Below are 57,671 nucleotides of genomic sequence, written 5' to 3' on the forward strand. Positions count from 1 at the left end.
GCCGCCGCCATTGGCGTTGGTGTCGTGTTCTGGGGAGCTAAAGTTCTTTGGAGTAAATTCAAGGGCATGGCGAAGTAAGAAAGGAGTAAGGTATGGAAGAAAACGCAAGTGCGATTGTGACGCAGATCACAAAAGCGGGTACGGATGTCTTGGGAGATGCCGCTCCGATCATTGCCGCTGCCATTGGCGTTGGTATCGTGTTTTGGGGAGCTAAAGTTCTCTGGAGCAAATTCAAGGGCATGGCAAAATAGTCAGCCAGTAAGAGGGGGCAGGAAACTGCTCCCTTATTTTGTGAGGTGAATGTTATGAGAAAACGTGTTTTATCAATATTGTTGGCTTGTATGATTGGATTAGGCGCTTTTTTTGGCTCATATGAAAAGGCTCATGCAGTTCCTGCTGCAATCCCTCCTCTTCTCGTAGTTGGTATTTTGGCGGCTTGTGGTATTACTATTGGTAGTTCGGATGCTGTTGACCGTTTTATGTCGAAATATAAGGATACAGCATTGTTTCAAGCTATTTTAGATCAAGTAAAAGCTGATAAAATTCAAATTGCATCAGGTGGGGTCATTTTGTATTCAATTAGCCGAGAGTTAATTGACGCAGTAAAGTCTTTTTGGAAGGAAGAAAACCTTCCAATTCAGGCAGAGTTCGGCGGTAACATTGAAAATGGTATCTGGAAAGGTACGGCAGAGTTAAATGTCGATCATTCAACTTATTTGATTAAGAAAGGGGGATCATATGTATTTGATTCTGAATTTGATTCTCGAGAGATTTATAAACTTGGTAATGTAAAATTGGGGCATTTTATTGAAAGTAATCCGTATGCAAGCACAAGAGTTCTTATTTTTGGCGTTTTCCCATTTAATGGCCTTTCTTTTGATTATAGTTATACAAAGACTCCTTTTTGTTTCTATTCTCGTGCTATTGGCGATCATGATATTAATACTTATAAAATGGATAACCGTTATCATTATGCTTCTGTAAACTCTCGTACTGGTGAATTATCGGGTTGTGTTTCAACTAATGTATATATCCGTTACATTGGAGAGACAAATAAGTCTTATCAATATGAGCAAATAACTTCATGTATAAATCCTCAATATGGAAGTGAAGAACATACACATACTCAAACTATTGACGTTGATAAAACTGTAGTTGGTGAGTCTAATCCTACAACAGTAACTTTGGACGATGTAAATAAAAAGTTGGACGAACTAAAGGAAGGTCAGTGGTTCGTGGCACCTGATACGAATGGGAGCATTTCGGAAAACCCTGACGATTATGTCGGACTCACTGCGGAAGACGTGATTTACGGTGGTGGTGCGGTAAATCCGAACCAGTGTATTTGTTCCAATGATGTGATTAACAAGGCGTGTCCACTTCATGGAATCGGTTGCCCTGACTGCATTTGTGTCGGAAACGATTATGCTAAGGATTGCCCCGTGCATGGTTCCCTTGTTGACACGGACGCAAAGACGGGAATACTCTCTGATATTTATGCGGGCGTTCGATCAATTGCCGATACCCTCACGGACGCATTGGCATCTGTAGGGGAAGGGGTTTACACAGGAGTCAAGGATATCGCCGCAACGCTGAGGGATATGTTTAAACCTTCTGATTTTGACCTGTCCTTTGATGGATTCAAAAGCATTGGACTGTCAGATAAGTTTCCTTTTTGTATTCCGTTTGACTTCTACGATTGCATTGCGGTCTGGTCGGCCGACGCTTCGAATTATAAGCTCCATGTTGACGTGAACACAAGTTTTTGGAAGGTAAAGCATACGGTTGATATGTCCCAGTTTTCCACGCCGATCAAATTTTTTCGCCTGTTTTGTATCGTGATTTTTAGCTATATCCTGATAACCAGAACTCGCAGTCTTATGAAGTGGTAAGGAGGTTTTTTCATGTTTAAAATGTTGGGTTCGTTCTGCCAGAAAATCCTCGATATCGTTGCTTCTGTTTTGGCGTGGGTGGTTAACCTGTTACCTGATAGTCCGTTTTCTATCATACATGCCAGTGGGTTTGGCAGTTTGCTCAGCGATATCAACTATTTTATTCCGATCTACGAGTTTATTGCGATTGGCCAAGCGTGGCTGATTTGTGTTGGAGTTTATTATTTATATAGCGTTATTGCCCGTTGGGTAAAGGCTATCGAATAGTGTCTGCGGCTCCGATCGGGAGTAAGGGCGTAGCCTTTATGACCGCTTGGAGCAAAGACACGGAAGGGAGCATTTGTATGATTTATTTGTTTAGTGGTACGCCTGGAAGTGGAAAAAGTTATCATGCCGTGGTTAACATTAAAAGCTGGCTCAGGCGGCAAAAGCTTGTGATCGCCAACTTTCCCATTAATTACAAGGGAGCCGAATTTGTCTGTCTGGATAATGATGAAATCACGGTTGATTATTTGGTTGATTTTGCGAAAGAATATCACGAGCCGAACAAAGAGGGTCAAACACTTATCGTTCTTGATGAAGCACAGCTTATCTTTAACAGTCGTAACTGGAACAGTCAAGCTTCAAATCGCATGGATTGGATAAAATTCTTCAGTCAGCATAGGAAACTTGGGTTTACGATCATTTTGATTGCACAGTTTGACCGCATGATTGACCGTCAGATTCGTTGTTTGGTCGAATATGAAGTAGCGCATCTAAAAGTCAATAATTATTTCCGTATCCTGCCGTTTTCGGCCTTCTTAGCCGTTCATAGATGGTATGGACAGCGTATGAAAATATCCAGTGAAATCATTTTATACAGGAAAGGCATAGCAAAACTGTATGACACATTCGCCATGTTTGACGGAAGCGCAGGCACGCAGTAGCGGGGGACAGGGGGCACCCCCGTGAGCGTGCAGGCGATCCGGACAGACATTTGAACCGTGTCACACAGCTTTGAATTGCTCACTCCTACTACATTTGGTATAATGTGGTAGGAGGTTTTTGTTATGACTCAATCAATTACACTTATTATTTCAGTTATGGTTTTTGTATTCATAGTCAGTACATTGATTAAGATATTGACTCCAAAGATAAAAGGGCATATTGGTGAGTCTGCGGTTATTCGCATTCTTTCCCGGCTTCCTTCTGATTATTATAAGGTTTTAAATGATGTTATGCTTTATGTAGATGATCGAACAACTCAAATTGATCATATCGTAGTTTCTTCATATGGTATTTTTGTTATAGAAACAAAGAATTACAAAGGATTGATTACTGGCAGTGAATTTGCAGAGACATGGACAAAAAACATGTATGGAAAAAAATACACTTTTCACAATCCACTAAAACAAAACTATGGACATGTAAAAACCTTAGAAAAATCGCTTGGATTGACAGAAGATAAATTTATTCCTGTTGTTGTGTTTTCTACAAATTCAAATTTAAAAGTCAAAACTGTTCAGCCGGTTATTTATACCAGTAAATTGAAACTATTTATTGAATCTTTTCAAGAGAAGAAGCTTGGTTGTACTGAACTGGACGGAATTGTGAAAAAAATACAATCACTCAATATCAGTTCAAAAGAAATTAGAAAAATCCATAATTCCAATATTCGGAGAAATGTAAAATCGAATAAAGTCAGTATAGCACAGAGAGTTTGTCCTAAATGTGGTGGAACTCTTATAGAAAGAAACGGTAAGTACGGTAAGTTTTTTGGTTGTAGTAATTATCCAAAGTGTAGATTTACTCTTAAGAAATAGGTAACTCCCATTCCCAAGGTGGGACCCGCAAAGCGGGGGGACCTAGCGGAGCCATGGGAATGGGCCATACGGCCAGAAGAATAAAGCAAGGCCATCCCTATAAGAAAAAATAGAATATAGTGCAAAAGCCTTTGTCTCGTGGATTCTTAAAAACGGTTCAAAGGCTTTTATTGTATAATAAAAATCATAGAACTACGGAAGGTAGTTCTATACCTTCCGAATAATTGCGCTTGTCCTGGTTTATGGAGTATAGTCGCTCAATTATTCGGGTCTGTTATATAGCGGTTATTAGTGAAGTTTGGTACGTTCTTATGTTCAAAAGCCAAAATTCTAAAGAAAGTGCTTGACAAGGAACGGGGGAGCGTGATAACATTACATCAAGGTTAGGAAACTATTCCTAAAATCATAATTTTCGGAAATGTAATAGCCATAATGCCATACAAATAGAAAAACTTCGAACAATTGGCGGCCCGAAGCTTTTCCAGTAAGTTATATAATATTGGTTTAGGGATTGCTTTTCATTCTGCCAATGTCGAAACACTGGTATTTTCTATTGCTGTTACCTATTATTCTCGTGCCGCGCAAGGTCTGCCAATGTATAGCTTTTCTTCCGACAATCAATTTTGATTTGCAGACAACCAAAACGAAAATTGTCTGCAATCGTAGAATAACAAGCTGCCTCTTTTCTAAAATCTGTTGTTTAAAATAAACTGCAAGGTCTATTCCATCGTCTTGAATCATGAGGCTCTATTTTGCGTTTTAAGCGATTTTTCATACAGTGACGGATTCCAGTATCTATACTTCTACCGGTATTTTTAACGTTTGTCCGGGATAAAGCTCAGATGCGGAAGTTTCGTTCGTCTGGCTTATAATATATACGGATTCGCGGCGATCCATATCCGCCGGCATATATTGGTCAGCTATGGACCATAAGGTATCTCCGGATTCAACCTGTACCTGGATATATTCCTGTTTTGTCATACCGTCAGCATTGTTGAAGCCCAAAATCGTTGTGGCGGCGGTAGCTGTTATAAGTAGGGTTAAAACAATAAACACAGTAAATCTCATTCTGGATTTTATTCTATATTTCTTTCTTCCTGTTTGTTTTCTCATATCTATATGCCTACCCTTTCTGAACGTTTGTTCTTATCTATATGAACATAATACACGAACATACATTCTTTGTCAAGTCAAAATAAACATTTGTTCGATATGGAGGCCGAACTTTATAGTAGATTTTACAAGGGTGCTGGACATTCGATATTTTCCGCATAGTAAAAACGCGGCCTATCAATCAGATATCCGCGCTTGCTTCTCTTTTTAAATTCCTATTCTTACAGTTTTAAAAACATCCATATGATCATAGCGACAAGACAGACGACAATCACCAGATCCAGGAATATGGATTCCCCGGTTACCTGCCGCTTCTTTTTTATTGAGAAAAGCTTTCCCAGGATCAGCAGAACCAAGCCTGCCGACAGCACCCAGGTTTCGCCGGGCTGTCCCATGGGCCGGTGCAACGCCTCAGTCATGGCTATGGGAATCAAAATGATAACCAAAGCGATCCCGTATAAAATAAAGTTAAGGTTGTTCTTCATAGAAGTCTCCTATTTATAAAGCTTGTCGTAGGCTTTATCCAGCCAAACGGTCAGTCTCTTCCTCATGGCGATACCAACGATAAAAAGGACCACCGCAATGACGGCAATGACAATAGCACCCGTATAATCTCCCGCTTCGATCTGCCTGCCCATCAAAAGGCTACCCATCATACCAGGGCTTCTCCCGATCAGAGAAACGATTAAAAACGGTTTAAGCTTCATCTCAGAAATACCGGCTGCGTAATTGCACAGATCCTTAGGTACTCCTGGTATTAAAAAGATCAGGAATACAACCACAATGGCTTTTTTGCTATTGAGCTTATGGATGAATTCATTGATCTTCTGTTCTCCAAAGATCAGATGCATCGCGTCGTGGCCCAAAAGCTTTGCCAGATAGTATGTGAGTACGGAGCCGATGGCCGCTCCAATGAGCGAAAATAAAAAACCCAGCCAAAAACCGTACATATACCCGGCGGCAAACTGCAGCCACTGACCCGGTATGATACAAATAACGATCTGCGCGATCTGTGCGCCGATATACACGAAGATACTCTGAGCCTTGTACTGCTTAAAAAAGGCATTCACGTTTTCCAGGCTGGACATACGTTCGATGATCTCAGGCTGGAAAAAATAAATATACAGCGGCAGACCTACCAGTATGAACAGCAGCAGTGCCAGCTTCAAAATCGTTGTAAATATTTTAATTCTTTTTCGTAATCGTTCTTTCTTATTTCTATCCATGGTTAACAATCAATCCCCTTACCCGTTATTTGTTTTATACCAGTGAAATTAGATTTTGCTCGTGCAGAGTCTGCATAGCTTTGATTACGCCGAACTTCGAGTGTTCGTAAGTGAGTCCCCCTTGAAAATATACGATATACGGCTTGCGAATCGGCGCGTCAGCACTCAGCTCAATGGAAGATCCCTGAACAAAAGCTCCTGCGGCCATAACGACCTGATCCTCATATCCCGGCATATCCCATGGAATCGGTTTTACATAAGCATCGATCGGCGCCGCTGCCTGAATCCCCTCACAGAAAGCAACAACAGCCTCCGGGCTGCCCAGCTTTACGGCTTCGATGATATCGCTCCTTGTGTCCTCGGCCTTCGGGCATACGTCATAGCCCAGCATCTCGAAGGCTTTTGCGCACAGTACCGCGCCCTTTACCGCGGCGTTTACTGTTTTAGGCGCAAGAAACAGCCCCTGAAACATGGTCCGGGTCTGTCCGAATGTAAGGCCGCATTCACCGCCGATTCCGGGCGAAGTCATGCGATAGGAAATATTTTCGATAAGGTCTTTTCTGCCCGCAATGTAACCGCCTGTCAAAGCCAAACCGCCCCCGGGATTTTTAATCAGAGAACCGGCCAGAACATCTGCGCCTACCTCCGTTGGCTCCTCGGTGTCCAAAAACTCGCCGTAGCAGTTGTCTACCATACAGACGATGTCAGGGCTGATCTGATGGACAAACTCCGCCCACTGGCGAATCTGAGGGATCGTGATGGCCTTTCTCCACCCGTACCCGGTAGCGCGCTGTACGGTGACCATACGGGTCTTTTCCGTAATGGCTTTTTTTAATGCGTCTAAGTCAATATTACCTTCCGGCGTGAGTTCAACCTGCTTATAGCTGACTCCGAATTCCTTGAGAGACCCCTTCCCTTCTCCGCGGATTCCGATCACTTCCTCCAGCGTATCGTAAGGCGCGCCGGTGCAGTAAATCAGTTCGTCGCCCGGGCGCAGGATACCGGTAAGCGTCAGTGTCAGCGCATGGGTTCCATTGACGATAATCGGCCGGACCAGCGCGGCTTCCGTTTTAAAAATATCCGCATAAACCCGTTCCAGAGCGTCTCTTCCGGCATCGTCGTAACCGTACCCTGTATTCCAGGCAAAATGAGTATCGCTGATCCGGTTCTTCTGAAACGCGGTCAGAACCTTATACTGGTTATATGCCATAATATCGTCCAAGTGCTCAAACTGACCTTTAACCGCGGCTTCTGCTTCTGCGATATGATCCAGCACGCCAGGTGCGATCTTCAATTCTTCTGATAATAATCGATAGGTATTTGTCTGCATGTTTTCCTCTTTCGTTTTACATAGTATTTATTTTGAGGATTCTTTTTGGTCTTCCGCCTCGGAAAGCATGTTTTCAATAAAGACGTGGGGATTGAACATTTCCAGGATGAAATCTCCGGAAGCTGTTCCGTAAGCGTTTTCCTCAAAGAATTTTTTGAATTGAGATTTATAACGAATCTTCAATTTCTCCAATACCGCATCCCTGTCGATTTCGCTGGCCTCCTGCCAGTTAAAAACCGGATAGCCGTTGTTGACGCCATACATGCCGCTGGTATCCGGCCGGTATGCGTTTCCCAGCTCAGCGGACATATGGGTGCTCCGCATGTCTCCGGAAGCCTTGGGCGTGATGGTCTGTGAATACCGCTTTTTCCCCTTGCCTTCTCTGTCTTTTCCTACGGCAATATTCGCGGAACTGTTCAGGTAATAGTTATTGGAGATCGAAACCTCAATACTATTATAATAGTCTGCGGTGTAATTTCCAAGTACACCGCCAATATATTTACCATTTTTTAAGATTCCGGCGTTATAGGAATTGCGAAGCTTTACTCCATCCTCCCCAATACTGCCCACTACGCCTCCCACATAGCCGTAGGAGCCGTCCTTGGGGCCTGAAACAGAACCGGTGTTGTAACAGCTTTCCACCGTGGAGCCCACAGCGTTGGTATAGCCCACAACCCCGCCGGCACATTCGTTGCCGGAATAGATGTTTCCTTTATTAAAAGACTCTTTAATAACTGCCGATTTGGCTACGGATCTTCCTGCGATACCGCCGGTACCGTAGGTTCCCACGCCCTTGCCTTCGGAAACAACCCTTCCTTCGTTGGAACATTTTTCAATACTGCCGTTCCAGTTTTCGCCTACGACGCCGCCGACCTTGACATATCCCTTCACATTTCCCAGGTTATGGCAGCTTATCACCTGTCCGGAATTGTTTTCGCCCACAACCCCGCCGATCTTATCCGCACCCGAAACCTCCACGTTTATGTTACAGTTTTCAACCGCCGCAGTGCGGGCCATCGTACCGGCAAGGCCTCCGATGCTGCTGCCGGAGGTGCTGATGCTTCCCGAGAGGTTCAGATTCTTCACGGTCCCGCTGAGATAGCCGAAAAATCCCTGATTGTCGCTGTCCGTTCCGCTGATTTTTATTCCGGAAACCGTATGTCCGTTTCCTTCAAACACGCCTTCAAAGGTGTGCACATTAGAGCCTCCGAGGGGCTGCCAGGGCTTTGTCAGATTAATATCGTTCATCAGTTTTATTGTGATACCCTTGAAGGTATGGACTTTATTGACCTTCCAGGTGACTTTTCTGGTATTGACCAGCTTTGCCAGCCCAAAGAGCTGCTGTTCAGTGGTGATCTCATATACCTCTCTGGGATCCTCCGGATCGAACCAGCTGGTATCGGCCTTGCCTGCTTTGATTGCCTCTTCTTCTGCCAGTTCCGCCTGGAACTCCGCGTCATATTGAAGATTTTCGACCTTCTGTATAAAAGAATAGTCGGCGGCAAAGGCAGGTACCGCGGTCACACAATTGCATATTAATAAAGATGCTGCACAGGTGCAGATAAAGGCCTTTTTCTTCATTTCCTTTTCTCTTTCCTTTCTCGAACCAGACACTGTATCATTGTCATGCTTTAATTATTTTTTCTTCTTTCCTTCAGTTCGCTCCAATTCCCATTCCATGTCCTTGACCAGCTCACGTTTGACATTCATCTTATGCGCGGCATAAAGCTGAGTCGTCGTCACCTGTTCGTGGTCCAGCAGAGCCTGAACATCGAAGATGGAATTACCGCGCCCAATGAGACTGGTGGCCGCGGTAGCTCTGAGCTTGTGGGGACTGTAGCCGGACTTCCTGGAAGTGGAAAGGCCAATGGACGTATACTTTTTGACCAGTTCCCGAATCTGCCGTTCGGTCATCCTCCTGCCCTGAAGGGAAAGAAACAGTGCGTCCTTATGGACTTCGTCCAGCTTGCTGTCATCCGCCCGTTCTTCCTCTATGTAATCCCTCACCGCTCCGGTTACCGACTGGTTTAAAGGCATGTTGGACTCTTTGCCTCGCTTTCGGTAGATCGTAAATTCTCCCCGCGAAAAATTGAAGGATGAAACATTGAGCTGCTGCAGCTCCGAAAGCCTGAGGCCATAGGTGAGGAAAAGCAGCAGAATGGCTTTATCCCGTTTTTTTGTCTTTTCCCAGAATTGCCGTTCTTTTTTCGTCAAGTGACTGCCGGTGGTGACCGCGTCCAGCATAATCATCACTTCATCATCCTGAAGTGCTTTGATTTCCCTTTCGGTTGCCTTGGGGACGCGGATCGGATCAAAACCGTCCGTAATGTTTTTTTTAATCAGCTCATCCCGGTACAACTGCTTGAACATGACAGAAACGGATGATTTTTTTCTGGCGAGGGTCTTATTGTTGTTTTCATAAACAATAATCGAATCGTCCGTTACAACTTCATATCTTCTGCAGTAGTCAATGAAAGCATTTACGTCCACCGCCCGGATGGAGTCAAAGTCGGAAAGCTTGATATCTTTTGTATTTTCAGCCTCAGAAAGGGCCGTTTCCTTGATGAGATAATCGCAGAAAAACTTAATATCATGAAGATACGCCAATCTGGTCATGGGGAGCACATTGCCGCGAAGGTACGCGAAAAATCCCCGGAGGAACCGAGGAAGCTCACTTTCGATCTCTTCACACTGGCAGACGATCTCATGTTCCTTCATGACAATATTGTCAGGCTTACTACTTTTATTATGAACCTTTATTTGTTTTTGTCCAGCCATAAAATCATATCCTCTAAAGCTTTTTCACTGCTTTCATACAGGGAAAGGTCGAACCAATTAATTCTATCATATCTGCGGAACCAAGTTAACTGTCTTTTTGCGTAATTTCGAGTGTTTTGCTGTATTTTCGCCACTGCCGTATCAAGATCGTATTCCCCTTGCAAATAGCAGATCAGTTCTTTATAACCGATTCCCTTCATAGAAATATTGTCTTCGGAAAGTCCCATATCCAAAAGTCCTTTTACTTCCGCCAGCAGACCCCGCTCCATGAGGATCTCCACTCTGGCGTTGATCCGGTTATAGAGCTCTCCGCGGTCCCTTGTAAGACCGATGAGCCGCGGCCGGTAATCCTTTGTCGGCGTATTCACCTCCGTAAAGGCCGGAATCCCGCGTCCGGTGGTCTCCACGGCCTCCAGCGCCCGGATGATTTTTTTCGTATTATTGGGATGAATCCGGGCCGCCGCATCCGGGTCCTTTTCCTCAAGGAGCCGATAAACGGCCTCTTTTCCCTGCATATCAGCCAGCAGCTCCAGCTTTTTGCGGTATCCGTCTTTTCTCGGCGGAGAGCTGAAGTCCATTTCATAGAGCAGGGAATTGAGATACAGACCGGTACCCCCGGAAATGACCGGAAGTTTCCCTTTTTCGTGGATTTGAGCAATGGCGGCCTTTGCCCGTTTTTGATATTCGGCCACAGAAAATGGCTCCCTGGGATCGATCTCATCAACGAGATAATGCTTCACCAGGGCCCGTTCTTCTTCTGTCGGCTTTGCGCTGCCGATGTCCATGAATTTATAGAGCTGCATAGAGTCGCAGGACACGATTTCTCCGTCCAGGCGCTGAGCCAGCTTTATGGAATATTCGGTTTTTCCTACGGCCGTGGGTCCGGCTACTACTAAAATTTCTTTCATTTACACCCTCTTGAACATCTTTTCAATTTCGTACTGGGTCATTTTTATAAATGTCGGCCTGCCGTGGGGGCAGGAAAACGGATTTTCACAGTTCTTCAGATCTGCGATCAGCTGCTCAATCTCGCTGTCTTTGAGATAATCGTGAGCCTTGACCGCGCTCTTGCAGGAACGCATAGTCAGCTTTTCAATTGCAGGAATATTGTCCAGTTTTACACCGTCGGAAACGCTGTCGGCAAAATCGTTGAGAAAACGCTCTGCCTCCGCAAGCTCCATGAACATGGGGATCTCCTTGACAATATAGGTCTTGGGCCCGAATTCCTCTACGGAAAAGCCCATTTGCGCAAGAGCCTTTACCCAATCCTCATGCTCTTCCGCCACCTGATAGGAAACATTGAGCATGATTGGGAGCATGATTGGCTGGCTGTGCTTTTCGGAGTTTCGATACTGGTCCATCAGCTTTTCAAAGAAGATCCGCTCGTGAGCCGCATGCTGGTCGATGAGGTAAAAACAGGTTTCATCGATGGCAGTAATATAAGTTCCGAATATGGAGCCGGTAACGGTCAGCTCATCAAAGTCAAAAGGCGCCGGCGTCCTGGGCGTTTTTTTACTTGCTTTTTCACCCCCAATGAAAGGCTCTTCCTTTGCTGGGGGCTTCTCTTTCTGATGGCCGGTTTCCTGCTTTTTTGCCTGGTAAGAAGCAACCTCTTCTCTTATTGCCGGTTCCTTTTTTTCCTCTTCTTGGCGCAAGGTTGACAATAATTTTTTTATATCAACTTGTTCTTCGGCAGGAGGAGGCACGGTCGCCGGTCTGGGCGCAGGGATCGCTTCTGCAGTTTTCCTTGCCTCCGGGGCCGGTTCCGGTTCTTTGCGAAAAAGGTCCTTCTCCTTTACCTCCGGTATGGATTCCCTGGAAAGGAGCGCCTGACGGAGGGCATGGTGTACGAACTCGGTCACAAAGGCCTCATCGTTAAAGCGGACTTCCCGTTTATTGGGATGGATATTCACGTCCAGAACCGCAGGGTCTGCCCTTAGAAACAGGAATGCTACGGGAAACCTTCCTTCAAAGAGTTTGTCCGAATATGCCTGGCTGATACCTTTTTGCAGGATCTTGCTGTTCACGACTCTGCCGTTAATGAAGAAAATCTGGTGCTTTCTGGTGGCGCGGCTCTGCCCCGGACCAGATATGTAACCTTCCAGGGAAAGATAATCCTTTTCAGCCCGTACAGGAATCAGGTCATCGCTGATTTCTCTGCTGAAAACCGTAAGAATGTTTTTATGCCGGTCGCCTCTGCCCGGGGTGGTAAAGAGCAGATTGCCATTGCTGATAAGGCGGATTTTAAGGTTTGCGTAGGCCAGAGCAATCTGGGAAACAAATTCGATGACCAGGCTGCTTTCGGTCGCATCGGATTTCATGAATTTCTGTCTGGCAGGCGTGTTATAAAACAAGTCCCGGACCACGATGGTTGTACCGTCCGGACATCCGGTCATTTCCTTTTCCGCTGGATGACTGCCCTCAATCACCAGCCGTACCCCAGCTGCCGCGGCAGCTGGTTTTGTTATGATTTCGGTTCTGGACACCGCTGAGATGCTGGCCAGCGCTTCCCCGCGAAAACCCAGCGTCTCAATGCTTTCCAGATCCCGGGCCTGAGAAATCTTACTGGTGGCATGACGCAGAAATGCTGTTTCTACCTGATCGGCTTCGATGCCGCTGCCGTCGTCGGTTACCCTTATATAAGTTTTTCCACCTTTTTTGATTTCTACCGTAATGGCGGATGCTCCGGCGTCAATGGAATTTTCCACCAGTTCCTTGACAATGGAAAGGGGTCTGTCCACCACCTCGCCGGCTGCGATTTTATCCGCTACTTCTTTTTCTAAAATCCGAATCATAACAGAAGTTCCCCTCCTTATCCCTTGGCTGCCTCTTTTAATTCCTCCAATATTTTAAATGCCTCTGACGGAGTGAGATTCATCAGATCCAGCGCCTTCAAACGCTCCACCACAGGATTGGGCGCAAAACCGAAAAAGGAAATCTGCTGTTCTTCCTCTGCCAGAAGGGCCGGTTCATCGTAAGGCGCAAGCTCCGATGCCGGTCTTCCTTCCTCCAGTTCTTTCAATTTATCCGCCGCCCGCTCAAGGAGCAGGGACGGTACGCCGGCCAGCTTTGCCACCTGGATGCCATAGCTGCGGCTGGCGCTGCCTTCAACGATCTTGTGAAGAAAAACCACGTTTCCGTTTTCCTCAGCCACATCCACATTGAGATTCTTCAATCCTTTCATATGCCCCTCAAGGGTTGTCATCTCATGATAATGGGTAGCGAACAGCGTCCGCACCTGATTCTTTGTTCTGCACAGATACTCAGCGGCCGCCCAGGCGATGGACAGCCCGTCGTAAGTGCTGGTTCCCCGCCCGATCTCATCGAGAATAATCAAGCTCTTTTCAGTGGCCGAATTGAGAATGTAAGCCAGCTCGCTCATCTCCACAAAGAAGGTGCTCTGCCCCTGCGCCAGGTTATCGGAAGCTCCGATCCTGGTAAAGATGCGGTCCACAAGGCCGATGCGGGCGCTCTCCGCCGGTACGAAGCAGCCTGACTGGGCCATGAGCACAATGAGCGCTGTCTGGCGCATGTAAGTGGATTTTCCGGCCATGTTGGGGCCTGTAATCAAAAGCAGGCTGTCCTTATTCCTGTCCAGATAGATATCATTGCTGACAAAGATTCCGTCCCGGATGGTCTGCTCAATCACCGGATGGCGGCCCTTTTCAATTTCAATGGTATCGCTTTCGTCAACCACCGGCCTCACGTAATTGTTCTGCTGGCCCACCAATGCGAAGGATGTGAGAACATCCAAACCGGAAACAGCGGCGGAGGTTTTCTGGATTTGACGGATATATCCCTGGATCTCACTGCGCACCTGGGTGAACAGATCGTATTCCATCTGATTGATCTTTACCTCCGCGTTGAGAACCAGGCTTTCCATCTCTTTAAGCTCCGGAGTAATAAAACGCTCACAATTGGCCAGGGTCTGCTTGCGCACGTAGTTTTCCGGGATCATATCGTAATAGGACTTGGTGATTTCCAGATAATAACCGAACACTTTATTGAATCCGACTTTAAGGTTCTTGATGCCGGTCCGTTCCCTTTCCGCGCTTTCCAGCTGTGCGATCCAGTTCTGTGCGTCCTTGATGGAAAATTTCAGCTCATCCAGTTCTTTGGAATAGCCCTCTTTAATGATCCCGCCTTCTTTGATGGCAAAGGGAGGCTCTTCTACGATCGCCCGGTCAATCAGATCATAGACCGGCTTCAGATCATCGATTTCCTGTTCCAGTTCCTTCAAAAGCAGGCTGTCTGTGCCGGAAAGGTCGCTTTTGATGTCCGGCAGAACAAAACAGGAATTGCGCAGAGCGATCAAGTCCTTGCCATTGGCGCTGCCGCAGGCGATCCGCCCCGACAGCCGTTCAAAGTCATAAATCTGTTTCAGGCTTTCCCGGATATTGTTTCGCATCAGCAGGTCATCGGTCAAAACCTCCACGGCCTCAAGACGCATATTGATATCGCGGGCATTGTTCAGCGGCTCCTTGAGCCACTGTTTCAGTCTGCGGGATCCCATGGCCGTGCTGGTCTTATCCAGAACGCCCAGGAGGGAGCCCTGTATCTTTTTTTCAAAAAGAGTCTCAGTCAGCTCCAGGTTTTTTATAGTGGCTTTATCAAGGGCCATATGCGTTCCCATTTTATACAGATGGAGCCAGGAGATATGCTCCAGGCTGTTTTTCTGCGTCTCATGAAGATAGAGCAGCATGGCACCCAGAGCCCGCACCGCGGCCGTACCCTCCTCAAGACCGAGCCCCAGAAGGGCCTTAACCTTAAACTGGCGAAGCACTGCGTCGGTGACCGCCCTGTCGTTGTAATAATCACCGCCCAGAGGATTGAAGTAGGCTTCTGCAGTCTGTTTCATTTCATCCATGTCTAAGGAATGGTCTTCATTGATGAGGATTTCTCTGGCTTTGATCTTTACCAGCTCGTTGAGCAGCGTTTCAAAGCTGTTTTCCAGAGGCAGCTCCGTAGCATAGATCTCTCCTGTGGAAACGTCGCAGTAAGCAAAACCCGTTTTGCCTTCCGTGCTGAAAACAGAGGCTATGTAATTGTTTTCCGTTTCCTTTAGCATGGTCTGACTGATGACCGTACCGGGTGTAACAATGCGGATTACTTCCCGCTTGACAATTCCCTTTGCCTGAGACGGGTCCTCCGTCTGTTCGCAGATGGCTACTTTATAACCCTTTTCCACCAGCCGCGCAATATATGTATCGGCGGAATGAAAGGGCACGCCGCACATGGGAGCACGCTCCTCCTGGCCGCAGTTCTTTCCGGTCAGGGTCAGTTCCAGCTCTCTGGAAGCCGTCTTTGCGTCCTCGAAGAACATCTCGTAAAAGTCTCCCAGTCTGAAAAACAGGATACAGTCCTGATATTCTTCTTTAATCTTTATATATTGCTGCATCATTGGTGACAGTGCCATAAATTTTTTGAATCCTTTCTGTGTCTGTTTCTATCAGGGACAAATATAAGAGTGCCCCGAGAAGCGCCCTTTGCCTCTCAGGGCCTGTAAAGCTATCGTTTGTTGTATGCTTCGATACCCAAACGGATCAGTTCGACTCCGCGGGCCATGTCCTCTTTATTGAGCACATAAGCGATACGCATCTCTTCTCTGCCCAGTCCCGGTGTGGCATAAAAGCCTTCCGCAGGCGAGAACATGACAGTCTCTCCGTTATGGTCAAACTCGGTCAGCAGGAACATGAGAAACTCCGAGGCGTCATCCACCGGCAGTTTGGCGGTCAGATAAAATGCTCCGCCGGGCTTTTGGCAGACAACCCCCGGAATCTTCATCAGTTCTTCATAGACGGCGTCTCTCCTTGCTTCATATTCAGCGCGGACTTCATTATAATAAGATTTTGGAAGCTTATAAAGGGCTGCTGCTCCGATCTGTTCTACGGTCGGTGAGCAGAGTCTTCCCTGGGCAATCTTCATCAGGTTGTCCATCAGTTCCTTATTCTTGGAAATTACGCAGCCGATTCTGGCTCCGCAGGCGGAAAAACGCTTGGAAACGGAATCGACGATGATTACCCGGTCCGCCAGATCGTCCAGCATTCCAAAGGACGTTACCTGCCGTCCGTCATAGGCAAATTCACGATACACTTCATCGGCGATGATCCAAAGATCATGCTTCTTGGCGATTTCGCCGATCAGCTTCATTTCGTCCAGGGTAAGCACAACACCCGTAGGGTTTCCCGGACTGATACAGCAGATAGCTTTGGTTTTCGGTGTGATGGCCGCCTCTATTTTTTCCGCGTCCGCATAGTGGTATCCTTCTTCCGGTGTGGTGGTGATGGGAACCACAACACCGTCGGCCATGGTGGCAAATGTATGATAATTGGTATAGAACGGTTCCGGAATCAGCACTTCATCCCCGGGGTTGAGCAGGGATATGAAAATCATGCTCAGCGCTTCTGAACCGCCGTTAGTAACGATCATATTGTCTCTTCCATAATCCATTCCATACTGTCTGAAATAGTCCGAGATGGCGTCCTGCAAAACGGTAACACCGCCCGATTCAGCATAGGCGATGACCTTTTCGTCCATGTTCTTAATCGCATCCATAAAACAGCCGGGTGTTTCAATGTCCGGCTGACCAATATTCAGATGGTACACCTTTTTACCGGCGTCTTTTGCTTTCTGCGCGATGGGATTGAACTTTCGGATCGGCGAATGCTGCATCGCCAGCACCTTGTCTGATAACTTCATTCTCACTATTCTCCTTTTCTTCTCTAAATCATATTTATTCCAGCTCTGCGTGAGAGTTCAGGACGATTGACTCAACATCGACCCGTCCGGCCTCATCGGCCGGCTGCTTTTTCAGATAAAGCAGATATTCGATATTGCCTTTGGCACCTGTAACAGGGGAAAACGTCAGTCCGTGGGGATAAAGGCCATTGTCCTTTCCGTAGGAAATAACATTTTCGATAACTTCCCTATGGACATTTCTGTCGCGAACGATCCCTTTTTTGCCCACCTGTTCCCGGCCTGCTTCGAACTGAGGCTTGACAAGACAGACCAGACTGCCTTCTTCGCCCAATAATTCCGCTGCCACCGGAAAAACCAGCCTAAGGGATATAAAGGAAACGTCAATGCTGATAAAATCAAGCTCCGGGTCCACAGAGCACGGGTCCAGATAGCGGATGTTGATTTTTTCCATATTGACAACTCGTTCGTCGTTGCGCAGCTTCCAGTCCAGCTGCCCATACCCCACATCAACGGCAAAGACCTTCTTAGCGCCCTTTTTCAGCATGCAGTCCGTAAACCCCCCTGTAGAAGCCCCAATATCCATGCATACCGCGTCCTCCAGGGCAAAATCGAATTCAGCCAGGGCCTTTTCCAGCTTCAGGCCGCCCCGGCTGACATAGGGACAGAGATTTTCTTTGACGTGGATCTGCGCCTGCTCATCTATGGACGTACCGGCCTTATCCACTTTTTGTCCGTCCACATAGACCACTCCGGCCATGATGGCCGCCTTAGCCCGTTCCCGGGATGGAAACAGTCCCCGGTCCACCAGAATTACATCAAGCCTGTTTTTCAAGATACTCACAAATCCTTTCCGCGATACTTTCAGGGTCCAGGCCGTATTTCTCATAGAGCTGTTCTACGCTTCCATGCTCGATGAAGCTGTCCGGCCAGCCGAAGTTCAGGACCTTTACCGGCGACTCCATCATAGCGGCCGCCAGATGCTCGCCAAAACCTCCGGTAATCACATTGTCTTCCAGTGTGACGATAAGCCCGGTCCGATCCGCCGACGCGGAAATCGCCTCCTGATCCAGAGGTCGGACGATGCGGGCGTTAACCAGTCCGGCAGCGACATTTCTCTTTTTTAACGCTTCCTGTACCAGAAAACCCGCGGAAAGCATATTTCCCGCCGCCCAGATTTCCACGTCCCCGCCTTCTTCCAGGACAAGGCTTCCTTCGATGGGCCGCTGCCCATACCCCAGGTCCGCAGCTTCACCTCTTGGATAGCGAATGGCGCACGGACCGGAAAGAGTCATGGCGTATTCCAGCATATTTTCCAGTTCGCCCCGGTCTGCGGGGGCCAGAATGGTCATATTGGGCATATGACTCAGATAAGAAAGATCGAACATACCATGATGGGTCTCTCCGTCAGCGCCTACGATTCCCGCCCGGTCGATGGCAAAGACTACCGGCAGGTTCTGCAGACAGACATCCTCCAAAATCTGATCGTAAGCCCGCTGCAGGAACGTAGAGTAGATGGCCACCACTGGCCGGTAGCCGCCGGATGCCATTCCTGCGGCAAAGGTCACCGCATGGCCTTCCGCGATACCCACATCAAACGTCCTTGCCGGGTATTTTACTTTAAAGCCTTTAAGCCCGGTGCCTTCCAGCATGGCCGCGCCTATGGCTACGATTTTTTTGTTGGTCTTTGCCATCTCAGTCAGCTTGTTGCCGAACACCTCCGAATAGGAGGGTGCGCTGCCGCCGTTTTTGTGCTGGCGTCCCGTAGTGGGATCGAAGGGACCTGTGCCGTGGTATTTGCTCGGTGTTTCTTCCGCGCTCTTGTATCCTTTGCCTTTTTTGGTGATCACATGGACGAAAACCGGACCTTCGACTTCCTTCGCCATGGAAAGGGTTTCTATAAGATCCTCCATGTCATGGCCGTCCACCGGACCGAAATATTTAAATCCCAGCTCTTCAAACAGGATGCCATCCAGTACGGCATATTTCAAAGAATCCCGCATGTGCTGCATACCGGCGACAACGCCTTTTCCGATACCTGGAATTTCAGAAACGTTCTTTTTGATTCGTTTTTTGAAATCCGTATATTTTCGGGAACCCCGCAGTTTCCTCAGGTATTTGGGCACGCCCCCCGTGTTGGGAGCAATGGACATGCCGTTGTCATTGAGGATGACTACCAGATTTGTTTTGGAAACGCCCACGTTGTTCATCGCTTCGTAGGCCAGTCCTCCGGTGAGAGCGCCGTCGCCGATGATGGCGGCTATTTTGTAATCCTCACCCGCCAGATCCCTGGCCGCTGCCATTCCTGCGGCAACCGAAATAGACGTGCTGCTGTGACCCGTATCAAAGGTATCGTATTCACTTTCTTTTACTTTTGGGAATCCGCTCATTCCGCCGAATTTGCGGAGCGTATCGAATCCTCCCGCCCTTCCGGTGAGGATTTTGTGAACATAAGACTGATGTCCCACATCCCAGATGAGCTTGTCCTCCGGCGTATTGAAGACTCTATGTAAAGCGATGGAAAGTTCCACCACACCCAGATTGGAGGCCAGATGGCCTCCTGTCTTTGATATATTACTGATTAAAAAATCCCGGATCTCATAAGAAAGAAGTTCCAGTTCGTTTTCTGTCATATCTTTTAGATCCTGAGGAAAATTATACTCCAATAGTTTTTTCATGCTTATTTGCCTCGTACTGCTAAGTCTGTTGCTAATTTCGTAAAGAATTCCGCGTTATCGTAATAGGAGGACAGCGCTTCAATGGCATTGTTCGTCAGCTCCATGAGTTTCGCCTTGGACGCCTCCAGTCCGTAGAGGGATGGGTAAGTGGACTTTTTCTTTACCAGATCTGCTCCGGCCTTCTTTCCCATTTCTTCCTCGCTTCCAACTACGTCGAGAATATCGTCTGCGATCTGGAATGCCAGACCCAGGTTTTCCGCATAGATCGTCAGATTATTCAGGGTTTCCGCATCGGCTCCCCCCAGCTGTGCTCCCGCACGGACAGCGGCTACGATCAGCGCCGCGGTTTTCGTCAAATGAATATAGTCCAGCATTTCACCGGAGCACGCCCGATCCTCGGATTCAATATCCGCTACCTGACCGGCCACCATTCCCCTGCAGCCGGAACCTTTGGCAATCTCATAGGAGGCACGGATGCGTTTTTTCAGCTTGTCCGTATCATCAAAGTAGAGAAGCATGTCCTTATTCATAGTTTCAAAGGCCGCGGACTGCAGCCCGTCACCCGCAAGGGTTGCCATGGCCTCACCATAGATGATATGGTTTGTGGGAATACCTCTGCGCAGCTGATCGTCGTCCATGGACGGAAGATCATCGTGGATCAGCGAGTAAGTGTGCATGTATTCTACGGCGCAGGCATAGGGAATCGCGGCTTCCAGCTTGCAGCCGGTAAATTCCGCTGCCGCCAAAAGAAGCATCGGCCGAATCCGCTTTCCTCCTGCGGACAGACTGTATTTCATGGATTCATAGAGCGTGATGCTCTTGTGGTCAATGTCCGGCAGGAAATCCAGAATGTGATCTTCAATCAGTTCTTTGTATCTTTTTCTTATTAATTCCGGCATGGTCCATCCCTCCCTCTACTCTTTCGAGTATGTTTCGATTTTTTGTTTTGCACTATTTAATATCTCGCTGCAGACTTTATAATATGCAATCCCTTCCTCAAAATTTTTCAGGGCATCTTCCAGCGTGATGTTTTCTTCCTTCAGGTTTTCCGAACTTTGCTCCAGCTTTGCCAGCGTTTCTTCAAAGCTCGGTTTTTTTTCAATTTCCGTCATGGCTGTTCCTCCTTATCTGTGTCACTTCGCAGTCCGCTTCCCCATCCTTCATTACCACTGTAAGAAGATCCTTCTCCCGCAGTTTTTTCGATGAGTCGATCAGTCTGCGTTCCCGGTCCAGTACGGCGCCGTATCCTCTGCTCATGATGGCTGTCGGATTCAGGGAATCCAGATTGGCTTTGTAAAGCTTCATCGCCTTTTCAAACTGCTCAACGATTGCGGAGATTCGGCTCCCCATCTCGGATCTGATGTTTTCAATCCGCATCTGTTCCATAACGACCCGACTTTCCAGATCTCTTTTGAAGGCCGCCAGATCCAGGCTCTTCAAATGCATTTCCTGGTACCGGACATAGGAATCGGCGGCAGCGGTGAGCTTTTCTTTCAGATCCCTTACGTAAGCTTTTAATTCCCCGATATCCGGCACAGCCATGTTTGCCGCGGCAGTAGGCGTTTCCGCTCTTTTGTCCGCCACAAAGTCGGCAATGGTAAAGTCCGTTTCATGCCCTACCGCTGAGATCACAGGGATCTCCGAACGATAGATACTCCGGGCCACGATTTCCTCGTTGAAGGCCCATAGTTCTTCCATGGCTCCGCCCCCTCTTCCTGCGATAATCGTATCGACTTCCGGGAAACGGAGGTTGATCTGGTCGATGGCCTCGGCGATCTGTCCGGCGGCTGCCGGTCCCTGGACCAATACCGGGTAAATCAGTACGTCCACATAATTATTCTTGCTTTTTATGATCTTTAAAATATCCCGTACAGCAGCCCCGGTTTCCGAAGTGACGACTGCGACCTTTTCCGGGAAAAAGGGAATCGGCTTCTTATGGGCGGGATCAAAGAGTCCCTCAGCTTCCAATTTTGCCTTGAGCTTTTCAAAGGCAACGGAAAGATTGCCCAGTCCGGCCACTTCGATATCCCGGATGTTCAGAGAATAGCTGCCGCCTCTTTCGTAGAGATAGATATATCCGCTGGCTGTGACTTCCATGCCCTCGGAAAGCTCATAGCGCAACTTTTCAGCCCGTTCGCAGGGAAGAAAGCAATTGAGCCTGCTGTTTTCGTCTTTGAGAGAAAAGTACACATGGCCGGAGCCATGAAATTTCAGATTGGATATTTCTCCCACAACGGAGACATTGCCAAGGAGCGGGTCCGTCTGCAGGATCCGCTTGATGTATCCGTTAAGCTGTGAAACCTTAATCGGTTTTATAGCCATAAATTTTTACCCCCAAGAAGTGCGATACCCACGGCATTATCCTGGGACAGACGCTGCTGTCCGAATTCGATGGATATCTCTGTATTTCTGAAATGTTCGATCAGCCCTTCGCTGATATAGCGGCTCGCGGAAACTCCTCCAGTAAACATAATATTAGTTATGGAAGTCTTTTCACAGGCCTTTTGTGTGATTTCTGCGAGAATGGCAATGATTTTATCAAAGAGTTCCCTGATTAACGCTCCTTGTATACCCTCATCCGCAGCCTGCCCGCCCATATCTTCCGCACGCCTTCCGCACTGAGTCTCAATACCGGACAGATTAAAATAAAGTCCGTCCGCAGGAATTTTTTTGAGAAACGCTGAAGCCTTCTCCGCACTCATGGCGCACTGATCCATCTCTTCTCCGGCCGGAAATCTCATGCCCAGTTTCACACCGACCCGGTCAATGACCTGTCCGAAAGAAATGTCTTTGGAACCGCCAATAATTTCAATTCCCGCATCGCTGACTTTCAAAAGCTCACAGGTTCCGCCTGAAAGGTGATAGCACAGGAACTGCTTTTGCTCCTCAAATCCGCAGCCCCATCGAATCGCCTGAATATGGCCCTCCTGATGGGAAAAGGTATAGTAGGGAACCCGCAGAGCCGCTGCTACAGCTTGTCCAAAGCCCATGCCCGCTTTAAATACCGGCATATAAGATCCTTCCTGGGGTCTGGGCCGGTCGGAACAGGCTACGGCGGCGATGCGCTGCGCCCGGTCATCGGAAAGGGCCTCCTCCAGGAGCTCCGGCAGGTTTTCTACATGCTGAAAAAGGGCGTCTGACTGTCTCAGCCCTCGTTCGCCCTGTTTTACCTTTAACAATTTGCGCAGATCGCAGAGGATCGTTCCCTGTGAATCGATAACGGCCGCGGAAGTCTTATAATTGCTGGTATCGATCCCCAGCACACAATCTTTGCGCTTAATCATTTTTCTGTTTCACGATCTGTCCCAGTACTCCGTTAATGAACTTTTTGGAGTCTTCCGCACTGTACTTTTTCGCCATATCCACTGCCTCGTTGATCGCCACTGCGTCAGGAATGTCTTCCATATAGAGCACTTCCCCTATGGCCAGCCTGGCGATAGCCAGATCCACTTTGGCCATTCGCTGCGTATTCCACTTCGGGCTGCTCTTGCCCAGCGTGGCATCAATTTCTGAAAGATGGCTGATGACCGTACTGGACAGCTTTAAAGCGTATTGAAGTTGATTATCCTTCTTAAAATGATCGTCAATATATTTATTTTTTATTTCATCGCTGTAATCGTTCTGGATTTCCATCTGAAACAGCAGCTGCATCAATAATTCTCTTGCTTCGGTTCTAGTCATGTATTGGGGCCTCCTCCTCGGGTATGTGGACTCCCTGCACGTTGATATTTACAGCCTCTACCGTCATTTCCGTCATGGATTCCACTTCTTTTTTGACATGTTCCTGGATATCCCACGCAACGGCCGGTATATTGACCTGATAGTCCACAATGACGAATATGTCCATGATTACGCCGTCGTCTCCCTGGGAAACCTTGACGCCTTTGTAAAGCAGCTCTTTCCCCAGAAAATTTTTGGAAAGCGCATTGGTCAGCCCTCCTGCCAGCTCCGCTACGCCTTTTGTCTTCAAAGCAGCGTTTGCCGCACAGACAGCAATTACTTCGTCGGAGATTTTCAGGGTGCCGCTCTTCTGTTCATTTACCACATTCATTCATTTCACCTCGGGATTTATTATAACAAATTTACCCCATGATTACAATGTTTAAAACTTGCTTTGAATGACGATCTCCGGTGCTTTTCTCCCTGTCTCTCTCATAATTACATCGCAGATCTTCGCTACATCGGACTGATTCAGGTCTTGTTTGTTGACCGTAACGTTGACCCCGCTGTCGGTAATCAGCACCAGACATTCCGGCAGATTTTTTGTTTTAATGGCGTTTTCCGCGTTCTGCTCCTGCTCCATATATTTGAGCAGTTTCAGCTTCTGCTGCGTGGCGCTTTCTTTTTCCGAGCTGTTTTCGGCCGTGGTCTCCGCATCGGTCAGCATGGAGATCACTTGATTTCTGTCCATGTTGATGGTAGCGCGCATTTCTTCAAAATAAGTATCCGTATTCTCCAGATCGCTGACATCGTCGGAGGTGACCAGTTCGCTTTCTTTGGAAGCCTTCGTTTCCTTCTTGCTCTCTTTCGCGGACGTTTCGGTTTCATTTTTCACATTGATACTGTCCACAAGGACGTCGCCGTCATGCTCAGGAATATCCTGATTGCTCTGCGCTGCCTTCGGAGAAGGGAATACGCCTCCAATGGCGCCGACGATTCCCAGGCACAGGGCTACCACCAGTGCTCCGCTGATTAGCTTTCTGTGTTTTTTTATCTTTTCCCACAAGTTGTGTTTTTTCATGATTGATTTCCTCCATCCTTTTTGGTTGTGCTGTCTTTTTCAAAGACCATGACGCTGGATACCGGTATGTTGAAAACGGCCCGCACCGCATTGACCAGATTGTTTCTCACGATGGGATCATCGGCCCCCTGCGCGGTTACGATGACACCTGAGATCTGATCCTTTTCATTGTACTGCAGCATGACATCCACATCTCCAACCCCCTTGATATCGGTAAGAATGCTGCAAAGCTGGGCCTCTGTGCCGCCGTCGTCATCAATGATCTGTTTTCGCCCGTCTTTGTTTTGCGTAAATACGTCAAAAGAAAGCAGCGCTATGGACAGGATGATGAGTACGGCGATGATCTTAATTGCCAGATCCTTCATTTTGGGATCTTTTTTCAGTTTTTCTAGCATTGTGATCACTCTCCTTATATGTATATTTCTTCTGCCGCCGCTTATTCCAGTAAAATCAAAAGCGGCGACAATATGGTGGCCATCACCACCAGGGAAAAAATAAACTTGATGTATTTTTCCATTCTGGAGGTGGGCAAAAGCATTTCGATAAAGGTGAGAGCCAATATGAGAATAAAAATATTTTTTACCCATTCTTTCATCATTTCCATAGCGTACCCCCTCCGATGCCGATAATAATGGTTAGAAAGATCAGAAACATCAGGGCGCACAGGAATAAAATCACCGCCATGGTGATTACCGCGCTGCCCATTTCATCCAGACTGCCTGCGATTTGTTTGCTGCCGATGGGACCTACCAGGATTGAAGTAATCTTGTAGATCACAGCAATGGCCAGAATTTTAATGACCGGTACGGTCAACAGGCAGAGAATGATGATGATGCCCAGAACCCCGATGCCGTTTTTTATCACTGCCACGCAGCTGAGAACCATGTCAATGGAATCAGCCGCAAAGCCTCCCACGATAGGCACAAAATTATCCACCGAATAACGGGCTGTATTGGCCAGAAGTCCGTCGGCTGTCTTTGTGACCAGCCCCTGTATAGCAGTCAGGCCGGCAAAGATTGTCACGGCCAGCCCGGTAAAGAACACGGCTGCCTTACGGAGAAACACCGCCAGTCTGCTGACATAATCCTTCTCCGTCAGACTGTTGATTAAGATGAATATACTGGAAACGAACAGTATGGGCAGGATAAATTTCTGCAGAGCCGTATTAAATGCTGTGATCGCACCTACAATGACCGGATTAAGGACTCCTCCCGATGAAAACCCGCCCATGGCAATGAGCAGCGGTATCATAATCGGAAGCAGAATCTGCATGGTCCTGGTCATGATATTCAGGGTGTCCAGGCAGGCGTCGTAAGTTGTCATGAAGTTTTTCAGACAAAGGGTGATTACCAGGCAGCTGCAGACCACCGTGCCCAGTGTGGACACCGGTTTATCGCCAAAGGAGTTGGAAAAGTTTTTCAAAAGCCCCATTACAATGCAGATGCTGATGATCTCCACGCCGAGTATTAAACCTGCCTTTATCTCATATAGAAAAACGTCCAGCAGGTTGTGCATGATGACTTCCGAATCAAAGAGCGGCTTGCCGTCTATGAAGCTCTGCACAATATCATCCGTGGAAATGGAAGAAAAAATTCCGTTGCTTTGTTTGGCAGCGTCGTCCATGATCTGTTCCAGCTCGGAAAGATCCAGTTTGTCCATCTGTTCCTGTAAGATCGAATCGTAGTCCAACTGTCATCCCCCCTTACAGCACAGAATTGATCAGCTCCAGGATAGCCAGGAGGATCGGCATGGATAAGTAAAAAATAACGATTTTTCCTGCCAGTTCCACCTTGCCGGCAATGGCGCCTTCCCCGGCGTCCTTGCAAAGCTGGGCCGTAAAGTCGGCCAGATAAGCAACTACCAGAACTTTAATGATGATTGGGAAAAAATTCTTGCCGTAGGTCATTTCTCCGTATACGGTGCTGAGGAATTGGAAAACCGCAGTCAGTTTGTCCAGCGCCATGAGAAAGATGATGATTACGGTGGCCAGAACCACGTAAATGGAAAGCTCCGGCTTAAAGCTCTTTACAATGGCCGCCATGATGACTCCGCCTATGGCGATGGCAACGATTTTCATGATTTCCACAGGCTGTCCCTCCTAAAACTGAAATAACGTCTTGACTGTGTCAAAGAATTCGCTGATCATTTGGACGATGAGGAAGAGCACGATGACGATTCCCGCCAGGGTAGTCATCATGGCCTGCTCTTCCCTGCCCGCCCGAATCAGTATTTGATTGAGTACGGCTATGGCAATACCAATTGCCGCAATTTTAAAGATAATATCAATGTCCGTCATTTTTTGTCTCCTGTTTCGCTGTTATATTAAAATAATCGCAATCACAATGCCGATGGAAAAGCCCAGGCCTTTGTACATCTTTCCTTTGCTTTCCTTCTCTTTTTCGGCCTGCCTGATCTGATTCTCCAGCTTTGCTTCGGTAAGGGAAAACATGGCGGCCTGTCCTTTTATGTCGCTTTTTCCCAGCTGCAGACCCAGATCTTTGAGAATAATCAGGTCCTCATTGTTCAGACAGCTGCCGCTCTTTTGGTAAGCGGTTTCCACGGCCTTTTCCCAGCACTGCATGAGATCCAGGCTCTCTTTCATAGAGTCGCTGCATTGCTGCAGAAGGTCCATGGCCCGGTTGTCCTTGTATGCCGCAATGCGGGCAAAGGCGCTGGGGAGCGGGTCCTTGCGGTAGCTCATCTCTGTCTGCAGAATGCGGATCATGTCTTTCAGATCCATGAGATCCTCCAGCCTGGCGCTGAAGGTCTGCGCCTTTAAGAGCCCCAGACCGCCGCAGGCAAATACCATCACCAGGCAGAGAATTCCTTTAAGCATGGAGCACCTCTTCGATGGTTCCCGTCCGGGGATCATTGGTGAGAAACACAAGCCTTGAAAACACACCTTTAGCTGCCAGCGGCCCGATATTGGAAGCGATCACATCGTCGTAGCTTTTGCCATGGATCGTTGTCAGAATATTGACCCCTGCGCATATGGCTGTTTCAATGGCAGCGATATCCTCAGTACGGCCAATCTCATCTGTAACGACAACATCCGGTGACATGGCCCGGATCAGCATTGTCATGCCTTCTGCTTTCGGACAAGCGTCCAGCACATCGGTCCTTGGCCCCAGATCATAGGAAGGTTTTCCCAGATAGGAACCCGCGATTTCCGAGCGCTCATCGCACAGACCCACCTTATAGCCCTTATAGCTGAGGACACGGACGATATCGCGGAGCAATGTGGTTTTTCCGCATTTCGGCGGCGAAACAATCAAGGTGTTGGCGAGCCGGCCGGTATCCTTGTCCAGAATATGAGGGATCACCCGATCTGCCACGCCGATGATCTCCCTGCTGCGCCTTATGTTGAGAGAAGATATCTCCTTAATCAGGCATACCTTTCCCTTGTCCAAAACGGCTCTGCCGCAGACTCCGACCCTGTGCCCGCCTTCTATGGTTATGTAACCTTTTGCCAGTTCTTCTTCATAAGCGTAATAGGAATAATTCAGCAGATTATTTAAAATCGTATCCAGATCATCTCTGGTAACAAGCGCGTTCTTTTTCAAAGCCACTACAATTTCCTGATTCTTCGCCAGAACCCGGATATCGTTTTCCGCTTTAATTCTGATTTCCTCCAAATTGTTTAAAATCGTTTCAGGCAGATCCATGACAGGTCCCCTGATGTTATCCGGAAGTTTATTTAAAATCTGTTCCAAGTTGTTCATTACAACACCCCTTTTCCCTTTTGTTTATACATCATATTCCTGGGACAAGGTTTTATTACAGATTTTTTATCGCAGTTTTCTGTTAGTAATCTTCAAATGCGCCGCACAGAGCTGTATATCCGCAAAGGGCGACGCTTTGCAATGTACGTTCTTTGAAACTTCGTCAACATCGCCAAAGACGATATTTCCTATCCAATAAAAAAAGCAACCATCTACAGATAAGATATCTGCAATGCTTGCTTAAAAGGGGGTCCTTTTAAAAATTCTGCTGTCATGGGTATGCCGGTCCCACCCGGCGACAGCTGGCATGTCAGGCCTTATTTGCCATTTATACGGCCGCCTGTTTCAATGCTTCTTTGTCAACTTTTTTGTTCTGAAGATGCTTGGCCCAGTCCATGGCATCACCCAGATCGCCTTCCAGGGCTTCGAAATTCTGTTGTGCCTGCTGGTTCAGCGACTTGGTCCGTTTTTCAAGATCTGCTCTCAACGCATCTGTTTTTTCTTCGATCTCGCCTCTCAAGGTCTCTGCGGTTTCTTTAATCTCACTTCTCAGGGTTTCTTCTGATTCCCTGATTTCACTTCTCAAAGTCTCCGCTGTTGCCTTGATTTCACTTCTCAGGGTTTCTTCTGATTCCTTGATTTCGCCTCTCAAGGTCTCTGCGGTTGCCTTGATCTCGCCTCTCAAGGTCTCTGCGGTTGCCTTGATTTCGCCTCTCAAGGTCTCTCTCGTCTCATTGAGTTCGCTTCGCAGGCAGGATATCTGCTTGTTCATATCTTCCCTCAATGTTGAAATTTTTCCATCCAGCATTATGACCGATGACTCCAGATTAGTAACCCTGACCTTCAATTCTTTGATCTCTTCGTAGATCAGAGTCAGCATATCCTTCAATTCTTTGTCCATTGGATTTCCTCCTTTCTTCAATTATTTCGTTTATTTTAGCATAGAAAAAGAAGAAACTCAAGCATATATTTGTAAATATTTGTAATTAAATACATATAATTACTCAAGCGACAGCCGTATTGAAGTTACTCTTTGATCCGGCCTTTTTCCACGTTGGGCAAGATAAAGTTGTTCAGCGAATAGTCCCACAGCTTTTCCGAGCCCTCCGCGGTTCTGCCGTTGCGCCTGAGGATTTGTGAAAGCCGCACTTTTCCTTCCGCCCAGGCTTTTCCGTCGGTTTCTGCGTTCAGCATGACCGGCTGAACATTATCCATTGTATGGGCAAATTTGGCTTCCGGAGTTTCACCCTCCTCGAATTCTTCCCACAGAGCCCGCAGCTTTTTTCCCTGGTCTTCAGGAAGCAGGCCGAAGATTCTTTCTGCCGCTTTCTCCTCCCTCTGGCGTTGGGTAGCCCTGCCCGCCTCATCATAGGCATAGGTATCGCCGGCATCGATTTCCACTAAATCATGGATCAGCAGCATGGTTACTGTTTTCAAAACATCGATGGATTCGTTGGCGTACTCGCTTAAGAGAAGCGTCATGATGGCCATGTGCCATGCGTGTTCAGCATCGTTTTCCATTCGCTTTCCGCTGGAAACATAGGTCCTGCGGCTGATCATCTTTTCTTTGTCAATCTCTCTGATAAAAGCAAACTGCTTTTCCAATCGGTCCTGCTCTTTCAATTTTTTGTCCTGCATATTGGTGATTCTCCTCTTCCCCGTATAAAAGTGAAAACGGCGTATGCTGACAGCGCATACGCCGATCCGTTATTTTTCCGTATCCTTTTCTTTTCCGCGTTTTTCCCGGCGGGATTCTTTTTCATCCGCCTCTTTCTCATCAGGATCTTCTTTTTCCTTTTCCGGCATGATATAGAGCTTGACTTTTTCAATCCTTCGATCCTTTACAGATTCAATCTTAAAGATATAGTTTTCAAACTCAATGATACGGTCTTCATCTTCATCTTCATCGGGAATCTCTCCCAGCATATCTATGATAAAGCCACCGATGGTTTCGCTGTTTTCCGACTCCAGATTGATTTCCAGTTCTTCATTGATGTCATCCAAATCCGTGGAGCCTTCGAGCATATAGGTGTTCTCGTCGATCTTTTCAATTTCAGGTTCTTCCTCATCGTATTCGTCGTCGATATCTCCCATGACTTCCTCGATGATATCCTCCATGGTAACAATACCGGAGAAACCGCCGTATTCGTCAATGAGAATTGCGATCTGCTGCTTGGTTTTCTGCAGCTCAAAGAAAAGAGAATCGATGTTTTTCGTTTCAGGTACGAAATACGGTTTTCGGAGAATGGCTGCGATATCCACATTTTCAAAGCCGGTATCCCTGGCCTTAATGAGATAGTCCTTAATGTTGAGGATACCGATAATCTTATCGCTGTCATCGTCATAAACTGGAATTCGGGAATAACGCAGCTCCATCAGCTCGTCGATGTATTCCTCCGTAGGGTCGTTGATATCAATGGAAAACACCTCTGTACGGGGCGTCATGACCTCGTAAGCCAGCTTATCGTCAAAGGCAAAGATACTATTGATCATCTTCTTGCCTTCCTCTTTGAGCACGCCGCTCTCCTGGCCGACTTCCAGCATGGACATAACCTCGTCTTCCGAAAACTCTTCATCATCCATATCCACCCGCTGTCTGGCAATTCTCAGAAGCACATTGACCGAAGCCGACAAAAACCATACAAAGGGTTTGGAGATGCAGGCGATGGCGTTGATGGGACGTACCACCAGCATGGCAACCCGCTCCGAATGCTGCAGAGCGATCCGCTTGGGAAAAAGCTCTCCCAGCACCAATGTAACATAGGAAAGTATGATCGTCACGATAACCACCGCCAAGTCGTTGGCAACTGTTTTGGAAAGTCCAAAGCCAGTCAGCCAGGTGCCCAAATCATCGGACATCCCCACCGCTGCCGAGGCGCTGGCCAGAAATCCAGCCAGGGTGATCGCAACCTGAATGGTTGATAAAAATACATTTGGATTATCCAGAAGCTTTTGCACGGCAAGAGCCCGCTTGTTTCCCTCCTGGGCAAGAACCTTGATTTTGTTCTTATTAACAGATACGACTGCCATTTCCGCCGCAGCGAAAAAGGCGTTGATTATGATTAATACAAATAGAAACAGAAATTGGACCGCCAAGGGCGACCCGGGGTCAGAACCTGACATTCTTGTTTACTCCTTTCGTTTTCGAAGCATAAAGTTCTCACGGACCGGATGCTCCATTTTGATATTCAGAATCTGCTGTGGATGAGGCGCCGATTCGATCGGATTGCCTTCTTCATCCAGCAGAACCTCCAGTTTTTGTTTGAAAAAATCGGTATAAGGACCGAAAACCTCAATTTCTTCGCCAACTGTCATTTTATTGCGCTGTTCCACCACCGCCATTGACGTAGCGGGATCATAGCTTTTAACCACGCCGATAAAGGTGTATTCTCTCGTATAGGCGCTGGTCTGGTAATTTTGATCTTTGTTGGTCGGCTGGTTGAAATAAAAACCTGTGGTAAATTCCCTGTGGCTTACTTTTTTCAGTTCATCCATCCATTCCTCACGGAAAATGTAGTTTTCCGGGTCCTGATAGTAAGCGTCGATCGCTTTTCGATAGGCGCTGACAATGGTAGCAACATAAAAGCTGCTTTTCATGCGGCCTTCGATCTTAGCGGAGGCGATGCCCGCGCGAACCAGCTCAGGGATATGGCGGATCATGCACAAATCGCGGGAATTGAGGATATAAGTTCCCCGTTCGTCTTCTTCCACCGGATAGTATTCGCCGGGGCGCTGCTCCTCTACCAGCGCGTATTTCCATCTGCATGGATGGGCGCACTGTCCCCGGTTGGCATCCCGTTCGATCATAAAATTGCTCAAAAGGCATCTGCCGGAATATGAAATACACATGGCCCCCTGAACAAAGGCTTCAAATTCCATGGAATCGGGAAGCTTTTCCCGCAGCTGGCCGATCTCGGAAAAAGTCAGTTCGCGGGCCAGCACGATCCTCTTTACTCCCTGCGCCATCCAGAACTGAGCCGTCTTGTAATTGGTCATATTGGCCTGGGTGGAAAGATGAATCTCCGCGTCCGGCATAACCTCCCGGATCATGAGAATAATACCCGGATCCGACACAATAAAAGCATCGATGTCCAGAGATTTAATCTTAATCAAATAATCCTCCAGCGGAAGAATGTCCTCATTGTGGGCAAAGATGTTGATGGTCAGATAGCATTTCACATCTCTGGCGTGAGCATAAGCGATACCCTCCCTCATCTGTTCGATGGAAAGATTCCCCGCCCCTGCCCGCAGACTGAACAGCTCTCCGCCGAAATAAACGGCATCGGCGCCGTAGTCCACGGCTGTTTTCAGTTTTTCCAAGTCTCCTGCCGGAGCAAGTAACTCTAGTTTGTCCATTTTATCCTCTCAATACACTGAAGGAAACTCCGTCGCCGATGGGCAGCACGGAAGTGTCCGCACAGTTTGTCTGTGTAATATAAGTAAGAAATTCCCGTAAATTACGGATATGCGTTTTGTGCTTCTGTCTCGGATCGTATTCCTCAGAGACCGTCATCCCCTTCATAAGCACATTATCGCATATGATCATCGCATCCGAACAGCACAGGGGAACCGCTTTGTCCCAGAATGTCCGATAATGGCTTTTGGAAGCGTCAATGAAAACAAAATCAAAAGGTCCCAAGAGCTGATCCAGAACCACCTGCCCCGGCCCGTACAAAACCTCAACCCGATCAGACAGGCCCATCTTCTCCAGATTTTCCCGAGCCTCCATACATGCCTGAGCATCGGCCTCAATGGTGATGATGCGGCTGGATGGGCATGTCACTGCCATGCAGGCGGCAGAATAGCCGATTGCCGTACCGATCTCCAGAATTGTCAGCGGTTTTCTAATACGCAGCAGATTCAGCAGAAAGGTTTCCGTATCCCGCAGAATGATGGGGACGCCCGCTTTCTCCGCTTCCTCTCTCAGCGCTGCCAGCTGCTCGTTTAAAGGATGGTACAGTCCGTCAATATAGGCTGTAACTTTATCGTTTGTAATGTTCATTTAATACCATTTATTTTCCTTAACAATTTTCTGATGTTCTGCGTAAGTCTTTGAATAGAGTACCTTTCCGTCCTTTGTCGCAAAGAAGAACAAGTAGTCGCTGGGCTCATAATTGAGGCAGTCGTCCATGGTGCTTCTCGGAACCGCGCAGATTGGGCCTACTGGGAGACCTTTATTTTTATAGGTGTTGTATTTGGAATCCACCTGTGTTTCCTTGATGGAAACCTTTACCCCGGTTCTGTCCAGAGCATACAGCACCGTGATATCGCTCTGCAGCGCCATGTTTTTATCGAGACGGTTTTTAAATACGCCTGCGATCTTCGGGCGGTCCGCTTCAAAGAGCGATTCCCTCTCCACAACGGAAGCAAATGACAGGAACTGGTGAACGGACATGTTGAGCTTGGATTTAATATCTTCCTTGATCGGAGTCAACTCTTTACCCATCTTATTCAGCATGGTTTCCGTGATCTTTTCAATGTCCGGGTCCTTTTCCGAAAGAAAGTACGTTTCCGGATAGAGATATCCCTCCAGCGGATACTTCAGATCCTTATTTAAAATATCATCAGCCAGGAACCAGTATTTTTTGATAAGCGCTTTCAGATACGTTTTATCCGACCACTTATCCAGGATATCCTTCTCCGCAAGTCCTGATTCCTTGGAAATGGCTTCCGCTGCCTGCGGGATCGTGGCTCCCTCTATGATCGTAAACTTGGACTGAGATGTATACGCAGGATCTCCGCTGTTCATCGCGGAAAAAATCTCCGTCAAAGTCATATCTTTACTGAGCACATAGGTATTGGCCTGGATGCTATCCGGCGAAGAAAGCTTTACATAGATCTTTCCGCACAGCTTGTTCTGCACTAAGCCGGCTTCATCAAGCTGATTGAGAATCTGCAGCGTTCCGGTTCCCGGCTCTATGGTGATGCTCACCTTATCCTTGTTTCCCGGATCCGTAGCCGATATGCCATGTACATAGAAAAACAATCCCCCTGCCAGGACTAAGACGATAACCGCCAATATAATCACTAGCTTTATTCCTGATTTCCCTCTGGTATCCTTATATGCCCTTTTCATATAGTTTGTCCTCATTTCTGCAACAGTTACTGATAATATTCATAAAAATGCGGATGCCGCGGCCTTCTATCGCTTGTTCGCCGATGCGTGGCCGGAGCCATAATACGCAGAAAGGGACGCCAAAACGTCCCTCTGACTTCATACACTATTTGGATCTTCCCAGATATTCTCCGGTTCTGGTATCGATCTGGATGATTTCACCCTCTTCGATAAAAATAGGAACGTGCACAACCGCGCCGGTTTCAACTGTAGCGGCCTTTGTTACGTTAGTGGCGGTGTCGCCCTTTACGCCCGGCTCTGTTTCGACTACTTTCAGATCGACGAAGTTGGGAGCTTCCACAAGGAAGGCATTTCCTTTATAGAACTTGATCGTCGCTTCATCGTTTTCTCTCAGGTATTTCATTGCGTCCTCTACCTGCTCGAAAGGAAGAGGGATCTGTTCATATGACTCAGGGTCCATGAAGTAATAGAGGTCCCCGTCGTTGTACAGGTACTGCATGGTCTTAGTCTCGATATGCGCTTTCGGGAACTTGTCGTTGGGGTTGAAAGCTTCCTCTCTTGTTGCCCCTGTGAGGATGTTTCTGTACTTCGTTCTTACGAAAGCCGCGCCTTTTCCCGGCTTAACGTGCTGGAAGTCCAAAACGACATGGGGTTCGCCGTTAATTTCAAATGTGATACCTTTTCTAAAATCGCCTGCATAAATCATAAATTTCTCGACCTTTCTTAAATTTGTATTTTTAATCAGAGTATAATCAGTTCTTTACAAGACCTAGTTGTATTTATTATACCAAAGTCTGTAACAATTGCCAAGTCCTCAATACGCACTCCGAAATTTCCAGGTATGTAGATACCCGGTTCAATGGTAACCGGCATGTATTCTGCCAAAACCTCGTCGCTTTTGGTATTGAGTGTGGGAGCTTCATGGACCTCGGTGCCTACGCCGTGTCCGGTCCCATGGATGTAATATTCTCCATAGCCGGCATCCGCTATGATGTCCCGGCATACCTTATCCACGTCAAAGCACCTGACTCCCGCCTTAACAGCGGAAAGACCCGCTTCCTGAGAGCGAAGGACAATATCGTACACTTCCTGCTGGTCATCCCGGATATAGTTCATGGCAACGGTTCTGGTCATGTCGCCGCAGTAACCTTCTACCACAGCTCCCATGTCGATGGTAACCAGATCTCCCTCCATGATGACCTTATCCGTCGGCTCGCCGTGGGGAAATTCGGTCCTGGTACCGGAGACGCAGATGGTTGGGAAGGACAGCCCTTCCGCCCCCAGCGCCAGCAGCACCCGCTCGATTTCATCTGCCACCTGCAGCTCGGTCATGCCCACCTTCATAAATTCGAGGATATGGGAAAAGCAAATATCCCCCATAGCCTCGGCTTTCATTATTTTCAACAATTCGTCCGCGGACTTAATCATTTTGCTGCCCACTGAGCGCACCTCCCATTCCCAGATCAATCACTTCCGACAGGATCTGGTATACGTCGTTTATCATCATTGAAAAACGTATTTCGCACTGGAGATATTCGGCTGCCAGCGGATCCTGCATCAGGACCATGGACAGCTGCTGGATCTGGGTCATAGCCTCCTGATCCAGCTGCCCTTCCATCATCTGCTTTGCCTGAGCTGAAATCTGCTTTGCCTTAAAATCTTTCAGCGTCTGTTCCAGCTGGGTATTTCCTTTAATTTTTTCCTTTGCGGCCTGATACTGCTTATATTCTTCGGATTCTCTGATGGCCTGCGTCAGTTTGTGGGCCTCATCGTATACATTCATCACTTTATACCTCCAAAAATATCGGTAAAATTACTGGATTTCTCATTGTCTTATTGTAAATAAAGTTTCTCAGACCATCCCGCACTGCGGTTTTCATAGCGTTCCAATCGCGGACGTTCTTTTGGCAGCACTGGTCCAGAATCTTGGACACCAGATCGCAGGCATCATCAATGAGCTTTTCATTTTCACGCACATAGACAAATCCGCGGGAAATAATATCCGGCCCCGAAGACACACAGTTGTTTTCACGGTCAATGGCCGCGACCACGATAATCAGTCCTGATTCGGAAAGCAGTCGTCTGTCTCTCAGAACGATATTGCCTACATCTCCTACGCCCAGGCCGTCTACCATAACGCCTTCGGCTTCCGTAACGCCGCGTATAATCTTTGCCTGCCGTTTGTTCACATCCAATTCATCACCGTTGCCCAGGATAAAGACCCGGTTTTCCGGCATACCCAGGGACTGGGCGATTTCCGAATGTTTTTTCAGATGACGGTATTCGCCGTGAACCGGCATAAAGTATTTAGGCCGGATCAGGGAGTGCATCAGCTTCAGCTCTTCCTGACAGGCATGGCCGGAAACGTGAATATCGGCGATGTCCGAATAGATCACCTCCGCGCCCTTTTCAAACAGCTTGTTGACCACGTTGGAAACGGTCTTTTCGTTTCCCGGTACCGGAGTGGAGGAAAGAATGACCATATCGCCCTTTTTAATCTTGACCGCTTTGTGATCGTTGGTCGCCATTCGGGACAATGCTGACATGGGTTCTCCCTGGCTTCCGGTGGTGATGATTACCAGCTCCTTGTCGGGGATGTTTCTGATTTTATTGATGTCCACCAGCACATTGGCGGGAATCTTGATATAGCCCAGCTCCTGCGCCAGCGCCACCACGTTGACCATGCTTCGGCCGGAAACCGCAACTTTCCGCTTGCACATCACGGCAATATCGATGATCTTCTGCAGCCGGTGCACATTGGACGAGAAGGTGGCAATGAGGATTCTGCTCTGGGAGCGGCGGAAGATATCTTCCAGCGCGTGACCCACCACTTTTTCAGAAGCCGTATAGCCCGGCCTGGTGGCATTGGTGCTGTCAGCCATCATCAAAAGCACGCCTTTGGAGCCCAGCTCCGCAAGCCTGGCAAAGTTGAGCGGCTCTCCGTCCACCGGTGTATAGTCGATCTTAAAGTCACCCGTATGGAAGATCCGTCCCGCCGGCGTATTGATGGACAGACAGATGGAGTCCACGATGGAGTGGGTAATCCGCAGCGTTTCCACTTCAAAGACGCCCAGCTTGAATTTCTGCCCCGCCTTGATGGGGTGGAGTCTGCCCTTCAGCCCATGCTCCTTCAGCTTGTTCTGAATCAGTCCCAGCGGAAATCTGGTTCCGTAGATGGGTACGTTGAGCACTTTGAGGAGATAAGGGACCGCGCCGATATGATCCTCGTGGCCGTGGGTGATGACAATTCCTTTGATCTTCTTGCGGTTCTGGGTCAGGTAGGAAAAATCCGGAATGACCATGTCGATTCCGAACATGTCGTCGTCCGGAAAGGACAGTCCGCAGTCAATTACCAAAATCTCATCCTTGTATTCGATGGCAGTCATATTTTTTCCGATCTCGTTCAGGCCGCCCAGAGGGATGATTTTTAAGGTTGCTCCACCCTTGTTGTTATTCGTATTCTGTTGTTTTGTTTTCATAAATTTCCGTTCTCTCTTTTCTTTCTCTTTCTTCCGAAAAGCTGAGAAAACCTATTTTACAACGATGTTGACAAGCTTGTTCGGCACTGCGATTACTTTCGCAACGTTCTTGCCGCTTGTCAGCTTTTGTACTTTTTCGTTTTCCATTGCCAGCTTTTCCAGTTCGTCTCTGTTCAGATTTGCCGGTACGTCCATTTTTTCTTTTACTTTTCCGTTGATCTGAACTACTACTTCTACCGTGTCCTTCACCAGTGCGCTCTCATCGCAAACCGGCCACGGCTCTTTATAAATAAAGGAATCATGTCCCAGGTGCTCCCACATTTCTTCACAGATATGCGGAGTGAACGGGGACAGCACCAATACCAGGTTTTTCACTGCCGCTCCGAAAAGACCCGGATTCACATCGCCTTCTTTATACTTGTACATCTCATTTACCAATTCCATAACGGAACTGATGGCGGTATTGAAGTTAAACCTTCCGCCCACGTCATCGGAAACCTTCTTGATGGTATAGTTCATTGCGTAGGCCAGTTCCTTATCCGCCTTGTTTTTCAGCTCATAGCTTTCGGGAACATCCTTATATTTCTCCGAAAATTCATAGACCAGCCTGTGAACACGATTGAGGAAACGATAGCTTCCTTCTACGCCTTTATCGGACCAGTCCAGCTCTCTTTCCGGCGGAGCCGCGAAGAGGATAAAGAGTCTGGCCGTATCGGCGCCGTATTTTTCAATGATTTCAGCAGGACTTACCACGTTTCCGATGGATTTGGACATTTTCTTGCCATCCTTAATAACCATGCCCTGGGTCAGCAGATTGGTGAACGGTTCGTCCGTATTCACAAGTCCCAGGTCATAGAGAGCCATCTGGAAGAATCTCGCGTACATCAAGTGAAGGATCGCATGTTCCACACCGCCGATGTACTGGTCCACGCTCATCCAGTATTTTACTTTGTCCAGATTGAACGCTTCCTCTTTGTTCTGCGCGTCGCAATAACGCAGGAAATACCAGGATGAATCCAGGAAGGTATCCATGGTATCCATTTCCCTTCTGGCCGGCTTGCCGCATTTCGGGCAGACAGCCTTGGCAAAGGTCTTGCTGGTGGTAAGCGGCGACTCGCCCTTACCGGTAAATTCCACATCCGTCGGCAGCATTACCGGCAGGTTTTCTTCCTTTTCCGGCACCCAGCCGCACTCGTCGCAGTAGATCATCGGAATCGGCGTACCCCAGTATCTCTGCCTGGAAATGAGCCAGTCACGGAGTCTGTAGTTGATCGACTTTTTGCCGATGCCCTTTTCTTCCAGATAGTCGATGATCTTAACGATGGCTTCCTTATTGTTCATGCCTGTGAACATTTCCGAATTGATCATATTACCTTCGGCGGCAAAAGCTTCCTTGAGGTTGTAAACGTCAATGTCCGGATCATCGGTATCAACGACCGGAATGATGTCCAGGCCAAATTTTGTAGCGAATTCAAAGTCTCGCTGGTCGTGAGCCGGTACGGCCATAATGGCGCCGGTACCGTAATCCATCAGGACATAGTCGGAGATATAGATTGGCACCTTTTTACCGTTGACCGGATTGATGGCGTATCTGCCGATGAACTCACCCGTCTTTTCATTAGTGGTAGAAGTACGTTCAATATCTGTCATATGCTGAACCCGGTCCAGATATGCGTTTACCGCAGGCTCGTACTCGCTGCCGGCCACCAGTTCTTTCAGATACGGGTGCTCCGGAGCCAGTACCATATAGGTCACGCCGTAGAGGGTATCCGGTCTGGTGGTAAAGATGTCCAGGCCTTTATCAAACCCTTCAATATCAAAGGTTACTTCCGCGCCGATGCTCTTGCCGATCCAGTTTTTCTGCATGATCTTTACTTTTTCCGGCCAGCCCGGCAGCTTGTCCAGGTTTTCCAACAGACGATCCGCGTAATCGGTGATCTTGAAGTACCACTGGGACAGCTCCTTTTTCCCTACTTCCGCGCCGCAGCGTTCGCACTTGCCGTCAACTACCTGTTCATTGGCCAAAACGGTCTGGCAGCTGGGGCACCAGTTGACCGGATTTTCTTTTTTATAAGCCAGCCCTTTTTTGTAGAACTGGATAAAGATCCACTGCATCCACTTGTAGTAGTCGGGATGGCAGGTGGCTACCTCTCTGTCCCAATCGTAGGAAAGTCCCAGTTCCGCCAGCTGGTCGCGCATTTCGTCAATATTATTCCAGGTCCACTCGCTGGGAGCCGCGCCATGCTTGATGGCCGCGTTTTCCGCAGGCAGGCCGAACGAATCCCATCCCATTGGGTGGAGCACATTGAAGCCTTTCATAGTCTTGAATCTGGCAATGACATCGCCGATGGAGTAGTTCCTCACATGACCCATATGTAATTTTCCCGATGGGTAGGGGAACATTTCCAAAACATAATATTTTTCCTTGTTTTCGTCCTCAACCGTTTTGAAAACATCGGCTTCTTTCCACTTTTTCTGCCATTTGGCTTCAATTTCCGTAAAGTTATATTTGTCTATCATCTTAATCCTCCAGATCTAAAAATTCGCAGTCTCCCCAGACCTTTTCAATGTTGTATTTGTCACGCATATCCACGGTCAAAAGATTCACGATAATATCGCCGTAGTCCATCAGAATCCAGCCGGAATGCTTCTTTCCTTCGATATTCCGGACAGATATTCCTTCCTTCTGGAATTGCTCTTCCAGTTCATCGGCCAGCGTCTCGATCTGTCTTTCGCTGCCGCCGGAGGCCAGAACCATGTAATCCGCGAAGGCGGCTTTGGTTCCAATGTTGATTACAGCAATGTCCCGTGCTTTCTTATTGTCCAGGACTCTTGCTGAAAACATTGCCATGTCTTTACAATCCATTTAATTCTCCCTTCTATTTAAATCATTTCGTGCTTTTATCGTATTCTCATGGAGGAACAGTCCCCGCTCCTCAATATATGTAATAGAGCGCTCCATGGATAAGAGGCATGCCTGATCCAGCGACACTTCGGCCGTCTGCCGGATCTCATCCACTCCCGGATATTCTCTTTGCGGCTCAATGGCGTCTGCCAGATAAATCACCTTTTCCAGCAGGGACATGCCCGCTCTGCCGGTGGTATGATAGCGCACCGCGTTCAAAATATCGGGATCAACGATGCCGTAGTCCCGCTCCATAATTTTCGCCGCAATGGGCCCGTGGGCCAGATTGGCATTATCCAGATAGTCCTGCGAAAGTCCCAGTTGTTTTACGTACATATTAAGCACGGCTGCCGGAGTGCTGCGGAACATATCGTGGTAAAGCGCGGCAGTTTCCGCCTTTTTTTCATCGCAGCCGTATTTTTTTGCCAGCTTTTTTGCAGTCTCAACAACGCCGTAGGTGTGGCGTCTGCGCTTTTCCGATAAGTTTTTTTCAATATAAACTTCAATAGAGTCCATTTATAAGGATATACCTTTCTACCTGTTCCGGCACCAGTCCGGAAAGTGATTTGCCGCTTTCCAGCCGCTCTCTGATCTGAGTGGCGGAAATGTCTCTTCTGCGGTTATGAATTTTTACAATATCCGTATTATAGACCGATTTTAACCGCTCTATACATCGGTCCAGTTCCATCTCTTTATAGCCCGGTCTCGATCCCACCGCAAAGGAATAGCTGGTCAGCATTTCCTCCGCGTTTTTCCATTTGTCGATTTTAAGGAAAGCATCGGTACCAGTGATAAAACAGAGCTGCGTTTCCTCACCCATTTCGGCGGAGATAGCCCGCAAAGTCTTATAGGTATAGGAAATCTGCTCCTGCTTCAATTCATAATCAGAGGCCTCAAGACCCGGAATGTCTTCCACAGCCAGTCGGACCATCGCCAGACGATGGGCCCCGCAGGTAACCTGCTTGTCCAGCTTAAAGGGCTGCAGCTTTGCCGGAATCAGCAGGACCCTGGAAAGTCCTGCCTGCTCCCTGGCATCCTCAGCCAGCCCGATATGGCCGTAATGGACGGGATCAAAGGTTCCTCCTAAAATTCCAATTCGTTTCATGCCCTTACTGCTGCGCTTTCTCTTCCTCCGCCGTCTCTACTGCGATGCCCAGTTCCGCCAGCTGCTCTTGATCCACCGGCGCCGGCGCTTCACTGACCATGCACTGGGCGGCCTGGTTCTTTGGAAAGGCGATTACTTCGCGAATGCTGCTCTGATGGGTCAGCAGCATCACCAGACGGTCCAGACCGTAGGCCAGTCCGCCGTGGGGCGGTGCTCCGTATTTGAAGGCTTCTACCAGGAAGCCGAATTTTTCATCGATCTCCTGCTGGGAAAGTCCCAGCACCTTAAACATTCTTTCCTGTAAAGCGCGGTCATGGATACGGATGCTGCCGCCGCCCAGTTCCACGCCGTTGAGCACGATATCATAGGCCTGCGCCTTCACCCTGCCCGGATCGCTTTCCAGGAATTCCAGATCTTCCGGATTCGGGGAAGTAAACGGGTGATGCTTGGCATGGTATTCATCCGCCTCCTCATCGTACTCGAAGAGAGGGAAGTCCACCACCCACAGCAGTTCATACTGATTGTCGTCCAACAATCCCAGTTCCCCTGCGATATGACGTCTGAGGAAACCCAGGCTGTCAAAGACCACCTGCTTTTTATCGGAAACGATCAGAATCAGATCGCCTGCCTTGGCTTCAAAGACGTCTGCGATTTCCCGCAGAGCTTCCGGCGAAAAGAATTTGTTTACAGAAGAGGATATTTTGTCTTCCTCCACCTTGATCCAAACCATGCCCTTGGCGCCGTAGCTCCTTACTGCTTCCGTCAGCTTGTCAATCTTTTTACGGGTATATGCCGCCGCCCCGCCATCGATGCAGATTCCGCGGACATCGCCGCCGGCTGCCAGCGCATCGGTAAACACTTTAAATTCACAGTCAGCCACCAAATCGTTGAGTTTTTTCAGCTCAAATCCAAATCTGGTATCCGGTTTATCGCTGCCATAGCGTTCCATGGCTTCCTCATAAGGAATCCTGCGGAAAGGCGTTGCGATGTCAATGCCCATCAGGTCTTTGAATACTTTCTTCAGGAAACCTTCCTGAATTTCGATCACATCGTCCTGATCCACAAAGGACATTTCCAGGTCAATCTGGGTGAATTCCGGCTGACGGTCAGCACGCAGATCTTCATCACGGAAACATTTTACAATCTGCATATAGCGGTCTGTTCCGGCTACCATCAGAAGCTGCTTGAACATCTGCGGCGACTGAGGCAGCGCATAGAACGCCCCCTGATTGACGCGGCTGGGAACCAGATAGTCTCTGGCGCCCTCCGGTGTGGATTTGATCAGCATGGGCGTCTCCACTTCCGTAAAGCCCTGGCTGTCAAAGTAATCCCTTGCCAGCTTGGTCAGATTGTGGCGGAAGGTCAGGTTCTGCTGCATCTGATGCTTTCTCAGGTCCAGATAGCGGTATTTGAGCCGCAGATTATCGTCCACATTGTCGTCATCCTTGATGTAAATCGGCGGTGTATCGGCCTCCGAATAGATCATCAGATCATCGGCAAAGATTTCGATGCTCCCTGTGGGAAGATCGGCGTTTTTGGATTCTCTCTCCTTAACGGTTCCCTTGATTCCCACCACGTATTCACTGCGCAGGCGGTCCGCTTTTTCAAACAGCTCCTGGGGAATCTGGTCGTTGAACACTACCTGAACGATGCCGGTCTTGTCGCGGACATCGCAGAAGATCAGGCCTCCAAGGTTTCTTCTCTTTTGAATCCAGCCGTTAATTACAACCTGCTCATCTATATTTTTTTCGTTGAGGACACCGCACATATGGGTCCTTTTGAGTATACGTTCCATCCTTTTCTCCTATTTTGTAAGTTCCTTAATTATGTCGTCCATTGCCACTTCCATCTGCTGAGAAGTCTCCATATCCTTGATGGCTACCTTCTTCTCCGCCAGCTCATTATCTCCGATGACAACCGTCTTTTTAGCGTGGAGTCGGTTGGCGTATTTGAACTGGCCCTTGATGTTTCTGGCCATAGTATCCATCTCAGCGCGCACTCCGGCCTGCCGCAGCTGGCGCAGCAGTTTGAGTCCGAAAGCCTTGGCATCGTTTCCCATAACCGCGATAAAGACCTCTACGCCATCAGGTTCGGGAATCTCCACATTATTGGCTTCCATGGTCAGCAGCAGACGCTCGATGCCCAGTCCAAAGCCAACGCCCGGAATGGGAGGTCCCCCCACCTCTTCGATCAGGTGGTCGTAACGGCCTCCGCCGCAGACGGTTCCCTGGGCTCCGATACTGTTTGTGACAAACTCGAAGGCAGTCTTGGTATAATAGTCCAGTCCTCTGACAATTCCCGGGTCCACCACAAATTCAATGCCCATATTCGTCAGGTTTTCCTGCACCTGCTCAAAGGCATCTTTGCACTCATCGCAGAGGAAATCGATCATCATCGGCGCTCCCTGCACCAGCTCCTGGCAAATTTCCGATTTGCAGTCTAAAATACGCAGCGGATTCCGCTCATAGCGATCCTTGCAGGTATCACAGAGCTCATCGTACTTGGGACGCAGAAAATCGCGGAGAGCCTTTCTGTGAGCCTCCCTGCACTGGGGACAGCCTACGCTGTTGATGCGCAGTTCCACGTTTTTGATCCCCAGACCGGAAAGAAAATCGTGAGCCAGGCAGATAACCTCCGCATCGGCCAGCATATTGTTGGTTCCAAAGACTTCAATTCCAAACTGGTGGAAGGCTCTCAGCCTGCCGGACTGCGGCTTTTCATAGCGGAAGCACGGCGTATTGTAATAGTATTTGGAAGGCTGCACGTCCGCATAGGATTTATGTTCGATAAAAGCGCGCACCACCGGGGAAGTTCCTTCCGGCTTCAGGGTAATGCTCCTCTTTCCGTAATCCTGGAAGGTGTACATTTCTTTCTGTACGATATCAGTAGTATCGCCTACGCCTCTTGAAAACAGCTCTGTATGTTCGAAGACGGGAGTCCTGATTTCTTTAAAACCGTATTTGGCACAGATATCCGCGAAAGCCTGTTCCACATAGTGCCATTTGTACACCTGAGCGGGTAATACGTCCTTGGTGCCTTTTGGTGCGTTGGTTAACATCTTTTTACCTCCTGAATAAATTCTTTTTCTTTCGATCCAGCATCTCCTCGATGCGCTCTATATAAATCTCATAATTGGATACGTTGGGGACCCGTTCCAGACGGTTTTCCCGCGGATAATAAACCTTTGTGATGCCTCCGGCTCCCAGAGCTATGATGCTTTGTGCTTCTTCCATGATGCGCACGTTGTAAACGCTTAAAGCATCTTCCCTGCAGTATCCGATATTTTCAGTGCTTCCGGCCGTATGCTTTTGCCGATAAAGATAATATGGCCGGTATCCGTTATTCCGCAGTTTTTCCGCAGCCTGGGAAAGCATGGTTTCCGCCAGCTGGGGCTGTCTGTAATGGAAATTCTCATCCATTTCCTTGAGTCTGGAGGAACGCTTTACAGCCAGGGTATGGAGCGTTATGTTTTCTGCTCCCAGTTCTATAACCTGTGCCAGCGATTCCTGAAAATTCTCTGCGGTCTCCCCCGGAAGTCCGGCAATAAGATCAGCGTTGATTCTGTCAATTCCCGCTTCGCGGGCCATTTGAAACGCCTGAAGCGTCTGCTCCTTTGTATGGGAACGGCCTATCAGCTCCAAAGTCGTATCGTGCATGGTCTGGGGATTGATGCTGATCCGGTTTACCCCGGCAGCTTTCAGCACTTCCAGTTTTTCCGGCGTGATGGTATCGGGTCTTCCCGCTTCTACGGTCAGCTCCGCCAGCCGGGATAAGTCCATGGAATTCCTGACGCAGGCCAGCAGCTCCGCCAGCTGCTCCGCCGTAAGGGTGGTCGGGGTTCCGCCGCCGATGTAAAGCGACTCGGCAGTAATGCCGTCCGCTGCCATTCCCTGCCCGACAAAAGCAATTTCCTTATGCAGCGCTTTCAGATATCGCTCGATTTCTTCCGGGCCTGCCTGATTGGAAGTAAAGGAACAGTACAGGCACCTGGTTGGGCAGAAGGGAATTCCGATATAAATTCCCGCTGAATCCGGCCCGGGCTTTCCCAGATACCGCTGCTGGTAGGCGTAAAGCTCCAGAAGCAGATCCGCTTTTCCTTCTTCTACCAGATAGTCCTCGATCAGCATCTGCTTTGCTTTTTCCGCGCTTCCCAGCTTTCTCTGCAGTTCTCCGGCCAGCTTTACCGGCCGTATGCCTGTAAGAATTCCCCACTTGGGACGCAGGCCGGTCTTATGCGCAAGATAGCCGTACAGCTCCCGTTTCAGCCGATCCTTGTCTCCTTCAAAAGAAAAGACAGCCGTTTCTGCCGGTACGCTTTCTTCTTCATGAGAAAAAATACGGTATTGCTGCGGCGTGAGAAAAAGCTTGATCAGCTCTTCATAAGGATTGGTATTGTCAACGTTTTGCAGTTTAAGGCCGTACAAATGGGTTGCTCTCCTTTTCATATCCTATGTTGGTCGGACCCATATGTCCCGGGAAAACCTGGGTATCGTCCGGAAGGACATACAGCTTGCTGCGGATGGAGTCGGACAAATCATTGAAGGAACAGCCCGGGAAGTCGGTTCTTCCTATGGACTGGCAGAAAAGCGTATCTCCGCTGAATACCACATTGCCGGTGACAATGCACATTCCTCCCGGCGAATGACCCGGCGTATGGAGAAATTTCAATTCCATGTTTCCCACCTTTAAGGTATCTCCGTCCTTTACCGTAATATCCGGGGTAAGGGTAACGGCTCCGCCCATCATAGCGCTCATGTTCATCCGTGCGTCGGCAAGCATGGGAACTTCCGCTTCATCAGCTACTACCTTTGCGTGGGGCAGTTCTTCTTTATGCTGGCTGACCCCGCCGATATGGTCGCTGTGTCCATGGGTCAGAATGATATATTCGATATCGATCCCTTCGCTGGCGATCGTTTGCGTCAGCTGGGGGTTGTAGCCGCCGGGATCGACGATAAAACCTTTCTTCGTCGTCTCATCTTCCACGAGATACGTATTTACAGCCAGCGGACCGCTGGGCAGATTGGTGATCTTCATAAAACTTTCCCTCTCTAAAATGTTTTTTTGCTGTCCAGCAGAATGGTCACTGGACCGTCATTGTGTATCTTTACCAGCATATCGGCCTGAAAGACTCCTTCTTCCACGTGAACGTCCTGCTCCCGCACCAGCTCAATAAAAGCCCGGTACAGCCGGTTCGCTTCCTCAGGCCTGGCGGCTTTGGTGAAGCTGGGACGTTTTCCCTTGCGCACGTCTCCCATTAAAGTGAACTGGGAAACGGCCAGAATCTGTCCATCCACGTCTTTTACCGACAGGTTCATCTTTTCGTCCGCGTCTTCAAAGATGCGAAGTCCCACTACCTTGTCAGCGATATATTTGGCGTCGCTTTCCGTGTCATCGTCTGCTACGCCCAAAAGGACCATCAGCCCCTTTGATACGGCGCCGGTGATCGTTCCGTCCACGGTCACGCTGCTTTCTGTTACTCTCTGTACTACTGCTCGCATAGCTTCTCCTGTTGTTTCTTTTTTACTGTTTTCCGATCTACGGCTTTGCCCGGTAGACATCGGAAACTCCGGGAACGCTCCGCAGAGATCGGAGGACCTTTTCCATCTGATCCTTGCTGGATATGGAAAGGGTCAGTGTCACATTGATCGTTTCGTCCTTGCTGCTTTTGGCATTGACGCCGTCGATGTGAACGTCCATGTCCTCACAGACCCTGGAAACCGCTGAAAATAAACCTTTTCTGTCCTGAGCGATAACGCTGACATCGGCCGTATAGACCTGATCCAGCTTGTCCTTATCCCACTTGACATCAATAAAGCGGGCCTTTTCAGACTCAGGAAGGGAAGTGATGTTGGGACAGTCGGCCCGGTGTACGGAGATTCCTCTGCCTTTGGTGATGAATCCTACGATATCGTCACCCGGCACAGGATTGCAGCACCTGGCAATGCGGATCATGAGATTGTCCACGCCCTCTACCGTTATCCCGGCGTTTTCCCGGCGTCTGCGCGCTTCCCGCTCCTTGCGTTCATCGGGTACTTTCTTTTCCAGTTCTTTCTTTTCCCGTTCCAGCTGTTCCTGTTTTTCATCGTTGTAATATTTGAACAGCAGAGTTCCCACCTTGCTCTGGAAGGCTCCGCCGTGGCTCAGCTGAGTATACAGCTCATCGCTGTTGTTCAGATTCAGTTCTTTGATGGCCCGATTGATAAAGGCATTTTTTAATACTTCCTTGGGGTCATAGCCTTTTTTGCGGACGTATTTATCGATCAGGTCTTTTCCCTTATCAACGGCATCGGATTTGTTTTCCTTTTTCAGCCATTGGCGGATCTTATTTCTGGCCGTACTGCTTTTCGCGATCTTCAGCCAGTCGATGCTGGGTCCCGCCGCATTGGGGGACGTAACAATCTCGATGATGTTGCCGTTTTCAAGGGTGTGGTCTATGGTGACCATCTTACCGTTTACCTTAGCGCCCACGCATTTGCATCCAATATCGGAATGGATTTTGAACGCGAAGTCCAGCGGCGTAGATCCGGCCGGAAGTTCAATGACATCTCCCTGAGGGGTGAAAACGAATACCTGGCTGGCGAAAAGATCGACTTTCAGGGTCTCCATGAACTCCTTAGGATCGTTCATGTCCTTCTGCCACTCCAAAGTCTGGCGGAGCCAGGCCAGCTTCACTTCTTCCTTATCCTGGGTGATGCCCTCCTTGTACTTCCAGTGGGCCGCGATACCGTATTCCGCGATCTTGTGCATTTCGTAGGTACGAATCTGAATTTCAAATGGATTGCCCGTGTCGCCGATGACCGTGGTGTGGAGGGACTGGTACATGTTGGGCTTGGGCATAGCGATATAGTCTTTAAAGCGGCCGGGGATCGGCGTCCACAGAGTATGGACGATTCCCAGCACCGCATAACAGTCACGCACATTTTCCACGATGATGCGTACGGCCGTCAGATCGAAGATTTCATCCAGCTGTTTATGCTGATATTTCATCTTTTTGTAGATGCTGTAAAAATGCTTGGACCGGCCCATGATGTCATAGTGGATGCGAAGATCTTCCAGCGCTTCTTTAATCTCGTCGATCACCTGTTTGATAGCTTCTTCCCGCTTCTCTTTTCTCTCGCTGACCTTTTCCACCAGGTTGTAATAGGCTTCCGGATCCAGATATTTGAGAGCAATGTCCTCCAGCTCGAACTTCATGGCGTAGATACCAAGACGGCTGGCCAGAGGCGCATAGATTTCCAGCGTCTCCTTGCACTTATCGATGATCTTGTTTTCGGTCATATAGTTGATCGTCCGCAGGTTGTGAAGACGGTCAGACAGTTTGATGATGAGAACACGAATATCCTTGGACATGGCCAGAAACATTTTGCGCAGGTTTTCCGCCTGCCGCTGTTCCTTGCTCTCAAATTTCAGGGAGCCCAGCTTGGTGACGCCGTCTACTAAAAGCGCCACCTCTTCCCCGAACTCCTCGGTCAGTTCTTCTTCCGTGTAAGAAGTATCTTCAACCACATCATGAAGCAGACCGGCGACAATGGTATCCTCGTCCATCCCCAGGTCAGCCAGTATTTCCGCTACGGCCAGGGGGTGGATCATATAGGGTTCGCCGGATTTTCTCAGCTGTCCTTCATGCATTTGTCTGGCCTTGTCGTAGGCCCGTCCGATTAAATCCAAGTCGTACTTGGGATTATAACCGGAAATGGTTTCTAAAAATTCTTCTCTGCTCTTCATTTACTGTACATTTTCCTCATTCTTATTTTTCATTTTTGTCTTTTTTTCTCTGTGCTTTTTTCTTTTTTACATCTCTCAGGTACTTGCTCCCTCTGCCTCTCGTAGAAAACTCATAGTACAGTGGACTGCAGATGGTGATCGAGGAGCAGGCTCCCGCCAGTACGCCGACCATCAGCGGCAGCGTAAATTCGCGGATCGCGGAGCCGGTCATGACAAAGAGCGGGATCATAACCACCAGGGTCGTGAAGGAAGTCATCAGCGACCGGCCCAGAGTCTGGGTGATACTCTTGTCGATCAGCTCTTCCGTTCCGCCTCTGCGGGAATATTTCATATTCTCACGTATACGGTCGAATACAACGATAGTGTCGTTGATCGAATACCCGACTACAGTAAGTATACCCGCTATGAACGGATTGTTAACCTGTACATTGAAGATCGCATAAAAAGCGATGAGAATCAGTACGTCGTTAAGTACGCCCAAAAGCGCCGCCCCGCCGAATTTCCATTCGGAGAAACGTAGCCGAATATAGATCAGCATAAACAGGGCCGACAGAAGAATGGCCTTGATGGCGTTGTTCCTCAGCTCCTTACCCACGGAAGGACCGAACAGTTCCTGAGCGACCACGTCGCTGTCTTCAAAACCGAAGTCCCCTTTCAGTGTATTGATAACCTCCGCCCGCTGATCTGCGTCCAGGGCCTCCATAGTACGAATCACCACTTCTTCATTGCCTTCACCGGAATAAATGATCTCGGGATCCAGCTTATGCTTTTTCAGCGATTTTTCCACATCCGACACGGGTACCTGCTTGCCCATATCTACCTGAATCATGGTACCGCCGGTAAAGTCGATCCCGTAGTTGAGTCCGCCGCGGACCAGTCCGAAACCCAGGCCGATCAGCATGATCGCAACCGTTATGATGTAGAAAATCTTTCTGTGTCTGATAAAATGAATGTCCCGTTTAATCTGGAAAGTAGCCGTATTGTCCTTTTTAATTCCGAAAAAGCCTTTTCTGGTAAACCGTTTGCTTTCGGAAAGGATGCTCAGGTACAGCTGCGTGATGAGCACCGCTGTAACGAGGCTGGCCAGAATACCGATCATCAGGGTCCAGGCGAAACCTTTTACGGAGCTGGTTCCTACCTGATACAGAATGATGGCGGCGATAAAGGTCGTCACCTGTGAGTCGATAACCGTACTCATGGCCCGTTTAAACCCGGACTGCACGGCAACCCGTATGGTCTTGCCGCCGATAATTTCTTCCCGGATTCGGGAGAAAATGACGACGTTGGCGTCCACCGCCATACCGACGGACAGAATAATACCTGCGATTCCCGGCAGAGTCAGAACGCTGCCCATGAGCGCCATAGCGTTGAGTATGATTACCACGTACAGCAGCAGGGCAATATCCGCCGTCAGGCCCATCAGGCGATAGCCTACAAGCATAATGATAAAGATCAGAGCCAAACCGATCAATCCGGCCAGAACACTCTGCTCCAGGGCGTTAAAGCCGATCTTGGCCGTCTGTACGGAGGAGGTAACCTCCTTCAGTTCGGTAGGCAGCGCGCCGCCACGAATGAGGGCCGCCAGCTCTTTAGCCTGATCCTGCGTAAAGCCTCCTGTGATCTCGCATTTTCCTCCGGGGATCGGACCATCCTTAACACCCGGATGGGATATGATCTGGTTATCCAGAAGAATCATTATCTCATTGGCTTGTATCCCGTCAATGGCAGGGGTGACCGTTTGACCGTACGCTTTCGCGGTCGCTTCTTCAAACTTCTTTGCTCCGGTGCTGTCAAACTCCAGGTTGACAGCATAGCCTCCGTCCTCCGCTGTGCCGGTGGTAGCCGTCTTGACATTGCTTCCGTCCAGAACGACTGAGCCGTCTGCCAGCGCGAACTGGAGCTGAGCGGTCTTACCGATCTGGTTGATGGCCTCTTCGGCATCATCGGCCCCCGGAAGCTCCACACGAATGCGGTCGCTGCCTTCTATGGTTACAGTCGGCTCCGCCAGACCCATTTCATTGACACGCTTTTCGATAACCGCCTGTGTCTGAGTCATGACCTCCTTCAGCTCTTCATCCGACATTTTTTCCGTGTCCTGCGCTTCCATGACTACGTACACGCCGCCTTTGATGTCCAGCCCCAGCTTGATCTTATTGATTGTCGGATCCATTACGGACCCCAGTCCAAAGAGAGTCACATACCATCCGAACGCAATCAACAGTATGACCAAAACTGCGACAACCCTTTTAAGCTTGTAATTCATTTTGTCCTCCACTCTTATCTTATGTATAAATTCTATATGGCAACATCTGTGCCATTTTAAACTACAGTCATAATATTTTACTACTTTTTTACTGTTTTAACAAGGGGGACCATTGATTTTTCTGCTTTCTCGCTACTTTTTCATGTTTGCGCCAAGAATTCCTCCCACCGCGCCGACGGCCAGCGGTATCAGATATACGGGAGTGAGCATCGAAATTTTGATAAATGTCGTAAAGCAGGCGCTGACAATGAGCAGTATGAGCAGGAGAAGAATGGCCGCAAAAAGCAGTCCCGTCAGCAGTCCGGCCCTTTGAAAAAAGCTCCCCATATACAGACCGATAAACAAACATACCAGACTCATGGCCGCCAGCAGATAAAAGAAACTCCAGCTCTCCGGAAACGGAGTAAACTTTAGAATCAACGCCCCCAGCAGTGTGAAAAGACCGAATGCGATCAGGCTGACCAGATACCCTTTACAGATCCTCGTGATTTTATCCATAGATTTTGTACCTCCCTTTTGCTTGTAATCAGTATATTTCGCAATGCGGGAAATAAGAACCTGTGTCCGCCGATTTACAATCTCGCTCAGAGTACGAAAAAGACGCATCGAAAACCTTCAGCTTTCTGATGCGTCTTGATTCCTTATTATAAAAGGCCGGCCTATTTTTCTTCCTCAGCTGCCGCTTCTTCAGCGGGTTCCTGCTCCGGTGCCGCTTCTTCAGCAGTTTCCGGTTCTTCTGCCTTTTCTTCCTCAGCTGCTTTTTTCTTAAGTCTTCTCGGCATTGCCTTCTTTGGAGCTTCTTCCTCTTCGGTTTCTTCCTCTGAGGATACGCTTACTTTCTTAGTCGGTTTCGCATTTGCGTTTTCAACCACTTTGGAAATCGACCATCTCATTACTTCGAATTTTACTTTATCAGCTCCAACCTGAATCACAAGGGACTCTTCTTTCGTCTTTACGACTTTGCCGCAGATTCCGCCAATCGTGATGATTTCATCGCCAACACGAACATTGCTCCTCATCTGATTTACCTGCTTTTCCCTCTTCTTCTGAGGTCTGATCAGCAGGAAGTACATTACTACTAAGAGCAGAACTAAAGGCAGTAACGTTGCTAACATGTTCCCATTCATAAAAATAAAGCCTCCTTAAAATATTACTTTATACAATTCTAATTCAAATGGTGCCGGCGATGGGGGTCGAACCCATACGGTGTTGCCACCACGGGATTTTGAGTCCCGCACGTCTGCCAATTCCATCACGCCGGCGCAATGAAATTATTATATCATAGCTTATGGGTTTAGACAAGATTTTTACCTGAAAAACTCGGTATATTTTTAAGCGTCGATGATTTCCAGATCCTCCGCTTTGATGTCCGTCATGTATTTTTTACTCAGCAGACTGTACATGACCGGAATCACGATCAGAGTCATCAGCGTGGCGTAGATCAGGCCGCCGATGCAGACAATGGCCACGGGCTGCATCATCTCCGCGCCGTTGCCCATACCGATCGCCAGCGGCAAAAGCCCCAGAATCGTCGTTATGGCTGTCATCAGAACCGGCCGCATTCTCACAGCTCCCGCCTCCACAATGGCATCATGACGGTCCATACCGTCTTCCAGCCGGAACCGGTTGATGCAGTCCACCAGTACGATGGCATTATTTACAATGACGCCCATCAGCATGACAAATCCCAGCAGGGCCACTACGCTGACGTCCTGCCCGGTCAGCAGCAATCCCAGCATACCGCCGGTGAAGGCCAGGGGCACGGTGAACATAACGATGAACGGTGAACGCAGAGACTGGAACTGAGCTACCATGACCAGATACACCATCAGCATGCCCAGCACCAGCATGAGTATCATCTGCTTCATGGCATCCATGATCGTTTCATTCTCGCCTTCAAATTCCACTTTCACATCCGACGGAAGGTCCATCTTCTCCACCGCTTTCTTGACGTCGCTGGTCACATGGGTGATATTATAGCCATCCACCAGCTCTCCGCTGACGCTCAGTACCCTCTTTTGCGCTTCATGATCAATGACGCTCAAAGTCTCTTCGTCGGAAATATCGGCGATGGTAGACAGGCTGACTTTCGTATCGCTGCCATCGGCTTTCTTGCCCGTGATTTTCAGATCTTCCAGGTCCTTTTTCGACATGGACTCAGTGTCCCTGCTGGAGATCATCACATCGGTGCCCTCGCCGCTCTGAACCAGGGTGGTGGCCGCCTTGTCTTTGGACAGCTGCTCCGAAATGCTGGCGAATACCTGGGCTACCGTCAGGCCGTAGGACATGGCTTTGTTCTTGTGAATATTGATCTGCAGCTTGGGCGCACTGTCCGCTTTGGTATCGGTCACTTCCTTCAGGCCTTTGACCTGGCCCAGCCGCTTTTCTATGGAGATGGCGGATGATCTCAGTTTATCCAGATCGTCGCAGTACACCTTCATCTGTACGCCCGAACCGCCCATCATGCTCATCATGTCCGTATCTCCCTGAGCCGTGATCTCACAATCATAGTCCTTGCCCATGGCTTCGATCTTTTTGGACAGATCCTTGGCCTGATCCAGTTTGTCTTCATCCAGGATCACATACATCATAGACTGGGTTACATCCTTTTCTCCCATGGACATGCCCATGGCCCCGCTCGCATCGCTGGAAAGCATGGCCCCCACCGTCTCCACATAATCCATCTTCATGATTTTTTTCGAAACCGCGTCTGTAACCTCGGCCGTATCCTCAAGGTCGCTGTCATCCGGCATCTGTATGGTTACCGACATCTGCTGGCTTGCCATAGCCGGCATATAGGAAAATCCTTTGCTCAGGGCCAGACCGGTGGAGCCGAACAGCAGCACAACGGCGATGATCAGCACCCACTTTCTGTGAGCCAGAGCAAACTCCACGGCGTTTTTGTAGCGGTGGATAATGGGGCTTTCCTGGCTGAGGGCCGTCTTTTTCGCCTCCCGCTTGAGCAGGCCCCTGGCCATGGCCGGAACCAGCGTCAGAGCGATAAACAGGCTGGCCAGCAGCGCGTAGGTGACGGTCAGCGCCATATCGGTAAAGATCTGGCGGGTCATTCCCTCTACGAATACAATCGGCACGAATACGCAGATCGTGGTCAGGGTGGAAGCCGTAATGGCCCCCGTTACCTGGGCGGCTCCCGATATGGCCGCTCTGGTATGGCTGTAGCCCATGGCGCGCAGCCGGTAGATGTTTTCGATTACGACAATGGAGTTATCTACCAGCATCCCGACCCCTACCGCAAGTCCCGCCAGAGAGATCACGTTGAGGGTGACCCCTGAGAAATACATCAGCGCAATGGCAAAGGTCACACTGATGGGGATGCTGATGGCCGTGATAATCGTCGGCCGGATATCCCGCAGGAACAGCAGCAGAATCAGGATTGCCAGAATCGCACCCAAAAGCAGATTCTGCAGTACCGAATTGATGACCATATGGATGTATTCGCCCTGGTCGGACAAATTGGTAAAGGTCAGTCCATCGTATTTGTCGGAAAGCTTTTCGAAATTCTCCGTAACCCGGTCCGCCACATCCGCGGTCGCATAGCCGGACTGCTTGGTAAAGGTCAGAAGCACTCCGTTTTCGCCGTTGATCTTGGCATAAGTTTCCGCGGCATTATTGGCATTGGTCACATCTGCGATATCGGAAAGTTTGACCGGGTCCACACCGTCGATGTCCATATCCAGGATTACCAGATCCTGCAGTTCTGAGATGCTCTTGATTTTGTTGCCCACGCTGACCAGAACTTCGCTTTTTCCGTCGCTGACATAGCCGGCCGGCATGGAGAAGTTCTGGGCATCGAGGATGGAGGATACGTTACTCATGGTCAGTATGCCGGTCAGATTGGCGCTGTTGAGAGCCGCCTCCTCCGAGGACTGGATCTGCGCCAGCGATGCCTGCAGCTGTGCTACCGTAGCCTGCAAGGTACTGCTTCCGGCAGTCAGTTCGGACATATTGTTACCCAGGGTATCGGAAATCGTGGCCTGCTGTACATTGAGTTTGGACAGCCCATCCTCCACCGCCTTGATCTGGGCGTCGATCTCTTTGGTGGACGGCAGTTTATTGATGTCCATACCGTAATTCTTAAGGGTCTTGCCCATGGATTCCAGGGTAGCCGCGGTCTGGGCGTAAATGGGATTTTTCATGCATTCTTCTTTAACTCGCTCGTCAGACCAGGAAGGGTTCTGGGCTTTTACCGCTTTTTCGATTTCCTGCTGAGCCGCTTTGAGAAGCTCCACCTGAACGATGGCCGCTTTCGCCTGCTCCAGCTGCTCGATCCCTTCTTTCATCTGAACCCTGGCCGCTTCCATCTGCTGGGCGGCCTGCTGCTGCCCTTTGGACACCTCTTTTTTGCCCGATTCGATCTTGTCCTGGCCTCCCTTGGCCGAATTGATGCCACTGTTCAGCTTCCCCTTGGCGTCGGAAAACTGTTTCAGAATGGCATTGCTGGTCTTTTTGTTGATTTTATCAATTTTATCCTGAGAAAGAACCACCTGGATATCTTCGCTGATCAGACCGGTGGCATTGACGCTGGCCACCCCTTCGATCCCTTCAAGGGGCGTCAGCAGGTTTTCCTCCACAAAGGCCGATGTCTCGGAAGTACTCTTGTCCTTCAAGCTGACCGCGGCAACATTGACCGGCATCATGTCCGGATTGATCTTCATTACCACAGGCGTGCCCACGGTTTCATCCCACTGGCCGGATATCATGTCGATTTTCTCATGTATATCTACGGAAATCGCATCCATATTGACATCGTCGGAAAACTCCAGCGCAATCATGGAAAAGCTTTCATTGGATTGAGAGGTGAGCGTTTTTATATGGTTAAGAGTGGCCAGCTGCTGTTCCATGGGTTTGGTAAGTTCCGTCTCCACTTCTTCCGGGCTGGCACCCGGGTAGGTTGTCATAACGATAGCATAGGGCATATTGATGCTGGGAAACAGATCCGGAGTCATTTTGCTAAAGGACACGATCCCAAAGACAATAATCAATATGACCGCGACCAGCACGGTAAAGGGTTTTTTTACACTGAATTTTGCTAACATATGGCTCCTCCCTTTCTGTCCCTTTTGCTTTCTTTTATAACGCCGTATTTGAGCATATTCAACATCTTATCCAGTCGTTCTTCCGCCCTTTCGAGCGATTCGCCCCCTGCGAAATACCGCTGAAGGGCATATACGGAACTGCAGATAAGCAGCCAGGTAAGGCTCGTCATCTCCTGCTCGGAATAGCTGTTCAGATCATCCAAATCGCACAGATATTCAAAATGTTTTTTCTCTGCGCAGAGCTCAAAGTTATCCAGAAACTCATTCACATCATCGGGTTTGGCATTGGATACGATCTGCTTGATAAAAGCTTCCCTGCTGGTGCCCTTTACTCTGGCCAGCAGGCTGAAAATTCTTTTACAGAGCGAAAATATGTCATAACGCTGCTTTTCTTTGCTGAGCTCTGTGGTAAACTCGTCTTTAATCTGATCGATCAGATATTTATAAATATCCTCTTTATCTTTAAAGTAATAATAAAATCCGCTTCGCGAAACTCCTGCGTTCTGAGCGATCTTGAAGATCGAAACCTTTTCGTAAGGCAGCGCGGAAAATTCGTCGATGGCGGATTCCAGTAAAACTTTTTTCTTTTGCTCTTCTAAATGAAAAAAGGCCTCTGTCGGCATTATTATCTCCTTACTTTCTACAAAAATTGACACTGTGTCAACACAACATAGATAGATTGTACTTGACACAGTGTCGATTGTCAACTGATTTTCATTTAACTTCAGCTCTTTTTCTTTTTCGGATTTCCTTTGGAATCTGTGGAGAGTTCATCGGACCGCAGCGGATTTCCATCCCGGAATACTTTTACACATACTATCTTCTAAGTCTGTTCAGGCAGGCGAAAATCTCCTGCCTGCGCACGGCTGCAAAACCACATACCGCGTTGCCGGAAAAGAAGCTTTCCAACCCCTGTTTATGCAGCTGTTCATCCAGGTTTTCAGCGATCTCATCCAGAGTTCTCCTGCCGTCCGTAAGCTGCTCCAGGCCGTACAGCAGCAGTTTCCCCAAAGAGGCTGTCTGTTCGGAATCGGTCAGCTGTTCCACATACCTCAGATCTACAGTTTCTTTTCCGATGGAAAA

58 protein-coding genes and 1 tRNA gene (2 of these 59 cut by a window edge) are annotated in these 57,671 nt (G+C 48.6%); 6 read left to right on the forward strand and 53 right to left on the reverse strand.

All coding sequences use genetic code 11. The annotated features are described in order from the left end of the window. The 6 genes from NE619_RS03860 to NE619_RS03885 form a co-directional block, all read left to right on the forward strand. Nucleotides 1–78, forward strand: partial view of a hypothetical protein gene (locus NE619_RS03860; protein WP_256131052.1) — the 3' portion only. 72 nt of this gene lie to the left of the window's left edge; only the last 78 of its 150 coding nucleotides appear in the window; the start codon falls outside the window, past its left edge; the stop codon is at nt 76–78. A gap of 14 nt (nt 79–92) precedes the next feature. Beyond that, entirely contained in the window at nt 93–251 is a 159-nt protein-coding gene (locus NE619_RS03865; protein WP_256131053.1) for a hypothetical protein, read from the forward strand. Between the two features lie 54 nt (nt 252–305). After that, nucleotides 306–1,892, forward strand: a complete 1,587-nt coding sequence (locus NE619_RS03870) for a hypothetical protein (protein ID WP_256131054.1) — start codon at nt 306–308, stop codon at nt 1,890–1,892. Between the two features lie 12 nt (nt 1,893–1,904). Then, nucleotides 1,905–2,159 (forward strand): hypothetical protein, encoded by a 255-nt coding sequence (locus NE619_RS03875; protein ID WP_256131055.1) that lies wholly within the window; start codon nt 1,905–1,907, stop codon nt 2,157–2,159. A gap of 77 nt (nt 2,160–2,236) precedes the next feature. Continuing rightward, nucleotides 2,237–2,818 (forward strand): zonular occludens toxin domain-containing protein, encoded by a 582-nt coding sequence (locus NE619_RS03880; protein WP_256131056.1) that lies wholly within the window; start codon nt 2,237–2,239, stop codon nt 2,816–2,818. Nucleotides 2,819–2,941: 123 nt separating this feature from the next. Further along, nucleotides 2,942–3,694, forward strand: coding sequence for an NERD domain-containing protein (locus NE619_RS03885; protein ID WP_256131057.1), 753 nt, complete (start codon nt 2,942–2,944; stop codon nt 3,692–3,694). A gap of 795 nt (nt 3,695–4,489) precedes the next feature. On the opposite strand, the gene yneA is transcribed toward NE619_RS03885, so the two are convergent. The 53 genes from yneA to NE619_RS04150 all read right to left on the reverse strand — a co-directional run. Further along, entirely contained in the window at nt 4,490–4,750 is a 261-nt protein-coding gene (gene yneA / locus NE619_RS03890) for a cell division suppressor protein YneA (RefSeq protein WP_256131058.1), read from the reverse strand. A 278-nt stretch (nt 4,751–5,028) separates the two neighbouring features. After that, nucleotides 5,029–5,292, reverse strand: a complete 264-nt coding sequence (locus NE619_RS03895) for a hypothetical protein (protein WP_256131059.1) — start codon at nt 5,290–5,292, stop codon at nt 5,029–5,031. A 9-nt stretch (nt 5,293–5,301) separates the two neighbouring features. Continuing rightward, nucleotides 5,302–6,033 carry a TVP38/TMEM64 family protein gene (locus NE619_RS03900; protein ID WP_256131060.1) on the reverse strand — a complete coding sequence of 244 codons (732 nt, stop codon included), beginning with the start codon at nt 6,031–6,033 and terminating at the stop codon, nt 5,302–5,304. A 34-nt stretch (nt 6,034–6,067) separates the two neighbouring features. Next, the gene (locus tag NE619_RS03905; RefSeq protein WP_256131061.1) at nt 6,068–7,363 is read right to left on the reverse strand and encodes an aminotransferase class I/II-fold pyridoxal phosphate-dependent enzyme; all 1,296 of its coding nucleotides are present in this window, start codon (nt 7,361–7,363) and stop codon (nt 6,068–6,070) included. 27 nt (nt 7,364–7,390) lie between these two features. Next, on the reverse strand, nt 7,391–8,944 hold the full coding sequence (locus NE619_RS03910; RefSeq protein ID WP_256131062.1) for a GLUG motif-containing protein: 1,554 nt from the start codon (nt 8,942–8,944) through the stop codon (nt 7,391–7,393). Nucleotides 8,945–8,998: 54 nt separating this feature from the next. Further along, nucleotides 8,999–10,141 carry a tyrosine-type recombinase/integrase gene (locus NE619_RS03915; RefSeq protein ID WP_256131063.1) on the reverse strand — a complete coding sequence of 381 codons (1,143 nt, stop codon included), beginning with the start codon at nt 10,139–10,141 and terminating at the stop codon, nt 8,999–9,001. After that, nucleotides 10,120–11,049 carry a tRNA (adenosine(37)-N6)-dimethylallyltransferase MiaA gene (gene miaA / locus NE619_RS03920; RefSeq protein ID WP_256131064.1) on the reverse strand — a complete coding sequence of 310 codons (930 nt, stop codon included), beginning with the start codon at nt 11,047–11,049 and terminating at the stop codon, nt 10,120–10,122. The genes NE619_RS03915 and miaA overlap by 22 nt, the downstream gene beginning before the upstream one ends. Further along, complete coding sequence (mutL, locus tag NE619_RS03925; protein WP_256131065.1) at nt 11,050–12,936, reverse strand: DNA mismatch repair endonuclease MutL; 1,887 nt, start codon at nt 12,934–12,936, stop codon at nt 11,050–11,052. It abuts the gene before it with no gap. A gap of 17 nt (nt 12,937–12,953) precedes the next feature. Further along, nucleotides 12,954–15,557, reverse strand: a complete 2,604-nt coding sequence (mutS, locus tag NE619_RS03930) for a DNA mismatch repair protein MutS (RefSeq protein WP_256131066.1) — start codon at nt 15,555–15,557, stop codon at nt 12,954–12,956. A 92-nt stretch (nt 15,558–15,649) separates the two neighbouring features. Then, nucleotides 15,650–16,840: a pyridoxal phosphate-dependent aminotransferase gene (locus tag NE619_RS03935; RefSeq protein ID WP_256131067.1), complete on the reverse strand. Its 1,191-nt coding sequence runs from the start codon at nt 16,838–16,840 to the stop codon at nt 15,650–15,652. Nucleotides 16,841–16,874: 34 nt separating this feature from the next. Next, complete coding sequence (locus NE619_RS03940; protein ID WP_256131235.1) at nt 16,875–17,672, reverse strand: TlyA family RNA methyltransferase; 798 nt, start codon at nt 17,670–17,672, stop codon at nt 16,875–16,877. Then, entirely contained in the window at nt 17,656–19,515 is a 1,860-nt protein-coding gene (gene dxs, locus NE619_RS03945) for a 1-deoxy-D-xylulose-5-phosphate synthase (protein ID WP_256131068.1), read from the reverse strand. Before dxs ends, NE619_RS03940 begins: the two co-directional genes overlap by 17 nt. Before the next feature lie 2 nt (nt 19,516–19,517). Then, a complete protein-coding gene (locus NE619_RS03950; protein ID WP_256131069.1) occupies nt 19,518–20,414 on the reverse strand; it encodes a polyprenyl synthetase family protein in 897 nt (298 codons plus the stop codon). A gap of 15 nt (nt 20,415–20,429) precedes the next feature. Then, nucleotides 20,430–20,627, reverse strand: coding sequence for an exodeoxyribonuclease VII small subunit (xseB, locus tag NE619_RS03955; RefSeq protein ID WP_256131070.1), 198 nt, complete (start codon nt 20,625–20,627; stop codon nt 20,430–20,432). Then, nucleotides 20,614–21,837, reverse strand: a complete 1,224-nt coding sequence (gene xseA / locus NE619_RS03960) for an exodeoxyribonuclease VII large subunit (protein WP_256131071.1) — start codon at nt 21,835–21,837, stop codon at nt 20,614–20,616. The genes xseB and xseA overlap by 14 nt, the downstream gene beginning before the upstream one ends. Beyond that, the gene (locus NE619_RS03965) at nt 21,828–22,799 is read right to left on the reverse strand and encodes a hypothetical protein (RefSeq protein WP_256131072.1); all 972 of its coding nucleotides are present in this window, start codon (nt 22,797–22,799) and stop codon (nt 21,828–21,830) included. The genes xseA and NE619_RS03965 overlap by 10 nt, the downstream gene beginning before the upstream one ends. Then, the gene (gene nusB, locus NE619_RS03970; protein WP_256131073.1) at nt 22,792–23,196 is read right to left on the reverse strand and encodes a transcription antitermination factor NusB; all 405 of its coding nucleotides are present in this window, start codon (nt 23,194–23,196) and stop codon (nt 22,792–22,794) included. The genes NE619_RS03965 and nusB overlap by 8 nt, the downstream gene beginning before the upstream one ends. Then, nucleotides 23,189–23,566, reverse strand: a complete 378-nt coding sequence (locus NE619_RS03975; RefSeq protein ID WP_256131074.1) for an Asp23/Gls24 family envelope stress response protein — start codon at nt 23,564–23,566, stop codon at nt 23,189–23,191. The genes nusB and NE619_RS03975 overlap by 8 nt, the downstream gene beginning before the upstream one ends. A gap of 51 nt (nt 23,567–23,617) precedes the next feature. After that, the gene (locus NE619_RS03980; protein WP_256131075.1) at nt 23,618–24,256 is read right to left on the reverse strand and encodes a SpoIIIAH-like family protein; all 639 of its coding nucleotides are present in this window, start codon (nt 24,254–24,256) and stop codon (nt 23,618–23,620) included. After that, on the reverse strand, nt 24,253–24,651 hold the full coding sequence (locus tag NE619_RS03985) for a hypothetical protein (protein ID WP_256131076.1): 399 nt from the start codon (nt 24,649–24,651) through the stop codon (nt 24,253–24,255). Before NE619_RS03985 ends, NE619_RS03980 begins: the two co-directional genes overlap by 4 nt. A gap of 41 nt (nt 24,652–24,692) precedes the next feature. Beyond that, the gene (locus NE619_RS03990) at nt 24,693–24,860 is read right to left on the reverse strand and encodes a stage III sporulation protein AF (RefSeq protein WP_227755173.1); all 168 of its coding nucleotides are present in this window, start codon (nt 24,858–24,860) and stop codon (nt 24,693–24,695) included. Then, complete coding sequence (gene spoIIIAE, locus NE619_RS03995; RefSeq protein WP_256131077.1) at nt 24,851–25,945, reverse strand: stage III sporulation protein AE; 1,095 nt, start codon at nt 25,943–25,945, stop codon at nt 24,851–24,853. Before spoIIIAE ends, NE619_RS03990 begins: the two co-directional genes overlap by 10 nt. Before the next feature lie 13 nt (nt 25,946–25,958). Then, complete coding sequence (locus NE619_RS04000; protein WP_256131236.1) at nt 25,959–26,333, reverse strand: SpoIIIAC/SpoIIIAD family protein; 375 nt, start codon at nt 26,331–26,333, stop codon at nt 25,959–25,961. A gap of 21 nt (nt 26,334–26,354) precedes the next feature. After that, nucleotides 26,355–26,552 carry a stage III sporulation protein AC gene (gene spoIIIAC / locus NE619_RS04005; RefSeq protein WP_256131078.1) on the reverse strand — a complete coding sequence of 66 codons (198 nt, stop codon included), beginning with the start codon at nt 26,550–26,552 and terminating at the stop codon, nt 26,355–26,357. A 21-nt stretch (nt 26,553–26,573) separates the two neighbouring features. Continuing rightward, a complete protein-coding gene (locus NE619_RS04010; protein ID WP_256131079.1) occupies nt 26,574–27,092 on the reverse strand; it encodes a stage III sporulation protein AB in 519 nt (172 codons plus the stop codon). After that, on the reverse strand, nt 27,085–27,978 hold the full coding sequence (gene spoIIIAA / locus NE619_RS04015; protein ID WP_256131080.1) for a stage III sporulation protein AA: 894 nt from the start codon (nt 27,976–27,978) through the stop codon (nt 27,085–27,087). The genes NE619_RS04010 and spoIIIAA overlap by 8 nt, the downstream gene beginning before the upstream one ends. 328 nt (nt 27,979–28,306) lie before the next feature. Beyond that, on the reverse strand, nt 28,307–28,879 hold the full coding sequence (locus NE619_RS04020; RefSeq protein ID WP_256131081.1) for an Atg14 domain-containing protein: 573 nt from the start codon (nt 28,877–28,879) through the stop codon (nt 28,307–28,309). Nucleotides 28,880–29,004: 125 nt separating this feature from the next. Continuing rightward, nucleotides 29,005–29,616, reverse strand: a complete 612-nt coding sequence (locus NE619_RS04025) for an HD domain-containing protein (RefSeq protein ID WP_256131082.1) — start codon at nt 29,614–29,616, stop codon at nt 29,005–29,007. A 69-nt stretch (nt 29,617–29,685) separates the two neighbouring features. Next, nucleotides 29,686–31,101 carry a hemolysin family protein gene (locus NE619_RS04030; RefSeq protein WP_256131083.1) on the reverse strand — a complete coding sequence of 472 codons (1,416 nt, stop codon included), beginning with the start codon at nt 31,099–31,101 and terminating at the stop codon, nt 29,686–29,688. A gap of 6 nt (nt 31,102–31,107) precedes the next feature. Further along, the gene (locus NE619_RS04035; protein ID WP_256131084.1) at nt 31,108–32,334 is read right to left on the reverse strand and encodes a peptidase U32 family protein; all 1,227 of its coding nucleotides are present in this window, start codon (nt 32,332–32,334) and stop codon (nt 31,108–31,110) included. Between the two features lies 1 nt (nt 32,335). Beyond that, entirely contained in the window at nt 32,336–32,980 is a 645-nt protein-coding gene (locus tag NE619_RS04040) for an O-methyltransferase (protein ID WP_256131085.1), read from the reverse strand. Continuing rightward, the gene (gene mltG / locus NE619_RS04045) at nt 32,981–34,054 is read right to left on the reverse strand and encodes an endolytic transglycosylase MltG (protein ID WP_256131086.1); all 1,074 of its coding nucleotides are present in this window, start codon (nt 34,052–34,054) and stop codon (nt 32,981–32,983) included. 145 nt (nt 34,055–34,199) lie between these two features. After that, nucleotides 34,200–34,760, reverse strand: coding sequence for an elongation factor P (gene efp, locus NE619_RS04050; RefSeq protein ID WP_256131087.1), 561 nt, complete (start codon nt 34,758–34,760; stop codon nt 34,200–34,202). A gap of 35 nt (nt 34,761–34,795) precedes the next feature. Next, complete coding sequence (locus tag NE619_RS04055; RefSeq protein ID WP_256131088.1) at nt 34,796–35,494, reverse strand: M24 family metallopeptidase; 699 nt, start codon at nt 35,492–35,494, stop codon at nt 34,796–34,798. Beyond that, complete coding sequence (locus NE619_RS04060; RefSeq protein ID WP_256131089.1) at nt 35,475–35,837, reverse strand: YlbF family regulator; 363 nt, start codon at nt 35,835–35,837, stop codon at nt 35,475–35,477. Before NE619_RS04060 ends, NE619_RS04055 begins: the two co-directional genes overlap by 20 nt. A gap of 4 nt (nt 35,838–35,841) precedes the next feature. Beyond that, on the reverse strand, nt 35,842–37,533 hold the full coding sequence (locus tag NE619_RS04065; protein WP_256131090.1) for a ribonuclease J: 1,692 nt from the start codon (nt 37,531–37,533) through the stop codon (nt 35,842–35,844). Between the two features lie 51 nt (nt 37,534–37,584). After that, on the reverse strand, nt 37,585–40,050 hold the full coding sequence (gene leuS, locus NE619_RS04070) for a leucine--tRNA ligase (RefSeq protein ID WP_334304328.1): 2,466 nt from the start codon (nt 40,048–40,050) through the stop codon (nt 37,585–37,587). Nucleotides 40,051–40,054: 4 nt separating this feature from the next. Further along, entirely contained in the window at nt 40,055–40,399 is a 345-nt protein-coding gene (rsfS, locus tag NE619_RS04075; protein ID WP_256131092.1) for a ribosome silencing factor, read from the reverse strand. Beyond that, the gene (yqeK, locus tag NE619_RS04080; RefSeq protein ID WP_256131093.1) at nt 40,400–40,954 is read right to left on the reverse strand and encodes a bis(5'-nucleosyl)-tetraphosphatase (symmetrical) YqeK; all 555 of its coding nucleotides are present in this window, start codon (nt 40,952–40,954) and stop codon (nt 40,400–40,402) included. Further along, nucleotides 40,941–41,543: a nicotinate-nucleotide adenylyltransferase gene (nadD, locus tag NE619_RS04085; protein WP_256131094.1), complete on the reverse strand. Its 603-nt coding sequence runs from the start codon at nt 41,541–41,543 to the stop codon at nt 40,941–40,943. Before nadD ends, yqeK begins: the two co-directional genes overlap by 14 nt. A 4-nt stretch (nt 41,544–41,547) precedes the next feature. Further along, the gene (gene aspS, locus NE619_RS04090; protein WP_256131095.1) at nt 41,548–43,338 is read right to left on the reverse strand and encodes an aspartate--tRNA ligase; all 1,791 of its coding nucleotides are present in this window, start codon (nt 43,336–43,338) and stop codon (nt 41,548–41,550) included. A 9-nt stretch (nt 43,339–43,347) separates the two neighbouring features. After that, the gene (gene hisS / locus NE619_RS04095) at nt 43,348–44,601 is read right to left on the reverse strand and encodes a histidine--tRNA ligase (RefSeq protein WP_256131096.1); all 1,254 of its coding nucleotides are present in this window, start codon (nt 44,599–44,601) and stop codon (nt 43,348–43,350) included. A gap of 4 nt (nt 44,602–44,605) precedes the next feature. Beyond that, complete coding sequence (gene hemZ, locus NE619_RS04100) at nt 44,606–45,967, reverse strand: coproporphyrinogen dehydrogenase HemZ (protein WP_256131097.1); 1,362 nt, start codon at nt 45,965–45,967, stop codon at nt 44,606–44,608. Then, nucleotides 45,954–46,577, reverse strand: a complete 624-nt coding sequence (locus NE619_RS04105) for an MBL fold metallo-hydrolase (protein ID WP_256131098.1) — start codon at nt 46,575–46,577, stop codon at nt 45,954–45,956. The genes hemZ and NE619_RS04105 overlap by 14 nt, the downstream gene beginning before the upstream one ends. Nucleotides 46,578–46,591: 14 nt before the next feature. Then, nucleotides 46,592–47,041, reverse strand: coding sequence for a D-aminoacyl-tRNA deacylase (gene dtd, locus NE619_RS04110; RefSeq protein ID WP_256131099.1), 450 nt, complete (start codon nt 47,039–47,041; stop codon nt 46,592–46,594). A 37-nt stretch (nt 47,042–47,078) separates the two neighbouring features. Continuing rightward, nucleotides 47,079–49,268 carry a RelA/SpoT family protein gene (locus tag NE619_RS04115; protein WP_256131100.1) on the reverse strand — a complete coding sequence of 730 codons (2,190 nt, stop codon included), beginning with the start codon at nt 49,266–49,268 and terminating at the stop codon, nt 47,079–47,081. Between the two features lie 22 nt (nt 49,269–49,290). Next, on the reverse strand, nt 49,291–51,531 hold the full coding sequence (gene secD, locus NE619_RS04120) for a protein translocase subunit SecD (protein ID WP_256131101.1): 2,241 nt from the start codon (nt 51,529–51,531) through the stop codon (nt 49,291–49,293). A gap of 132 nt (nt 51,532–51,663) precedes the next feature. Continuing rightward, nucleotides 51,664–52,029: a TIGR04086 family membrane protein gene (locus NE619_RS04125; RefSeq protein WP_256131102.1), complete on the reverse strand. Its 366-nt coding sequence runs from the start codon at nt 52,027–52,029 to the stop codon at nt 51,664–51,666. A gap of 161 nt (nt 52,030–52,190) precedes the next feature. After that, the gene (yajC, locus tag NE619_RS04130; RefSeq protein WP_256131103.1) at nt 52,191–52,658 is read right to left on the reverse strand and encodes a preprotein translocase subunit YajC; all 468 of its coding nucleotides are present in this window, start codon (nt 52,656–52,658) and stop codon (nt 52,191–52,193) included. A gap of 48 nt (nt 52,659–52,706) precedes the next feature. Then, nucleotides 52,707–52,793 (reverse strand) — tRNA-Leu (locus tag NE619_RS04135). Between the two features lie 69 nt (nt 52,794–52,862). Continuing rightward, nucleotides 52,863–56,588 (reverse strand): efflux RND transporter permease subunit, encoded by a 3,726-nt coding sequence (locus tag NE619_RS04140; protein WP_256131104.1) that lies wholly within the window; start codon nt 56,586–56,588, stop codon nt 52,863–52,865. Beyond that, nucleotides 56,582–57,211, reverse strand: a complete 630-nt coding sequence (locus NE619_RS04145; protein WP_256131105.1) for a TetR/AcrR family transcriptional regulator — start codon at nt 57,209–57,211, stop codon at nt 56,582–56,584. Before NE619_RS04145 ends, NE619_RS04140 begins: the two co-directional genes overlap by 7 nt. A gap of 193 nt (nt 57,212–57,404) precedes the next feature. Then, nucleotides 57,405–57,671, reverse strand: the final stretch of a protein-coding gene (locus NE619_RS04150; protein WP_256131106.1) for an ABC-ATPase domain-containing protein. The gene runs 1,434 nt beyond the window's last position; the window shows 267 of its 1,701 coding nt (coding positions 1,435–1,701); its start codon lies off the right edge, out of view; the stop codon is at nt 57,405–57,407.

The organism is Anaerovorax odorimutans (genome assembly GCF_024459955.1).
GTDB lineage: Bacteria > Bacillota > Clostridia > Peptostreptococcales > Anaerovoracaceae > Hominibacterium > Hominibacterium odorimutans_A.

Coding starts and splice junctions, on each gene's coding strand:
- mutS (WP_256131066.1), bottom strand. CDS start 15,557: ATGGCACTGTCACCAATGATGCAGCAATATATAAAGATTAAAGAAGAA.
- mutL (WP_256131065.1), bottom strand. CDS start 12,936: ATGATTCGGATTTTAGAAAAAGAAGTAGCGGATAAAATCGCAGCCGGC.
- xseA (WP_256131071.1), bottom strand. CDS start 21,837: ATGGCTATAAAACCGATTAAGGTTTCACAGCTTAACGGATACATCAAG.
- dxs (WP_256131068.1), bottom strand. CDS start 19,515: ATGAAAAAACTATTGGAGTATAATTTTCCTCAGGATCTAAAAGATATG.
- mltG (WP_256131086.1), bottom strand. CDS start 34,054: ATGAAAAGGGCATATAAGGATACCAGAGGGAAATCAGGAATAAAGCTA.
- NE619_RS04105 (WP_256131098.1), bottom strand. CDS start 46,577: ATGAAGATCACCAATCTGCCCAGCGGTCCGCTGGCTGTAAATACGTAT.
- yajC (WP_256131103.1), bottom strand. CDS start 52,658: ATGAATGGGAACATGTTAGCAACGTTACTGCCTTTAGTTCTGCTCTTA.
- NE619_RS03870 (WP_256131054.1), top strand. CDS start 306: ATGAGAAAACGTGTTTTATCAATATTGTTGGCTTGTATGATTGGATTA.
- spoIIIAA (WP_256131080.1), bottom strand. CDS start 27,978: ATGAACAACTTGGAACAGATTTTAAATAAACTTCCGGATAACATCAGG.
- NE619_RS03900 (WP_256131060.1), bottom strand. CDS start 6,033: ATGGATAGAAATAAGAAAGAACGATTACGAAAAAGAATTAAAATATTT.
- NE619_RS04010 (WP_256131079.1), bottom strand. CDS start 27,092: ATGCTTAAAGGAATTCTCTGCCTGGTGATGGTATTTGCCTGCGGCGGT.
- NE619_RS04025 (WP_256131082.1), bottom strand. CDS start 29,616: ATGCAGGACAAAAAATTGAAAGAGCAGGACCGATTGGAAAAGCAGTTT.
- NE619_RS04065 (WP_256131090.1), bottom strand. CDS start 37,533: ATGAAAACAAAACAACAGAATACGAATAACAACAAGGGTGGAGCAACC.
- hisS (WP_256131096.1), bottom strand. CDS start 44,601: ATGTTAACCAACGCACCAAAAGGCACCAAGGACGTATTACCCGCTCAG.
- NE619_RS04040 (WP_256131085.1), bottom strand. CDS start 32,980: ATGAACATTACAAACGATAAAGTTACAGCCTATATTGACGGACTGTAC.
- NE619_RS04000 (WP_256131236.1), bottom strand. CDS start 26,333: ATGAAAATCGTTGCCATCGCCATAGGCGGAGTCATCATGGCGGCCATT.
- NE619_RS03910 (WP_256131062.1), bottom strand. CDS start 8,944: ATGAAGAAAAAGGCCTTTATCTGCACCTGTGCAGCATCTTTATTAATA.
- NE619_RS04145 (WP_256131105.1), bottom strand. CDS start 57,211: ATGCCGACAGAGGCCTTTTTTCATTTAGAAGAGCAAAAGAAAAAAGTT.
- NE619_RS03980 (WP_256131075.1), bottom strand. CDS start 24,256: ATGAAAAAACACAACTTGTGGGAAAAGATAAAAAAACACAGAAAGCTA.
- NE619_RS04060 (WP_256131089.1), bottom strand. CDS start 35,837: ATGAATGTATACGATGAGGCCCACAAACTGACGCAGGCCATCAGAGAA.
- NE619_RS03915 (WP_256131063.1), bottom strand. CDS start 10,141: ATGGCTGGACAAAAACAAATAAAGGTTCATAATAAAAGTAGTAAGCCT.
- NE619_RS03975 (WP_256131074.1), bottom strand. CDS start 23,566: ATGAATGTGGTAAATGAACAGAAGAGCGGCACCCTGAAAATCTCCGAC.
- NE619_RS03950 (WP_256131069.1), bottom strand. CDS start 20,414: ATGCCGGAATTAATAAGAAAAAGATACAAAGAACTGATTGAAGATCAC.
- NE619_RS04125 (WP_256131102.1), bottom strand. CDS start 52,029: ATGGATAAAATCACGAGGATCTGTAAAGGGTATCTGGTCAGCCTGATC.
- efp (WP_256131087.1), bottom strand. CDS start 34,760: ATGATTTATGCAGGCGATTTTAGAAAAGGTATCACATTTGAAATTAAC.
- NE619_RS03885 (WP_256131057.1), top strand. CDS start 2,942: ATGACTCAATCAATTACACTTATTATTTCAGTTATGGTTTTTGTATTC.
- rsfS (WP_256131092.1), bottom strand. CDS start 40,399: ATGGATTGTAAAGACATGGCAATGTTTTCAGCAAGAGTCCTGGACAAT.
- NE619_RS04020 (WP_256131081.1), bottom strand. CDS start 28,879: ATGGACAAAGAATTGAAGGATATGCTGACTCTGATCTACGAAGAGATC.
- miaA (WP_256131064.1), bottom strand. CDS start 11,049: ATGAAAGAAATTTTAGTAGTAGCCGGACCCACGGCCGTAGGAAAAACC.
- yqeK (WP_256131093.1), bottom strand. CDS start 40,954: ATGGACTCTATTGAAGTTTATATTGAAAAAAACTTATCGGAAAAGCGC.
- NE619_RS03985 (WP_256131076.1), bottom strand. CDS start 24,651: ATGCTAGAAAAACTGAAAAAAGATCCCAAAATGAAGGATCTGGCAATT.
- NE619_RS03935 (WP_256131067.1), bottom strand. CDS start 16,840: ATGAAGTTATCAGACAAGGTGCTGGCGATGCAGCATTCGCCGATCCGA.
- NE619_RS03990 (WP_227755173.1), bottom strand. CDS start 24,860: ATGGAAATGATGAAAGAATGGGTAAAAAATATTTTTATTCTCATATTG.
- NE619_RS04115 (WP_256131100.1), bottom strand. CDS start 49,268: ATGAAGAGCAGAGAAGAATTTTTAGAAACCATTTCCGGTTATAATCCC.
- aspS (WP_256131095.1), bottom strand. CDS start 43,338: ATGGAACGTATACTCAAAAGGACCCATATGTGCGGTGTCCTCAACGAA.
- NE619_RS04140 (WP_256131104.1), bottom strand. CDS start 56,588: ATGTTAGCAAAATTCAGTGTAAAAAAACCCTTTACCGTGCTGGTCGCG.
- xseB (WP_256131070.1), bottom strand. CDS start 20,627: ATGACGGAAATTGAAAAAAAACCGAGCTTTGAAGAAACGCTGGCAAAG.
- secD (WP_256131101.1), bottom strand. CDS start 51,531: ATGAATTACAAGCTTAAAAGGGTTGTCGCAGTTTTGGTCATACTGTTG.
- dtd (WP_256131099.1), bottom strand. CDS start 47,041: ATGCGAGCAGTAGTACAGAGAGTAACAGAAAGCAGCGTGACCGTGGAC.
- NE619_RS04030 (WP_256131083.1), bottom strand. CDS start 31,101: ATGTCAGGTTCTGACCCCGGGTCGCCCTTGGCGGTCCAATTTCTGTTT.
- NE619_RS03965 (WP_256131072.1), bottom strand. CDS start 22,799: ATGATTAAGCGCAAAGATTGTGTGCTGGGGATCGATACCAGCAATTAT.
- NE619_RS03865 (WP_256131053.1), top strand. CDS start 93: ATGGAAGAAAACGCAAGTGCGATTGTGACGCAGATCACAAAAGCGGGT.
- spoIIIAC (WP_256131078.1), bottom strand. CDS start 26,552: ATGACGGACATTGATATTATCTTTAAAATTGCGGCAATTGGTATTGCC.
- NE619_RS04035 (WP_256131084.1), bottom strand. CDS start 32,334: ATGGACAAACTAGAGTTACTTGCTCCGGCAGGAGACTTGGAAAAACTG.
- nadD (WP_256131094.1), bottom strand. CDS start 41,543: ATGAAACGAATTGGAATTTTAGGAGGAACCTTTGATCCCGTCCATTAC.
- NE619_RS03875 (WP_256131055.1), top strand. CDS start 1,905: ATGTTTAAAATGTTGGGTTCGTTCTGCCAGAAAATCCTCGATATCGTT.
- NE619_RS03905 (WP_256131061.1), bottom strand. CDS start 7,363: ATGCAGACAAATACCTATCGATTATTATCAGAAGAATTGAAGATCGCA.
- NE619_RS03880 (WP_256131056.1), top strand. CDS start 2,237: ATGATTTATTTGTTTAGTGGTACGCCTGGAAGTGGAAAAAGTTATCAT.
- nusB (WP_256131073.1), bottom strand. CDS start 23,196: ATGACTAGAACCGAAGCAAGAGAATTATTGATGCAGCTGCTGTTTCAG.
- NE619_RS03895 (WP_256131059.1), bottom strand. CDS start 5,292: ATGAAGAACAACCTTAACTTTATTTTATACGGGATCGCTTTGGTTATC.